This is a genomic window from Actinomadura sp. NPDC049382 (genome assembly GCF_040677125.1).
Taxonomy (GTDB): Bacteria; Actinomycetota; Actinomycetes; order Streptosporangiales; family Streptosporangiaceae; genus Spirillospora; species Spirillospora geliboluensis.
The window spans coordinates 57672-110229 of sequence record NZ_JBFARO010000018.1; the positions used below are offsets into that span (position 1 = coordinate 57672).

51 protein-coding genes and 1 tRNA gene (1 of these 52 running past the window's edge) are annotated in these 52558 nt (G+C 73.3%); 19 read left to right on the forward strand and 33 right to left on the reverse strand.

The window, feature by feature from the left end; translation table 11 throughout:
• From AB0K34_RS14490 to AB0K34_RS14530, 9 genes are all read right to left on the reverse strand, one after another.
• Window positions 1–503, reverse strand: the 5' portion of a protein-coding gene (locus AB0K34_RS14490; RefSeq protein WP_364548611.1) for a S28 family serine protease. It extends 907 nt beyond the left edge of the window; the window shows 503 of its 1410 coding nt (coding positions 1–503); it begins with the start codon at window positions 501–503; the stop codon falls past the left edge of the window.
• A 251-nt stretch (window positions 504–754) separates the two neighbouring features.
• A complete protein-coding gene (locus AB0K34_RS14495) occupies window positions 755–1348 on the reverse strand; it encodes a GNAT family protein (protein ID WP_364548614.1) in 594 nt (197 codons plus the stop codon).
• Entirely contained in the window at window positions 1345–1776 is a 432-nt protein-coding gene (locus tag AB0K34_RS14500; protein ID WP_138635575.1) for a thioesterase family protein, read from the reverse strand. Before AB0K34_RS14500 ends, AB0K34_RS14495 begins: the two co-directional genes overlap by 4 nt.
• A 56-nt stretch (window positions 1777–1832) precedes the next feature.
• Window positions 1833–3161: an enolase C-terminal domain-like protein gene (locus AB0K34_RS14505; RefSeq protein WP_364548617.1), complete on the reverse strand. Its 1329-nt coding sequence runs from the start codon at window positions 3159–3161 to the stop codon at window positions 1833–1835.
• Window positions 3158–4630: an aldehyde dehydrogenase (NADP(+)) gene (locus AB0K34_RS14510; protein WP_364548620.1), complete on the reverse strand. Its 1473-nt coding sequence runs from the start codon at window positions 4628–4630 to the stop codon at window positions 3158–3160. Before AB0K34_RS14510 ends, AB0K34_RS14505 begins: the two co-directional genes overlap by 4 nt.
• A gap of 101 nt (window positions 4631–4731) precedes the next feature.
• Window positions 4732–5373: a hypothetical protein gene (locus AB0K34_RS14515; RefSeq protein WP_364548623.1), complete on the reverse strand. Its 642-nt coding sequence runs from the start codon at window positions 5371–5373 to the stop codon at window positions 4732–4734.
• On the reverse strand, window positions 5370–5846 hold the full coding sequence (locus tag AB0K34_RS14520) for a sigma factor-like helix-turn-helix DNA-binding protein (protein ID WP_364548626.1): 477 nt from the start codon (window positions 5844–5846) through the stop codon (window positions 5370–5372). Before AB0K34_RS14520 ends, AB0K34_RS14515 begins: the two co-directional genes overlap by 4 nt.
• A 1009-nt stretch (window positions 5847–6855) precedes the next feature.
• Window positions 6856–8520, reverse strand: a complete 1665-nt coding sequence (gene ettA, locus AB0K34_RS14525) for an energy-dependent translational throttle protein EttA (RefSeq protein ID WP_138642192.1) — start codon at window positions 8518–8520, stop codon at window positions 6856–6858.
• Window positions 8521–8586: 66 nt separating this feature from the next.
• Entirely contained in the window at window positions 8587–9876 is a 1290-nt protein-coding gene (locus AB0K34_RS14530) for a GGDEF domain-containing protein (RefSeq protein ID WP_364548630.1), read from the reverse strand.
• 416 nt (window positions 9877–10292) lie between these two features.
• On the opposite strand from AB0K34_RS14530, the gene AB0K34_RS14535 reads away from it, so the two are divergent.
• Window positions 10293–11036, forward strand: a complete 744-nt coding sequence (locus tag AB0K34_RS14535) for an AraC family transcriptional regulator (protein ID WP_364548710.1) — start codon at window positions 10293–10295, stop codon at window positions 11034–11036.
• A 20-nt stretch (window positions 11037–11056) separates the two neighbouring features.
• Here the strand turns inward: AB0K34_RS14535 and AB0K34_RS14540 are convergent, their stop codons facing one another.
• The 10 genes from AB0K34_RS14540 to AB0K34_RS14585 form a co-directional block, all read right to left on the reverse strand.
• Window positions 11057–11521 carry a single-stranded DNA-binding protein gene (locus AB0K34_RS14540; protein ID WP_364548633.1) on the reverse strand — a complete coding sequence of 155 codons (465 nt, stop codon included), beginning with the start codon at window positions 11519–11521 and terminating at the stop codon, window positions 11057–11059.
• An 84-nt stretch (window positions 11522–11605) separates the two neighbouring features.
• Window positions 11606–13318, reverse strand: a complete 1713-nt coding sequence (locus AB0K34_RS14545; RefSeq protein WP_301174673.1) for an ABC transporter — start codon at window positions 13316–13318, stop codon at window positions 11606–11608.
• Entirely contained in the window at window positions 13315–15258 is a 1944-nt protein-coding gene (locus AB0K34_RS14550) for an AAA family ATPase (protein WP_364548636.1), read from the reverse strand. The genes AB0K34_RS14545 and AB0K34_RS14550 overlap by 4 nt, the downstream gene beginning before the upstream one ends.
• A complete protein-coding gene (gene cobA, locus AB0K34_RS14555) occupies window positions 15255–16493 on the reverse strand; it encodes a uroporphyrinogen-III C-methyltransferase (protein WP_364548638.1) in 1239 nt (412 codons plus the stop codon). Before cobA ends, AB0K34_RS14550 begins: the two co-directional genes overlap by 4 nt.
• Window positions 16494–16678: 185 nt before the next feature.
• Entirely contained in the window at window positions 16679–17779 is a 1101-nt protein-coding gene (gene cobT / locus AB0K34_RS14560; RefSeq protein WP_364548641.1) for a nicotinate-nucleotide--dimethylbenzimidazole phosphoribosyltransferase, read from the reverse strand.
• Window positions 17780–17795: 16 nt separating this feature from the next.
• Window positions 17796–18821, reverse strand: a complete 1026-nt coding sequence (gene cobC / locus AB0K34_RS14565) for an Rv2231c family pyridoxal phosphate-dependent protein CobC (protein ID WP_138639318.1) — start codon at window positions 18819–18821, stop codon at window positions 17796–17798.
• Window positions 18818–19414, reverse strand: a complete 597-nt coding sequence (locus AB0K34_RS14570) for a precorrin-8X methylmutase (RefSeq protein WP_364548645.1) — start codon at window positions 19412–19414, stop codon at window positions 18818–18820. Before AB0K34_RS14570 ends, cobC begins: the two co-directional genes overlap by 4 nt.
• Before the next feature lie 52 nt (window positions 19415–19466).
• Window positions 19467–20765 (reverse strand): precorrin-6y C5,15-methyltransferase (decarboxylating) subunit CbiE, encoded by a 1299-nt coding sequence (gene cbiE / locus AB0K34_RS14575; RefSeq protein WP_364548648.1) that lies wholly within the window; start codon window positions 20763–20765, stop codon window positions 19467–19469.
• 75 nt (window positions 20766–20840) lie between these two features.
• On the reverse strand, window positions 20841–21347 hold the full coding sequence (locus tag AB0K34_RS14580; protein ID WP_364548651.1) for a hypothetical protein: 507 nt from the start codon (window positions 21345–21347) through the stop codon (window positions 20841–20843).
• On the reverse strand, window positions 21344–21979 hold the full coding sequence (locus AB0K34_RS14585) for a GNAT family protein (RefSeq protein ID WP_364548654.1): 636 nt from the start codon (window positions 21977–21979) through the stop codon (window positions 21344–21346). The genes AB0K34_RS14580 and AB0K34_RS14585 overlap by 4 nt, the downstream gene beginning before the upstream one ends.
• Before the next feature lie 60 nt (window positions 21980–22039).
• Between AB0K34_RS14585 and AB0K34_RS14590 the strand changes: the two genes are divergently transcribed.
• Window positions 22040–22636 (forward strand): TetR/AcrR family transcriptional regulator, encoded by a 597-nt coding sequence (locus AB0K34_RS14590; protein ID WP_138639314.1) that lies wholly within the window; start codon window positions 22040–22042, stop codon window positions 22634–22636.
• 57 nt (window positions 22637–22693) lie between these two features.
• Here AB0K34_RS14590 and AB0K34_RS14595 read toward each other — a convergent pair whose 3' ends face one another.
• Window positions 22694–23254, reverse strand: a complete 561-nt coding sequence (locus AB0K34_RS14595; protein ID WP_364548657.1) for an ATP-binding protein — start codon at window positions 23252–23254, stop codon at window positions 22694–22696.
• A gap of 192 nt (window positions 23255–23446) precedes the next feature.
• Between AB0K34_RS14595 and AB0K34_RS14600 the strand changes: the two genes are divergently transcribed.
• From AB0K34_RS14600 to AB0K34_RS14620, 5 genes are all read left to right on the forward strand, one after another.
• Complete coding sequence (locus AB0K34_RS14600; protein ID WP_138639313.1) at window positions 23447–24292, forward strand: helix-turn-helix transcriptional regulator; 846 nt, start codon at window positions 23447–23449, stop codon at window positions 24290–24292.
• Window positions 24289–24489, forward strand: a complete 201-nt coding sequence (locus tag AB0K34_RS14605; protein ID WP_138639312.1) for a DUF397 domain-containing protein — start codon at window positions 24289–24291, stop codon at window positions 24487–24489. Before AB0K34_RS14600 ends, AB0K34_RS14605 begins: the two co-directional genes overlap by 4 nt.
• Before the next feature lie 130 nt (window positions 24490–24619).
• A complete protein-coding gene (locus AB0K34_RS14610; protein ID WP_138639311.1) occupies window positions 24620–25639 on the forward strand; it encodes an LLM class F420-dependent oxidoreductase in 1020 nt (339 codons plus the stop codon).
• A gap of 141 nt (window positions 25640–25780) precedes the next feature.
• A complete protein-coding gene (locus tag AB0K34_RS14615; RefSeq protein WP_364548662.1) occupies window positions 25781–27463 on the forward strand; it encodes an acetolactate synthase large subunit in 1683 nt (560 codons plus the stop codon).
• A 28-nt stretch (window positions 27464–27491) separates the two neighbouring features.
• Window positions 27492–28280 (forward strand): SDR family oxidoreductase, encoded by a 789-nt coding sequence (locus AB0K34_RS14620; protein WP_364548664.1) that lies wholly within the window; start codon window positions 27492–27494, stop codon window positions 28278–28280.
• 3 nt (window positions 28281–28283) lie between these two features.
• Here AB0K34_RS14620 and AB0K34_RS14625 read toward each other — a convergent pair whose 3' ends face one another.
• On the reverse strand, window positions 28284–29075 hold the full coding sequence (locus tag AB0K34_RS14625) for a methyltransferase domain-containing protein (protein WP_138642226.1): 792 nt from the start codon (window positions 29073–29075) through the stop codon (window positions 28284–28286).
• Between the two features lie 138 nt (window positions 29076–29213).
• Window positions 29214–29420, reverse strand: coding sequence for a hypothetical protein (locus tag AB0K34_RS14630; protein WP_364548667.1), 207 nt, complete (start codon window positions 29418–29420; stop codon window positions 29214–29216).
• A 302-nt stretch (window positions 29421–29722) separates the two neighbouring features.
• On the opposite strand from AB0K34_RS14630, the gene AB0K34_RS14635 reads away from it, so the two are divergent.
• From AB0K34_RS14635 to AB0K34_RS14650, 4 genes are all read left to right on the forward strand, one after another.
• Window positions 29723–30925: a histidine kinase gene (locus AB0K34_RS14635; protein WP_301174677.1), complete on the forward strand. Its 1203-nt coding sequence runs from the start codon at window positions 29723–29725 to the stop codon at window positions 30923–30925.
• Between the two features lie 13 nt (window positions 30926–30938).
• Window positions 30939–31586 carry a response regulator transcription factor gene (locus tag AB0K34_RS14640; RefSeq protein WP_138637837.1) on the forward strand — a complete coding sequence of 216 codons (648 nt, stop codon included), beginning with the start codon at window positions 30939–30941 and terminating at the stop codon, window positions 31584–31586.
• 18 nt (window positions 31587–31604) lie between these two features.
• Complete coding sequence (locus AB0K34_RS14645; protein ID WP_364548672.1) at window positions 31605–32015, forward strand: hypothetical protein; 411 nt, start codon at window positions 31605–31607, stop codon at window positions 32013–32015.
• A 152-nt stretch (window positions 32016–32167) separates the two neighbouring features.
• Entirely contained in the window at window positions 32168–32848 is a 681-nt protein-coding gene (locus tag AB0K34_RS14650; protein ID WP_138637838.1) for a DUF4328 domain-containing protein, read from the forward strand.
• 28 nt (window positions 32849–32876) lie between these two features.
• Here AB0K34_RS14650 and AB0K34_RS14655 read toward each other — a convergent pair whose 3' ends face one another.
• From AB0K34_RS14655 to AB0K34_RS14665, 3 genes are all read right to left on the reverse strand, one after another.
• Window positions 32877–36209 (reverse strand): DNA polymerase III subunit alpha, encoded by a 3333-nt coding sequence (locus AB0K34_RS14655; protein WP_364548674.1) that lies wholly within the window; start codon window positions 36207–36209, stop codon window positions 32877–32879.
• A gap of 1 nt (window position 36210) precedes the next feature.
• On the reverse strand, window positions 36211–36486 hold the full coding sequence (locus AB0K34_RS14660) for a DUF6504 family protein (protein WP_364548677.1): 276 nt from the start codon (window positions 36484–36486) through the stop codon (window positions 36211–36213).
• Window positions 36487–36591: 105 nt separating this feature from the next.
• Complete coding sequence (locus tag AB0K34_RS14665; protein WP_240807862.1) at window positions 36592–36864, reverse strand: hypothetical protein; 273 nt, start codon at window positions 36862–36864, stop codon at window positions 36592–36594.
• Window positions 36865–37163: 299 nt separating this feature from the next.
• Between AB0K34_RS14665 and AB0K34_RS14670 the strand changes: the two genes are divergently transcribed.
• From AB0K34_RS14670 to AB0K34_RS14685, 4 genes are all read left to right on the forward strand, one after another.
• Window positions 37164–37844, forward strand: coding sequence for a TetR family transcriptional regulator (locus AB0K34_RS14670; RefSeq protein ID WP_138637841.1), 681 nt, complete (start codon window positions 37164–37166; stop codon window positions 37842–37844).
• An 84-nt stretch (window positions 37845–37928) separates the two neighbouring features.
• Window positions 37929–38891: a quinone oxidoreductase gene (locus tag AB0K34_RS14675; RefSeq protein ID WP_138637842.1), complete on the forward strand. Its 963-nt coding sequence runs from the start codon at window positions 37929–37931 to the stop codon at window positions 38889–38891.
• Between the two features lie 71 nt (window positions 38892–38962).
• Complete coding sequence (locus tag AB0K34_RS14680) at window positions 38963–40306, forward strand: DUF4389 domain-containing protein (RefSeq protein WP_364548682.1); 1344 nt, start codon at window positions 38963–38965, stop codon at window positions 40304–40306.
• Window positions 40307–40386: 80 nt separating this feature from the next.
• Window positions 40387–42132, forward strand: a complete 1746-nt coding sequence (locus tag AB0K34_RS14685; protein ID WP_364548685.1) for a serine/threonine-protein kinase — start codon at window positions 40387–40389, stop codon at window positions 42130–42132.
• Window positions 42133–42149: 17 nt separating this feature from the next.
• Here AB0K34_RS14685 and AB0K34_RS14690 read toward each other — a convergent pair whose 3' ends face one another.
• On the reverse strand, window positions 42150–43106 hold the full coding sequence (locus AB0K34_RS14690; RefSeq protein WP_364548688.1) for an alpha/beta hydrolase: 957 nt from the start codon (window positions 43104–43106) through the stop codon (window positions 42150–42152).
• A gap of 137 nt (window positions 43107–43243) precedes the next feature.
• Between AB0K34_RS14690 and AB0K34_RS14695 the strand changes: the two genes are divergently transcribed.
• Window positions 43244–45040 (forward strand): serine/threonine-protein kinase, encoded by a 1797-nt coding sequence (locus AB0K34_RS14695; RefSeq protein WP_364548691.1) that lies wholly within the window; start codon window positions 43244–43246, stop codon window positions 45038–45040.
• A gap of 21 nt (window positions 45041–45061) precedes the next feature.
• Here AB0K34_RS14695 and AB0K34_RS14700 read toward each other — a convergent pair whose 3' ends face one another.
• A complete protein-coding gene (locus AB0K34_RS14700) occupies window positions 45062–45700 on the reverse strand; it encodes a LysE family translocator (RefSeq protein WP_364548694.1) in 639 nt (212 codons plus the stop codon).
• A 179-nt stretch (window positions 45701–45879) separates the two neighbouring features.
• Between AB0K34_RS14700 and AB0K34_RS14705 the strand changes: the two genes are divergently transcribed.
• Window positions 45880–47412, forward strand: coding sequence for a glycosyltransferase family 39 protein (locus tag AB0K34_RS14705; RefSeq protein WP_364548697.1), 1533 nt, complete (start codon window positions 45880–45882; stop codon window positions 47410–47412).
• Window positions 47413–47418: 6 nt separating this feature from the next.
• On the opposite strand, the gene AB0K34_RS14710 is transcribed toward AB0K34_RS14705, so the two are convergent.
• From AB0K34_RS14710 to AB0K34_RS14725, 4 genes are all read right to left on the reverse strand, one after another.
• Window positions 47419–48045, reverse strand: coding sequence for a DUF1444 domain-containing protein (locus tag AB0K34_RS14710; RefSeq protein WP_364548700.1), 627 nt, complete (start codon window positions 48043–48045; stop codon window positions 47419–47421).
• Window positions 48046–48124: 79 nt separating this feature from the next.
• Window positions 48125–49630, reverse strand: coding sequence for a cobyric acid synthase (locus AB0K34_RS14715; protein WP_364548703.1), 1506 nt, complete (start codon window positions 49628–49630; stop codon window positions 48125–48127).
• Entirely contained in the window at window positions 49627–50532 is a 906-nt protein-coding gene (locus AB0K34_RS14720; RefSeq protein WP_138637847.1) for a cobalamin biosynthesis protein, read from the reverse strand. The genes AB0K34_RS14715 and AB0K34_RS14720 overlap by 4 nt, the downstream gene beginning before the upstream one ends.
• Window positions 50507–51295 (reverse strand): aminoglycoside phosphotransferase family protein, encoded by a 789-nt coding sequence (locus tag AB0K34_RS14725; protein ID WP_301174679.1) that lies wholly within the window; start codon window positions 51293–51295, stop codon window positions 50507–50509. The genes AB0K34_RS14720 and AB0K34_RS14725 overlap by 26 nt, the downstream gene beginning before the upstream one ends.
• A gap of 124 nt (window positions 51296–51419) precedes the next feature.
• Between AB0K34_RS14725 and AB0K34_RS14730 the strand changes: the two genes are divergently transcribed.
• Window positions 51420–51496, forward strand: a tRNA-Arg gene (locus AB0K34_RS14730).
• 279 nt (window positions 51497–51775) lie between these two features.
• Here AB0K34_RS14730 and AB0K34_RS14735 read toward each other — a convergent pair.
• On the reverse strand, window positions 51776–51961 hold the full coding sequence (locus AB0K34_RS14735; RefSeq protein ID WP_138642264.1) for a hypothetical protein: 186 nt from the start codon (window positions 51959–51961) through the stop codon (window positions 51776–51778).
• Between the two features lie 300 nt (window positions 51962–52261).
• On the opposite strand from AB0K34_RS14735, the gene AB0K34_RS14740 reads away from it, so the two are divergent.
• Entirely contained in the window at window positions 52262–52384 is a 123-nt protein-coding gene (locus AB0K34_RS14740) for a hypothetical protein (protein WP_274704690.1), read from the forward strand.
• Between the two features lie 38 nt (window positions 52385–52422).
• Here AB0K34_RS14740 and AB0K34_RS14745 read toward each other — a convergent pair.
• Window positions 52423–52558: IS3 family transposase (locus AB0K34_RS14745; protein ID WP_364548712.1), on the reverse strand; the 136-nt coding region annotated here is incomplete at its 5' end.

A 52558-nucleotide genomic window follows, 5' to 3' on the forward strand; every position in this document is an offset into this window, starting at 1 on the left:
ATCCACTTGCCCTTGTAGATGGTCTTGAGGGCCTTGATGAGCCGGTGCTCGTCGGTGGCGGCCTGCCAGATGTTGTCCTTGGACCAGTCGGTCGGCTCGGGACGGGACGGGGTGAAGTAGCGGTACTCGACCGAGATCTGGTTGCCGTCCACCAGGGCCGTGGGCTCGGACGTGAACATCACTTCGGGGGTGTCGTAGCCGCTGGTGTAGAGCACCATGGGCTTGTCGGCCGACTTGTGCTGCAGCATGATGCGCTGCTCGAACCACTGCCCCCAGGGCTTGCGGTGGTCGACGGGCTGGCGGTATTCGAGCCAGAACCAGCGGACCCCGGGAATCGTCGAGTCCTTCTCCGTCACCCGCATTCCGTGAATGGCCTTGAGCTGGGCCAGAATGTCGCCGGCCTGGGCCGCACCCGCCTGCGTGGTACCCGCCTGCGCGGTGATCGCCGCCTGCGCCGCCGTGGCTCCCGCGCCGGTCATTCCGGCGGCGAGCAGCAGTGCCATCGCTCCTCGTGAGACGCGCCGCATTATGCCCCTTTCACGTGGGTTCTCCACATTCGCGTCGCGACACTAGAGGGAGAAGAGGCCCTAAAACGGATTGCTGTGGTGCTTGTTACCTATCCGTGACGGCTCGGTTGTCACCGGGCGCGCCAGGACAGATCACCCTGCGGGCGGGTCACGCGAAGGGGCCGCAGAGGGTCACGTGAAGGGGGCGCGGAGAGGCCGCAGGGGTCACGTGGAGAGGGCGCAGAGGGTCACGCGGGCGGGGTCAGGGACACCCCGTCGTCCCACGGGGCCAGGCACTCGAAGAGGTGCTCGTCGTGCCAGCGCCCGTCCAGGTGGATGTGGCGGCGGGCCGTCCCGACGGGCGTGAAGCCGTTGTTGCGCAGGACGCGCTGGGACGCGTGGTTGTCGACCCTCGTGAAGGCTTCGACGCGGTGCAGGCGCAGCGCGCCGAACGCCACGTCCAGGGCCTGCCTCAGCGCCTCTGTGGCGACACCATGGCCGGCGTGCGCGCGCGCCACCCAGTAGCCGACGAAGCAGCACTGGAGTGGGCCGCGCAGGATGTTGTTGAGCGTGATCCGTCCGGCGATCTCACCGTCGACCAGGATCAGGCCGGGCCACATCTCCCCCAGCGCGTACGCCTCGATGAGGTCGTGCAGGTTGTCGCGCTGGGCGTCGACCGTGAAGTACGCGTCGTCGCGCTCCGGCTCCCACGGGCGCAGGTACTCTTGGTTCTCCCGGTACAGCGCGGCGAGCGCCTCCGCGTCCGCCATCTGGACGACGCGGAGCCGAACGCCCGGCTGGCGGCGATCCAGGGCGGGCTGGGGCCCGGCCAGCGCGGTCATGCGCTCGGCACCACGTAGCGCCCGATGAACTCGCGCTCCTCCGGCGTGAAGCGGCGCAGCCGGTTCGCCTCCACGTCGAACGCGACGAGCGTCGAGGTCGCCTCCGCGTACACGTTCTCGTCGTCGCGCACCTCGTAGGCGAGCTTGAACGAGGCGGCGCGGGCCTCGGTCACCCAGGTCTCCACCCGGATCGGGTAGACGGTCGGCAGCAGCGGCAGCCGGTAGTCGATCTCGTGCCGCGAGATCACCATCCCGCGGACGGGCTGCTCGCCCTTGCGCACCGGGTCGCCGTGGAACATCTCCAGCCGGGCGTCCTCCAGGTAGCCGAGGAACTTGACGTTGTTCACATGGCCCTGGGAGTCGATGTCGCCGAACCGGATGTTGAACTCGTAGACGTGCCGGTACTCGGCCGTAGGCGTCCGCTGCATGTCCTCGCCTGGGGATCGGGGAACCGGGGGTCGGCCCGATGTTACCCGCAGCCGATTCAGTCCCTCACGAGGCAGGGTCGCTTGCGGTCGAACGTCCAGCCCGGGATCAGGTACCGCATCGCCGCCTCGTCGTCCCGGTCGCCGAGCCCGTGGCGGACGTAGCGCCGGTGCGCCTCCTCCAGCCGATCCTCGTCGATCTCGACGCCGAGGCCCGGCGCGTCGGGCAGGCCGACGCGGCCGTCCACGATGCGGAGCGGGTCCGCGGTGAGGCGCTGGCCGTCCTGCCAGATCCAGTGCGTGTCGATCGCGGTGATCTCGCCGGGCGCGGCGGCGGCGACGTGGGTGAACATCGCCAGCGACACGTCGAAGTGGTTGTTGGAGTGCGAGCCCCAGGTCAGGCCCCACGCCTCGCAGAGCTGCGCCACCCGCACCGAGCCGCGCATCGTCCAGAAGTGCGGGTCGGCGAGCGGGATGTCCACCGCGTCCAGCCGGATCGCGTGGCCCAGCTCGCGCCAGTCGGTCGCGATCATGTTGGTGGCGGTGCGCAGGCCGGTCGCGCGGCGGAACTCCGCCATCGTCTCGCGTCCGGAATAGCCCAGTTCGGCGCCGCACGGGTCCTCGGCGTAGGCGAGGACGTCCTTGAGATCGTTGCCGACCCGGACGGCCTCGGCGAGCGACCACGCGCCGTTCGGGTCGAGGTTGATGCGGGCGTCCGGAAACCGCTCGGCGAGCGCCCGCACCGCCGCCGCCTCCTCGTCGGGCCGCAGCACGCCGCCCTTGAGCTTGAAGTCGGCGAACCCGTACCGCTCCCGCGCGGCCTCCGCCTGCCGGACGATCGCGTCCGGCGTCAGCGCCTCCTCGTGCCGCACCCGGAGCCAGCCGTCCGCGTCCTTCGGGGGCTCCCGGTAGGGAAGGTCCGTCTTGTTCCGGTCGCCGATGTAGAACAGGTAGCCCAGCATCGGGATCGAGCTGCGCTGGACGCCGTCGCCGAGCAGCGCCGCCACCGGCACGCCGAGGAACCGCCCCATCAGGTCCAGCAGCGCCGACTCGATCGCGGCCAGCGCGTGGACGGTGATCCGGGTGTCGTGCGTCAGCGGACCGCGCCCGCCCGCGTCCAGGTGCCCGAACGCGGCCCGGACGGAGTTCAGGATCTCGTCCGACCGGCCGAGGGGCCTGCCGACGATCAGCTCGCGGGCGTCCTCCAGCGTCCTGCGGATGCCCTCGCCGCCCGGCACCTCCCCGACCCCCGTGCTGCCGGACGAGTCGGTCAGCAGCAGCACGTTCCGGGTGAAGAACGGGCCGTGCGCCCCGCCCAGGTTGAGCAGCATGCTGTCGTGGCCCGCGACGGGCACGACCCGCATGCCGGTGACGACGGGCGTGCTCATCGGGGCGTCCCCTGGTAGGCGATCGGCCGCTGGAACCGCTCGATGGCGAGGCTGCCCACCGACGTCGTGCGCGCGTCGGACGTCGCCGGGTACGGGCCGCCGTGGACCATCGCGTGCCCGACCCTGACCCCGGTCGGCCAGCCGTCCCACACGATCCGGCCGGCCAGCCGCTCCACCACCGGCAGCAGCCGCGCCGCGTCGTCCCCGGCGCCGTGGATCGTCGCGGTCAGCTGGCCCTCCAGGCCCCGCGCCACGGCGATGACCTGGTCGAGGTCGTCGCAGCGGACCACCAGCGAGCAGGCGCCGAAAATCTCCTCCTGGAGGTCGGGGCCGAAGCGGGCGGCGTCCACGGCCGCGAGCGCGGCCCGGCAGCCGGCCGCCGCGTCGGGCTCCCGGCCGCGGGCGATGATCTCCACGTCCGGATGCCGGTCGAGCCGCGCGACGCCGTCGGCGTAGGCGCGGGCGATGCCCGGGGTGAGCATCGGCGCCCCCGGGTCGGCCTCGATCGCCTTGGCCGCCGCGTCCAGGAACGCGTCGAGATCCGCGCCCTTCACCGCGAAGACGAGCCCGGGGTTGGTGCAGAACTGCCCGGCGCCGAGCGTCACCGACCCGGCGAACCCCTCGGCCAGCTCACCGGCGCGCGCGGCCAGGGCGTCCGGCAGCAGGAACACCGGGTTGACGCTGCTCATCTCCGCGTAGACCGGGATCGGAACGGGCCGGCCCGCCGCCGCCCGCGCGATCGCCAGGCCCGCCTTCCGCGACCCGGTGAACCCGACCGCCCGGACGCGCGGGTCGGTGACGAGCGCGATGCCGAGCGTGGGCCCGTCGCCGTAGAGCATCGAGAACACGCCCTCGGGCAGGCCCGCCTCCCGGACGGCCTCCGACACCGCCGCCCCGACCAGCTCGCACGTCCCCGGGTGCGCGTCGTGCGCCTTCACGACGACCGGGCAGCCCGCCGCCAGCGCGGACGCGGTGTCGCCGCCGGCCACGGAGAACGCGAACGGGAAGTTGCTGGCGCCGAACACGACGACCGGCCCCAGCGGCACCCTGCCCTGCCGGATCTCGGGCCCGCCCTCGCCCGCCGGGTCGACGCTCGTGAACGGCTCGCCGCCGCGAAGGTCTCCCGCGAACAGCCGGAGCTGCCCCGTCGTCCGGCCGACCTCACCGGTGAGCCGCGCCACCGGAAGCCCGGTCTCCGCCGCCGCGCGCTCGACCAGGACGTCGCGCAGCGCGTCGAGCTTGGCAGCGATCGACTCCAGGAAGGCGGCGCGCTGCTCTGCCGTCGTCGCGCGGTAGGCGTCGAACGCCTCCTCTGCCAGGGCGCACGCGCGCTCCACATCGCCCTGGTCGCCGTAGCGGTACCCGGGATCGAGGTTCTCACCGGTGCGGGGATCGACGGCGGTGATCGCCCGCCCCGTGCCGGCGACGCGGTCGAAGCCGATCACCATGCGTCCGGTGAGCTGCGCCAAGGGTCCGTCCTCCTCCGTCAGGTCACGTCAAAACGGACCCTAGGAGACGGGAACGATACCTGTCCAACACGAAAAACGCATTGTTCGATGCACCCGAAGCATCAATCCTGGGCGAACGGATCGGTCACCGTGCCGGACGGCAGCGCGGCCGAGGCGCTCTTCAGCAACGCGACGAAGTCCGCCAGGCAGGTGATGCACCGCGCGGCATGGCGGCTCAGCTCCCGGATCCGCTCGTCGCTGAGCACCTCGTTCGCCGACGCCAGCTCGCGGACATGGGTACAGCGCGCCGGGGGTTCGCGCGGCAGCTCCTCCCGGCGGCCCGCGAACCCGGCCAGCAGCTCGTCGATCCGGTCGGCGGCCTCGGGATAGCCCGCGGCGTACGCCTCCGCATACGCCTGCGCCGCCTCGGTCACCAGATGCAGCTCCGCGCGCCCGCAGGCCCCGGCGAGCCGGTCGAGCGCGCGGCCGAGCCGCAGCGCGGCGTCGGCGTGGTCGCCGCCCGCCGCGACCCGAAACCAGCGGGCGGCCTCCACCAGGTTCCCGTCCGCCTCGTGGCGGCACCCCAGCTCGTACGCGGCCCGGTCGAGCTGGAGCGACGCGACGAACGCCGCGTGCCGCGCCCGCGCGATGTCGTCGCGCCGCCGGTACTCCTCCTCCACCTCCGCGAGCCCGACGGCGAACTCGGCCTCGGGCATGCCCGCGATCGCGGACGCCGCGGCGGCGAGGGCACCGTCCAGGGTCACGCGTCGACCTCCGCCGGCCGCACCATCCCCGCCAGCCGCCGCCGCGCCCGCTCCACATGCACCGCGGCGGCGGCCTCGCTCTCGTCCAGGATCTCCGCGACGTCCGGCATCGGGAACTCCAGCAGGCAGCGCAGCGCGACGGCCTCCCGCTGCCGGCGCGGCAGGCTCCGCACCGCCGCCATCAGGCCGTCCGGCCCGGCGCAGGCCATCTCGTCCAGCGAGGTGCACTGCTCGCGCGCCTTCGCCTGCCAGCGGCGCAGCAGGGTCGTCGCGATCCGGAACAGCCACACGCCCGGCTTCTCGCAGGTGACCAGCTCGCCCCACCCGCACCGCGCGGCGAGCATGCTCTCCCGCGCGACGTCCTCGACCCAGCGCCCGTCCGCCGTCTGCGCCCGCAGGTACCCGGTGAGCAGCGGCGCCCAGTGCCGGTGGAACGCGGGGAACGACGTCAGCGACTCCCGCTCCATGTTCATCGCGCCGCCCGCCCTGTCATCGTTGACCCGTCCACGAATCTCCTTTGCGGCACACAGGAACTGCTTTCACCCCAGTCTTACGCATAAAAGCGCCACCGTGGCTCACAATCCCCAACATCACCCGCCGAGATCCCGCCCCAGTGATCGAAAACACCAATGACCACTAGGTCACTCCACCCCTCCCCCCACCTGCACCGACACCCCCGAGAAAGATCATTAAGAATGGCCCCCGCCCCCGAACCCGACATTCGCCCAACACCACCACGAACCAAATTCGACTTCCCCTCCCCCACCACGAAACACCCCACAATCACGACCAAAACCCACCCGAACACCCGACAACCACAGACAAAGACACACCCGCAGAACGCGCCACCCAACAACCGCACCCCGAGCAAGGCCCCCTCGCCCCTGCGCGATCTCACACCCACGCATTGCCCCTAGCACGCCTCGCCATCGGCCACTCCGTGGTCGGGCGGTCTCTCCGTAGGCGCTGCTCGCTGACCCGAGAGCCAGACCTCACAGGCGCCCAAGCACAGCCGACGGGTTACGCCGGGCACATTCGCAGGCGAGAGCACAGGACAGCGAGCACCACGCGCGCGGGTTTCCACAGTGTGAGTGCGGGGCTAGGGCGCGCGCGGAGGGAGTGAGACGCCCGGGCAAGCATGAGTTTGGCCCCGGATCATGAGCGCAGAACCCACACACCGGAGGCGCGGGCCGCTCGGCCCCCACGAGCGGGGCGCAGGACTCCGGAGCATGAGAGCAGAACTCACGCACGGAAGGGCGCGAGCCTCTCGGGCTCGGCGACCGGGGCGCAGAGCTCTGAGCATGAGTGTGGAACCCGCGCGCGAAAGGCGGGTGGGCCGCTCGGGCGGGCACGTGGGAGGGCGCAGGGGCCGGAGTGTGGGGGCGGGGCTGGGGGGCCGAGGGTCTGGGGCTGATCGGGTGGGACGCGGCGGCCCCGTGAAGGGGTGCTTCACGGGGCCGTCGGGCGATACGGTGCGGGCCGTCAGTCGCGGGTGAGCTTGCGGTGCGTCACCCGGTGGGGGCGGGCGGCGTCCGCGCCCAGGCGCTCGATCTTGTTCTTCTCGTAGTCGGCGAAGTTGCCCTCGAACCAGAACCAGTTCGAGCCCTCTTCCCACGCGAGGATGTGGGTGGCGATGCGGTCCAGGAACCACCGGTCGTGCGAGGTGATCACGGCGCAGCCGGGGAATTCGAGGAGCGCGTTCTCCAGGCTGGACAGGGTCTCGGTGTCCAGGTCGTTGGTGGGCTCGTCCAGCAGGAGGACGTTGCCGCCCATCTTCAGCGTCAGCGCCAGGTTGAGGCGGTTGCGCTCGCCGCCGGACAGGACGCCCGCCGGCTTCTGCTGGTCGGGGCCCTTGAACCCGAACGCCGCGACATAGGCGCGGGACGGCATCTCGACCTGGCCGACGTTGATGTGGTCGAGACCGTCCGAGACGACCTCCCACACCGTCTTCTTGGCGTCGATGCCGCCGCGGCCCTGGTCGACGTAGGAGACCTTGACGGTCTCACCGAGGCGCAGCACGCCGGCGTCCGGCTGCTCCTCGCCGACGATCATGCGGAAGAGCGTGGTCTTGCCGACGCCGTTCGGGCCGATGACGCCGACGATGCCGTTCGGCGGCAGGTTGAACGACAGGTCGTCCATCAGCAGCCGGTCCTCGAAGCCCTTGGTGAGCTTGTCGGCGACGATGACCGTGTTGCCGAGGCGCGGGCCCGGCGGGATCTGGATCTCCTCGAAGTCCAGCTTGCGGGTCTTGGCGGCCTCCGCCGCCATCTCCTCGTAGCGCTCCAGGCGGGCCTTGCTCTTGGTCTGCCGCGCCTTCGGGTTGGAGCGGACCCACTCCAGCTCGTCCTGGAGGCGCTTCTTGCGCTTGGCGTCCTTGTTGCCCTCGACCTTCAGCCGGTCGGCCTTCTTCTCCAGGTACGTGGAGTAGTTGCCCTCATAGGGGTAGCAGCGGCCCCGGTCCAGTTCGAGGATCCAGGTGGCGACGTTGTCGAGGAAGTACCGGTCGTGCGTGACGGCCAGGACGGTGCCCTCGTACTTGGCGAGGAACTGCTCCAGCCACTGCACGCTCTCGGCGTCCAGGTGGTTGGTGGGCTCGTCCAGCAGCAGCAGGTCGGGCGCTTCGAGCAGGAGCTTGCACAGCGCGACGCGCCGGCGCTCACCACCCGACAGCTTCGAGACCTCGGCGTCGCCGGGCGGGCAGCGCAGCGCGTCCATCGCCTGCTCGAGCTGGCTGTCGAGGTCCCACGCGTTGCGGTGGTCGAGCTGCTCCTGGAGCTTGCCCATCTCCTCCATCAGCTCGTCGGAGTAGTCCGTCGCCATCTTCTCGGCGATCTCGTTGAACCGGTCGACCATCGCCTTGGTCTCGGCGACGCCCTCCTGCACGTTCCCGAGGACGTCCTTCTCCTCGTTCAGCGGCGGCTCCTGCTGGAGCATGCCGACGGTGAACCCCGGCATCAGGCGCGCGTCGCCGTTGGAGGGCTGTTCCAGACCGGCCATCATCCGCAGCAGCGTCGACTTACCGGTGCCGTTCGGCCCCAGGACGCCGATCTTCGCGCCCGGGAGGAAATGCAGGGTGACGTCGTCGAGGACGACCTTGTCGCCATGTGCCTTGCGCACACGCTGCATCGTGTAGATGTACTCGGCCATATCCTCAAGCCTAGAGGGTCCTGGGACCGCTTCGGCGCCCCTCGGCGCGGCCCGCGCGGGGCCGCCTCAGCCGCCCGCGGTCTTGGGGCCGTCCAGGGCGGGGAGGCAGACCCGGTCGCGGCCGGACGACTTGGCGCGGTACAGGGCGAGATCGGCGGCGGCGAGCAGCTCCAGAAGGTCTTGGCCGTGGGTGCGGAAGAGGGCGACGCCCACCGAGACCGTGACCGTGACCGTGCCCTCCTCGGCGGGCACCGCGAGCCTGCGGACCCGGCCCCGGAGCCGCTCCGCGACCCGGCACGCCTCCACGGTGTCGGCGCCCGGCAGCAGCACCACGAACTCCTCGCCGCCGAACCTCCCCACCACGTCGTAGTCGCGCAGCTGGTGGCACAGGGTGCTGGCCACCCCCACAAGCACCTGATCGCCGATCAGGTGGCCGTGCGTGTCGTTGACCCGCTTGAAGTGGTCGATGTCGATCAGCAGCAGGGCGACGGCGTCGTGGGTGCGCTGCGCCCGGGACAGCTCGGTGTCGGCCTCCCGCTGCCAGGCCGACGCGTTCAGCAGGCCCGTCTTCGCGTCCGTGCGCGCGGCGGCCTGGAGCTGCTGGTGCATCAGGCTGCGCTGCAGCAGCATCACGGGGGGCAGCGCCAGCAGGAGCAGGCCCAGCGACAGGGCGCTGGTGATCGCCACGATGACGCCGACGCAGAGCTCGACCACGTCCAGCAGCAGGCTCTCGCGGTTCCACAGGACGTCCCGCCAGCGGCTCTCGGGGTTCGCCGCGTGCGCCGCGACCGCGACGATCGCCGTGTTCACCACGGTGAACAGCGCCGCGCACCCGACGGCGGCCGGGATGCCCGGGTAGGGCTCGACGACCCACTGCGGCGCCCCCTGCAGCGGTTCGGGCACCACCAGGTGGAACACCTCGGACGCGCACGCCCCGGCGATGCCGAGCGCGCCGGCCACGATCGCCCGCCGGTAGATCAGCGTGCGGCGCACCCGGAACTGCAGCAGCGCCTGCAGCGGTATCGGGAGCAGCAGCGCGTACAACGGCGGCAGCAGGAGCGCCACCGGCAGCCACCAGGCCGACAGCAGGTCACGCGCCACGCCGGCCGGCATGCCGAGCCGCCGGGTCGCCTCGATGCACATGGCCCCGCACGCCAGCAGGGCCGCGAACGTCACCAGCTCGTCGCCCCGGTACGGGGTCTCCACCAGCCCGGCGACGATGAGCCCGAGGTGGACGGCGACGACCACCGGCACGTAGACCACGAGCAGGGTCGGACGCCCCGGTCGTACCCGGCGCCCGGGCTTGCCGGCCAGCTCCCCACCATGGTCCTCGGCGGACGACTGCACTGCCGTCATCCTTCCCCCTTACGCGCATCACGTTGTGTAACACGATAGTTGCAACGTGTGCGGAACGGGCGTGAAACAGGTACGTTCGGGAAGGCACATGCGGGTGACCGTTCCGGGCACCGGCATCAGGGCCCGCGGATTCGCGGTGCTCAGCACATCCTGAGGGGGAAATCGTCATGCGCGGCATTTCCTGGATCTGACCAGGCCGCAGAACCCCGACGGCGCGGGGGCGCCGACCGGCGACCACGCCGGCCACGCCCCCGCTCCCCCTCCGCCGCCCACCGCACCACGAACAACCAGCCGCCAACTCGCCCCGGGCGTGTTGCCCTTTGTTCTGCCGCCCTTTGTTCCGGCAAGAGCGCGCCGCCCGGACCGCCAACCGCCACTGACGACCGCCTGCACTCGCTCCGACAGAACTGGGCGGCATCGCCGTCGTCCGCGGCGATGTGCCTTATACGGTCGCCGACGATCCCGCGACCACACCCTCGCTGGAGGTGACCAGCGGCGACTACTGCTCAGCGGCCGAGGGCGCCTCCGGACCGGCTCGGACCTGCGGAACGCCCGTCGACGGAGCCCCCGTGCTGCTCAGCGGGGCCTTCGAGCGTCGCGGGGAGCTCAGCGAACGGCTGCTGGGTGCCCTGCCCGCCGCTCTCGTGGTGCGAGCCGAAGACAGCCCCTTCCCCGCGGTGAAGACGCTCGCCGAGGAGATCGGCAGGGCCCGGCCGGGACAGCAGCTGGTCCTGGACCGGCTGCTGGACCTGATGCTGGTCTCCGCGCTGCGCAGCTGGTTCGACGACCCGGACGCCGACGCCCCGGCCTGGTGCCGGGCGCTCGACGACCCGGTGGCGGGCGCCGCGTTGCGGCTGCTGCACGACGCGCCCGCCCACCCGTGGACGGTGGCCGAGGCGACGGCCAAGGTGGGGGTCTCCCGGGCGGCGCTCGCCCGGCGGTTCACCGCCATGGTCGGCGGACCGCCGATGGCCTACCTCGCGAACTGGCGGATCGCCCTGGCTGCGGACCTCCTCCGCCAGACCGACCTCACGGTGGACGCCATCGCCAGGAAGGTGGGCTACGCCAACGGCTACGCCCTGAGCGTCGCCTTCAAACGCCTGCGCGGCACACGCCCGAGCGCCCACCGAAACGCGGAACCGGCGCGGCGAACCGGCTGACGCCCGGCCAATGGGCGAGGTCAGGCGGCTTTGGGTTCCTCCTCTTCGGCGGGGGCCGTCAGGGCCCACTGGTCGGCGGCTTCGCGGGCCAGTTGGCGGTCTTCGTCGGTCAGGGGGCCGCTGCGCTGGGCGGGGCGGTAGTCGACGGTGCCGCGGTTCAGGTCGGGGCCCAGCGTGAGGGCCTCCACCTCGGCGGAGAAGCGCCACTGGTCGGCGCGTTCGTACTGGCGGATCCGCAGGCGGCCGGTGAGCAGGACGGGTGTGCCGCGCCGCAGTTCGGACGCGTTGACGTTCTCGGCGAGGTTGCGCCAGCAGTTGACGGTCACGAACAGGGAGTCGTCGTCCTGCCACTGGTTGGTCTGGCGGTCGAAGCGGCGGGGCGTGCAGCCGACGCGCAGGGAGAGATAGGGGGTTCCGTTCGCGGTGACGGCATAGTGCGGTTCGGCGGCGACCCAGCCGGTGATGGTGACGTGTGCCTCGTTCACTGCGTCCTCCGTTGTCCTCGGTTACGAGTCAACGGTGGCGCGGCGGCCCCGCGGCGGGCAGGGGCTCGCGGAACTGTGGATAACTCAGCCGAGCGCGACGTCCACGTCCTTGCGGAAGCGGGCGTAGACCTCCAGGTCGTCCTCGATGGGCTCGATGACCTTCTCGAACGCGACGTGCTCGATGCCCTGGCGCATGTGGTGCTCCATCTTCTCGCCGTGTTTGGCGGACGACAGCGCGACCAGGTTGCGGCAGGCGGACGCCGTGAGCCAGCCCATGCCGAGCGTGCACACGACCAGGACCGCCACGTAGGGGATCAGACCCGCCTGGCCGATGAGGCCGGACGGGTCGTCGCCGCCGGCGCCGAGCAGGCCGTAGGCGACGAGGAAGCCGATCCAGACGACGCTGAGGACGGCGACCAGAATCAGGAAGTACTGCCAGGTCTTCACCAGCCACCACCAGCGCGGGACCGTGTTGAAGGTGGGCAGGGCCGCCTTCAGGGACTCGCCGAGCGCCTCGGGGATCTCGGTGGCGTGGGCGCGGGCCGCGGCCCGCACGGACCGCCCCCAGTGGGTGGGGAGCTCGGGGGTCAGGCCCTCGGTGACGCTCTGGAGCGCGTTGTCCACATCGCCCTGCTGGGCACCGACCGGGCCGGTGAAGGCGTTGCGGAGCTCCTCGCGCAGCTCGGTGAGGCGCATCCGGCGCAGCGGGTCGGAGCGCAGCCGGGCGATCATGGCGCTGACGGGCCAGCCGACGAAGTCGGCGGCGCGCAGCTCGTAGGCGCTCTCCATCGCCTCGGCGACGGCGGGCGCGCCGGCGGCGTCGGTGAACGCCTGGATCAGCTCGGTGCGGCGGTTCTCGTCGACGGTCGTGGGCGGCTCGGCGTCGAAGCGGTAGGCGGTGAACCGCTCGGCGACCCGGTCGACGTCGGCGGACAGGCGCTCGGTGCGGGCGCGGCGGGCGGCGACGGTGTCGATGAGGACGTCCCGGAACCCGTGCACGCCGTCGGCGGCGACCGCGGACGTGGTCACGATGCGCGGGTCGGCGAGGCCCTCGGCCTCCAGGAGGCGGCGCAGGTCGGCGACGCAGTCGTCGATCTCGTGCGGGGCGAGCCGGTCGACCTGGTTGAGGACGATCAGCGTGACGCCGGTGTGCCGGGCGAACGGGACGATGTAGTTGCGGTGCAGGGCGGCGTCGGCGTACTTCTGCGGGTCGACGACCCAGACCAGCAGGTCGGCGATGGTGACGAACCGGTCGACCTCGGCGCGGTGCACGGCCTGGATGGAGTCGTGGTCGGGCAGGTCGATCAGCACGAGGCCCTGCAGGCCGGCGTCGGCGCGCTCCAGGTCGAGGGCGCTGGCGCGGGCGTAGCGGTGCCGCTTGTCGACGTCGAGCCAGTCGAGCAGCGGGCCGGCGCCGTCCAGCCCCCAGACGCAGGAGTGGGCCTTGGACGTCATCGGGCGGCGCATCCCGGTGGGCGACAGTTCGAGCCCGCAGATCGCGTTGAACAGGGACGACTTGCCGCTGCCGGTGCCGCCGGCGAGGGTCACGACGGTGTGGTCGCCGGACAGCCGGAGCCGCTGCCCGGCCCGGTCGAGCAGCGCGCCCGTCTCGTCCAGGACGGGCTGGTCGAGCCGCCCGTAGCCGGTCTGGACGAGCCGGTCGAGGGCGTTGAGCCGGTCCACCAGCGCGGGCGGACCGGCGGGGGCGGGCGCGGCGGGGGCCGGCCCGGTCGCGTCGGCGAGCGGGATCCCGCCGGTGCCGGCCGGCGAGTTCGCGGGCAGGGCCGAGGTGGTCATCGGGCGACCTCGAGGTTGTAGGTGGCCTGGTACAGCTGGACGGGGACGGTCTCGTCGGGGATGCCCGCGGAGTCGAGCACCTGCCCGAATCTGATGGCCTCCTCGTCGAACAGCATCCCGATGCGGCTGCGCAGGTCGGCGCGGGCCTTGGCGCCCATGCCGCGCAGCGACTCGGCGCCGAACAGCGCCTTCAGGAGCCGCTGCGGGACGGCGCTGTTGCCGCCCTCGACGGCGACGTCGGACGTGCCGTAGCCGAGCAGGCCGATCATCAGGACGAGCGACACGGCCTCGGTGTCGAACGAGACCAGCTTCGCGACCGAGCGCTTGGTGACGCCCTCGGTGCGGATCAGCTCCTGGACGTGGTCCTGCCAGGAGCTGACGGCCCGGGTGACGCGGCGCGACAGCTCCGGGGAGACGTGCGCGAGGTCGGCGTCGGTCCCGGCGAGGACCTGCCGCCCGGCGGGGTGGTCGCGCCAGCGGGCGAGGACCTGCTCGGCCCCGTGCTCGGCGGACGACATGATCAGAGATTCGAGCCCGCTGCGCAGCGCGGCCTTGAGCGCCCGGACGCGGGCCGGGCTGCGGCGCCCCGCCCGGCGGCCGGCGGACCGGCCGCGCCGGGACCGCTGCACGTGCAGGGCCTTCAGCAGGTCGCCGGTGCCGGCGAAGTCCTGCCAGCGGGCGAGGACCTCGCCGCGCAGCAGGGAGCCGTTGCGGGTGGCCTCGTCGAGTTCGGCGAGGGCGGTGCCGTAGCCGGCCTCGACCTCGCGGGCCAGCTCGGCGCGCTGCTCGACCTGCGCCTCGACCTGCCGGGCGACCTCGGGGACGCGGGTGCGGAGGCTGTCCAGGACGGCGGCGAGGGTGTCGCTGATGACGATCTCGCGGTCCTCGGCGTCCTCGGCGACGCCGGTCAGCCAGGCGCGGATGTCCTCGACGGTCTCCTCGGGGAGCCGGCTGTTCTCGATGCGGGTCTCGGGGATGGTGAAGCGCTGCGCGTCGCCGACCTCGTGCTCGTCCAGCATCTCGCCGAAGTGCTCGACGACCTCGGCGCCGGCGCCGTCGGGGACGCGGGACAGGACGACGCCGATCGTGGCGCCGTTCTCCTTGGCGCGCTGGAGCATCTGCCACACCTGGGCGTCGGCGTACCGGGCGGCGGTGGTGACGCACAGCCACAGGTCGGCGGCGGCCATCAGCTTGGTGGCGAACTCGTAGTGGTCCTCGAAGACGGAGTCGAAGTCGGGGCTGTCGAGGAGGGCGAGGCCGGGCGGCAGGACGTCGCTGCCGATGATGACGAGCTGGTCGCCGGCGATGGCGTCGGGCGCGGGGCCGCGGACGCGTCCCATGCCGGGCAGCATCGGCCCCTCCATGAACCACTCCGTGTGGTCGGGGTGGCAGACGAGGATGGGGCTGCTGGTGGTGGGGCGCAGCACGCCGGTGGCGCTCACGCGGGCGCCGACGAGCGTGTTGACCAGGGTGGACTTGCCGGCGCCGGTCGAGCCGCCGAGGACCACGAGCATCGGCGCGCCGGCGGCCTGGATGCGCGGGAGGACGTAGTCCTCCAGCTGGCCGCGCAGCTCGTCGCGGGCCTCGCGGGCCTCCTCGACGCCGGGGACGTCCAGCAGCAGGTCGAACGCGCCGAGCTGGTCGCGGAGCGCGGTCAGGGCGCGGATCAGCTCGCCCTGGCGGACCGTCCCGCCGCCGGTCCGGGGGGCGGCGCGGCGGCGGCCCTTGCCCTTCGCCCGGGCGGACGGGGCGTCCCGCTCCGGTGCGTCGGCTTCGGGGGCGGCGGGGGTCTGCGAGGTGTCGGGGGTGTCGGGGGCGTCCTTGTCGGGCACGGCGTCCTTCTCGGGCACGGCGTTGTCGGGCGCGGAGTCCTCGATTCCGCGTCCCTGGCCGGCGGCCTCCTCGTCGTGGACCGCGCTTCGCTCTGCCGGGGGTGTCACGGATCCCGTCCCATGTCCGCTCGAATCATGTCGATCTCTCGTGCCACGGCGACCACGTCGCCGACCACCGCGATCGCCGGGGGCCTGATCTCGGCGGCGGCCATCTCGTCGGCCACCGTGCCCAGCGTCGCCGTCAGCGCCCGCTGGCCGGGGAGCGTGCCGTCCTGTACCACGGCCACCGGCGTGTCGGACGATCGACCATAGCGCATGAGGGCCGCTGCGATGAGCGCCATCCGCTCCACCGCCATGAGCAGGACGATCGTGCCCCGCGCGCGCCCCAGCCCGGCCCAGTCGACGGTGGAGTCGGGGTGGCCGGGCGGGACGTGCGCGGAGACGACGTGGAACTCCTGCGACACGCCCCGGTGGGTGACCGGGATGCCCGCGGCGGACGGCACGGCGACCGCGCTGGTGATGCCGGGGACGACCGTGACGGGCACGCCGTGGCGGGCGCAGTACAGGGCCTCCTCGCCGCCGCGCCCGAACACGAACGGGTCGCCGCCCTTGAGCCGGACGACGAAGCGCCCGGCCTTCGCGTGCTCGACCAGGTACTCGTTGATGCGGTCCTGGGTGACGGTGCGGCCGTAGGGGATCTTCGCGGCGTCGATCACCTCGACGTCGGCGGCCAGCTCGTCCAGCAGGCCGCCGGGGGCGAGCCGGTCGGTGACGACGACGTCGGCCATGGCGAGCAGCTGCCGCCCCCGCACGGTGATCAGGCCGGGGTCGCCGGGGCCGCCGCCGACGAGCGCGACGCCGGCGGGCTTGCGCCGGGAGTGCCGGGATTCGAGGGCGCCGTCGCGGAGCCCCTCCACCACGGCGTCGCGGATGCCCGCGGCGCGGCGCGGGTCGCCGCCGAGCAGCACGCCCACGGTCGCGTCGCCCGCGTGCCCGCTGGCGGGCGTCCAGGCCGGGGACGACTCGGCGTCGTCGGCCCGCACCGCCCAGATCCGCTTGGCGTCGGCCTCCGCGACCACGTCGCCGTTGACCGCGGCGTCGTCGGTGACGGCCTGCACCAGCCAGGCGCCGGCGCAGTCGCCGCGCTTGTAGGGCCGCTGGTGCCAGGTGATCCGGCCGCGTTCGGCGAGCCCCTCCAGGGTGGCGGTGACGTGCGGCGAGACGAGGACGACCTCGGCGCCCGCGTCCAGCAGCGCGGGCACGCGGCGCTGGGCGACCCGGCCCCCGCCGACGACGAGGACGCGTCGCCCGCCGAGTCGCAGGCCTAGCAGGTACGGGGGCACGTAATGGTTCTCTCGGTCGGGTGCGGTGGGCGGCTGACGTGCGGTTCGTTGGACGTGCGCGGCGCTTGCGGACGACGGTGACCGGCAAGTTCCTTTGTTGAATAAAGGTACTCGGGATATGGAGTCCATGCAGAGGGGCTCCGCTCAGTCGATAGCCGAGCGTGACTCAACCGTTGATCACTCCGCTACGGCCGTCCTGAGGCGTCGTCCCCGGCCGCGCCGGGCTTCTCGCTGACCCCGGCGGAGTCGAACGTGGCCACGTCGTGCAGGACCCGCACCGCGCCCTGGACCAGCGGCAACGCCAGCAGGGCGCCGGTCCCCTCGCCGAGCCGCAGCTCCAGGTCGACGAGGGGCCGCAGGCCGAGGGCGGCGACGGCGGCGGCGTGGCCGGGCTCGGCCGAGCGGTGCCCGGCGACGCACCCGGCGAGGGCGTCCGGGCGGAGCGCGGCGGCGGCCAGCGCGGCGGCGCCCGCGATCACCCCGTCGAGGACGACCGGGACGCGCAGCGCGGCCGCGCCGAGGACGAATCCGGCGAGCGCGGCGTGCTCCAGCCCGCCGACGGCGGCGAGGACGTCCAGCGGCGCCGTGCCGTGGCCGGGGGCGAGGCCGTGCCGGTCCAGGGCGGCGCGGACGACCGCGACCTTGTGCGCGTGGGTGGCGTCGTCGATGCCGGTGCCGCGGCCGGTGACGTCCTCCGGCGGGAGGCCGGTGAACGCGGCGATCAGCGCGGCGGACGCGGTGGTGTTGGCGATCCCCATGTCCCCGGTGAGCAGGCACCGGGCGCCCTCGGCGACGAGCGCGCGGGCCACGCCGATGCCGGTCTCGACGGCGCGGCGGGTCTGCTCGGCGGTCATCGCGGGCCCGGCCGTCATGTCGGCGGTTCCCGGCGCGATCTTGCGGCGGAGCAGGCCGGGGGCGGCGTCGAGCTCGGCGGCGACGCCGACGTCGACCACGGTGACGCGGGCGCCGACCTGGGCGGCGAACGCGTTGACCACGGCGCCGCCGGCCAGGAAGTTGGCCACCATCTGCGCGGTGACCTCTTGCGGCCACGGGGTGACGCCCTGCGCGTGCACGCCGTGGTCGGCGGCGAACACCGCGACGGCGGCGGGTTCGGGCAGCGGCGGCGGGCACTGCCCGGCCAGCCCGGCGAGCCTGACCGACACCTCCTCCAGGACGCCGAGGGACCCGGGCGGCTTGGTGAGCCGCGCCTGGTGGTCGCGGGCGTCCCGGACGGCCGCCTCGTCCAGCGGGGCGATGGCGGCGATGGTCTCGTCGATCAGGTTCACAGCGTCCTCTCTGCGGTCAGATGCCGAGCTCGCCCAGTACGTCGAGCAGCCTGTCGTTGGACGGACGGTCGCGAACGGCGATGCGCAGCCAGTCCGAGCCGAGCCCTGGGAAGGTGTCGCCGCGCCTGACGGCGTAGCCGCGCTGCCGTAGGAGCGCCCTGATGCCGAGGGCGTCGGGCACGCACAGGCACAGGAACGACGCACGCGCTTCTGGGACGACGTACAGGCCGCGTCCGGTCAGCTCTGCGGCCAGCCGGTCGCGTTCTTCGCCGAGCTGGACGGCCCATGCCTCGGCCTCGGCTACGGCTTCCGGCGAGGAGCAGGCTTCGACGGCTACGAGCGCAGGGGTGGACACGGCCCAGAGTGGCTGTGCTTCTGCGAGCCGCCCCACCAAATGGGGGTCGGCCAAGACGTAGCCTGCGCGGAGCCCGGCGAGCCCCCATGTCTTGGTCAGGGACCGGATGACCACGACGCCGGTGGGGAGCCTGCTTGCGAGGGACTCCGGTTCGCCTGGGACGACGTCCATGAACGCCTCGTCGACGACGACCGTCCGGCCGGGCCTGGCGAGGGCGGCGACGGTGTCCGCCGGATGCAGGACCGACGTGGGGTTGGTCGGGTTGCCGACCACCACGAGGTCGGCGTCCTCTGGGACGAGCCCGGGGTCGAGGGTGAAGTCCTTGCTCAGGATCACCCGCTCCACCTCGTGCCCGGCGGCCCGCAGCGCGGCCTCGGGCTCGGTGAACTGCGGGTGCACCACCACCGCCCGGCGCGGCGCGAGGACGCGCGCGAGCAGCACGAACGCCTCCGCGGCCCCGGCGGTGAGCAGCACCTCCTCGACGGACCTGCCGTGCCGCCGCGCGACCGCCCGGCGGGCCGGGCGCGGGTCGGGGTAGGCGGCGAGGTCCGCGACGGACGCCCGGATGCGCTCGGCCAGCCACGCGGGGGGCATGCCCGTGCGGACGTTGACGGCGAAGTCGGCGAGCCCGCCGCCGACCTCCGCGTCGCCGTGGTGGCGCAGATCGACCTCGTACGCGGCGCTCATGCGCGGGCCGCCTCGTGGTAGAGCAGGGCGTTGACGGCGGCCGCGGCGACCGCGGAGCCGCCCTTCTCCGAGACGTTGCTGAGCTGCGGCAGCCCGCTGGCGCGCAGCGCATCCTTGGCCTCGCAGGCGCCGACGAAGCCCACCGGCATGCCGATGACCAGCGCCGGTTCGACCCGGCGGGCGATGATCTCGAAGATCGCCTCGGGGGCGGAGCCGACCACCCAGACCGCGCCCGGCCCGACCTCGGAGTAGGACAGCCGGACGGCCGCGGCCGAGCGCGGGATGCCGGCGGCGCGCGCCATCCGGGCGGCGGCCGGGTCGGCGGCGTGGCAGAGCGTCTCGCGCGCGGTGATCCCGGCGGCGACCATGCCCTCGTCGGTGACGATCGGCGCCCCGCCGCGCAGCGCGGCCCATCCCCGGGCGAGGTGCTCCTCGCTGGTCAGCAGGTCCACCGCGTACTCCAGGTCGGCGGTGGCGTGGATCACCCGCTCGGCGACGGCGCGCCACAGCGGCGGCATCGGCGACAGGTCGACGCGGGACCGCAGGATCTCGTACGACCGGACCTCGATCGGGTGGGGCTGACGGACGGTCAACTGCGCTCCTCCAGTGCTCCGGATGCCTGCTTCCGGACGGGGTACCAGGGTTTCACGCCGCGCCGGGCGGTATGTCCGGCTCGTCGGGCGGCGCGGGGATCGTCTCGATGGGACGGTCCGTCCGGGGCGCCCGCCGCGCCGGGGCCGGGACGTCCCGCTCCCCCCAGACGACGGCCACCGGATCTCCCGGCCGCTCCGGTGGGGTCAGCCGGGCCGCCTGGAGCTGGACGGCGCCGGAGGTGAAGCCGCACTCATCCAGGATGTCCAGTATGACCTGAACGTCGCCGAGCGCGGGAACGGCGACGACACGGGACGGGCTCAGCTCGGCGCACGCCCGGACGGCCTCCGCCCCGCCCTGCCCTGAGAACACCCCAGGCCCGAGGAACACTGCGTCGGGCTGCGGCAGATGGCCGGCGGCGGACCGGACGTCCCCGGACGCCATCGCCACCTTGACCCCGTGCAGGCGCACGTTCCGCCGGACGCGCTCACACGCCGCGTAGTCGCGGTCCATGGCGACCACGGCGGCGCCGAAGCGCGCGCACTCGATGCCCACAGAGCCGTCGCCCGACTCCACGTCCCACACCATGTCGCCTAGGCCCGGACCGAGCTTCGCCAGCACGAACGCCCGGATCTCCGGGCTCAGGCCGAATGCATCGCCGGACCCGTCGCCGAACGCGTCCGCGGGCAGCGCCCACCCGGCGGGCGTACGCGGAGGCCCCGAAACCCAGCCCGTTTCCCCCAGGGCGTACCGGTTGTCCAGGACGAGCACCACATCAGGGCTGTTCCATGGACGGGTGGTGGCCTCCGCAGGACGGACGTACACGACCCGTTCCCCAGGCCCGCCCAGGTCCTCGCAGACCACGAACGAACGCGGCGTCACCGGGAACAGCGCGCGCGCCAGTTCCGCGGGCCCTGCACCAGGCCCGGTCAGCACGGCCACCTTCGGATGGGCACGGCACGCGTTCACCGCCTGCCTGAGGTGCCCGCCCCTGGCGGAGACGACAACAGCGTCTTCCCAGGGCAGCCCCGCCTGGGCGAAAGCCCGCGCCACCAGCGGCGTCGCAGGGATGGCTTCAGGCGCATACCCCTGTTCGAGGAGTTCGCGGACGATGCCGAAGTAGCCCGGATCCCCGTCCACGACGAGCACGACGTCCTGATCGGCGGCATCGGCCTCTTCCAAGACCTCCCGCAGGGCCCCGGCCACGTCGTCGGCGGCGACCTTGCGGACGTCCGGCGGCAACGGCAAGCCGTCCAGCAGGCGTGCCTCGCCCACGACCAGTGCAGCACTCTCCAAAGCCGCCACGGCCGCGCCGGAAAGCGGCGAACCATCGCGGCCGACGACCGTAAGCATCGCCCTGCCCTGCCAATCGCCTACCGAGCCGGTCCCGAACGGAACCGGTCCCCAACGAACCGATCTAGCGGGCGCTCACCGGGCCATCCGCCCGTACATGCCGACCATGCGCTCGCCCGCCGCGTCCACCAGGACGACCTGCGCCGCGACCGGCGCGGCGGACTCGGACTGCGCGCCGGCCGCCTCGGCGGCGACGCGCTCCAGCTCGCCGGCCGTCCGGCGGCACAGCTCCCGGCCGCACGGCCCGAGCTTGCCCGCCGCCTCCCACAGCGCGTACACATCGCGCGGCGTCGCCGCCCGCGACACCTCCCCGGCCAGCGCGACCCCGCAGTCCATGTCGAGCGTGACCGACTCCAGCAGGCCCGTCATGCCGCCCAGCACGGCGATCTGCTCGCCCAGGCCCGCGACCAGGACGACCTGCGCGAGCCCGTCCTCGACCGCCGCGCCGACCGCGTCGCGGACCGCCTCCGCTCCCGCGCCGACCGGGACGAAGCGCTCCTCCGGCAGCGTCGGCAGCATCCGATGGGCCGCCTCGCGCGCGCCCTCCCCGTACATCACGAGCGTCCGATCCGTCGCGGTCACTGGTGCCGTCCCTCCTCGTCGTCGGCGCCGAGCCTCGCGGAGGCGCCGCCCGGATGCGGCCGCGGCGCGCCGGGAGGCGGCGGATCGGTCGCGATCCGGCTGAACACGATCATGTCGCGGTTGACGCCGTCCGCGTCGCGCTCGGCGCCGCGCGCGACGCCCTCGCGCAGGAAGCCGGCCTTCTCCGCGACGCGGATCGAGGCGTGGTTGGTGACCATCGCCCGCAGCTCCACGCGGAACAGCCCGCAGTCGTGCAGTGCCCAGTCGGTGATCAGGCCGAGCGCCTCGGTCGCGTAGCCGCGCCCGCGCGCGCCCGGCCGCATCCCGTAGCCGACCTCGCACGTCAGTTGTGCCCACTCCACCTTGAACAGCCCGATCGTGCCGATAAGGTCACCGGTGCACCGCTCTGTCACCGCGAGATGGATTCCCAGGCCCAGATGCTGAATGTTGTGGACGCCCGTCTGGAGGAACCAGGCGATGGGCTCGGCCTCCAGGGCGGTCGGGAAGTTGGGCGGCAGGAAGTCCTCCCCGGCGCGGATCACCTCGATCAGCACCGCGGCGTCGTCCAGGCCGAACGGGCGGAGGACGAGCCGCTCGCCGGCGAGGCGCACGGTCTCCTCGAAGCCGTTCACGCGCGCTCCCCTCACGCCGCCCGCACGGCGCAGGCCGCCCGCACAGAATAGGCTGCCACGGTGAGCTACCAGCGCCTGTCCCCGGACGAACGGCGTGCCCAGATCCTGGCCGTCGCTCGGCGGATGTTCACCGAGCTGCCCTACGCCGAGGTGTCCACGGCCGCGATCGCCCGGGAGACCGGCGTGCAGCGCGGCCTGATCCACTACTACTTCGGGACGAAGCGCGAGCTGTTCCTGAAAGTCGTTCAGGGGCTGACGGCGTCCGCCGCGATGCAGGCGCCGCCGCCGGACGACCGGCTGACGCTGCCCGAGTCCGTCGAGCTGCTGGTGAACCTGTTCCTCGACACCGCCGAGCGGAACGCGACGACCTGGTTCGCGGCGCTGGACGCCGAGGGCTTCGGCCAGGACCCCGAGCTCCTGCGGATCGTCAACCGGTTCAAGGACGAGGCGGTCAAGCACATGCTCGCCGTGCTGCGGGTGCCGGAGCCGACGGAGACGCTGCGGGCCGTCCTGCGGGTCTACTCGGGGCTGGTGGACGCGGCGACGCGGCAGTGGCTGCAGGAGAAGACGCTCGACCGCGAGCAGGTGCACACGCTGCTCTCCCGGTCGCTGCTGGCGCTGGTCAGCGATATCGGGCCCGCCCTGGAGAAGGACTGACCCCGGGCCCGCTCAGCACGGGCCCGGGACGAGCCTCAGCACGCGCCCGGGACGCGCTCAGGACGAGAAGGCCGCACCCGGGACGGCGAACCAGACGGCCTTGCCGCGCACGGACGGCCCCAGCCGCGAGAGCGTGCGCCGCAGCCCCCAGCGCCCGCCGGACAGCTCCCGGACGATGCTGAGCCCGCGCCCGCAGTCGCCGGACGTCCACGAGTAGCCGGGCAGGGCGGCGTCGGCGAAGGCGTCGAAGACCGCGCAGCGGATCTCCCGCGCCCGGCCGCCGCCCTGGTAGAGCCACAGCTCGTGGGGCCCGTGCCCGCCGGCGTGCTGGTAGGCGTTGGTCGCCAGCTCGCTGACCATGAGCAGCGCGTCGGCGACGGCGTCCGGCGGCACGCCGAGCGAGGCGAGCGCGTCGCGCAGCACGCGGCGGGCGTGGCCGGCGCAGCCGGGGCCGCCCGGCAGCGCCCACACCCAGCCGGGCATGCCGTCGCCGGAGGCGTCGTCGCCGTCCCGCGCGGTGTCGCCGTCCCGCGCGGTGCAGGGCAGGCTCTCCGTGTCGGTGATGGTCGATGGATCGGTCATGACGTCCGCCGTCGGATCGGCCGGCGTGCTCTTCACGGGTCCTCCCGTGGTCAAGGTGCCCGGGCACACGACCGCCCACCGTCACTGTCGGTCCTCAGGCGGTCACGGATCCAAGACTCTCGTGAGATTCTCACGATCGCAAGCCTCTTCCCGGAATTGCCCCGCACGGAGCGCGGGGTTGGCCAATCGCGTTGTGACGGGCGGCGAGAGTCGCAAGACTCCACTGCCATGACTTACCGCCCCACCGTCCGTGGCCGCCGCCTCGCGCGGGAGCTCCGCAAGCTGCGCGAGGAGCAGGGCCTGACCCTGCAGGAGGTGGCGGACCGGCTGGACTGGTCGCGCGCCACCGTCTCCCGCCTCGAGACCAGCCAGACCCGCCCGAAGCCCGGCGACATCGCCGACATCCTCGACCTCTACGGGGTCCCGAGCCCGGACCGCGACGCGCTCATCACCCTCGCCCGGCAGGCGGGCCAGCGCGGCTGGTGGACCGCCTACCAGGACGTCTTCGCCGGCAGCTACGTCGCGCTGGAGGACGAGGCGTCCCACATCCGCACCTGGGACCCGCAACTCGTGCACGGGCTGCTGCAGACCGAGCCGTACTCCCGCGCCGTGATCACGGCGGGCCGGCTGCTGCCCGCCCAGGAGGACATCGAGCGCCGCATCGCCGCCCGCAAGATCAGGCAGGCGCTGCTGGACCGCGCCGACGCGCCGCGCCTCCAGGTCATCTTCGACGAGGCGGTGCTGCACCGCCCGATCGGCGGCGTGGAGGTGATGCGAGCGCAGCTGGAGTCGCTCGCCACCATCGGGCAGACCCACCCAACCGTGACGATTCAGGTACTTCCGTATAAATCAGCGGCACATGCGGGCCTAGACGGACGTTTCACCATATTGTCGTATCCAGACCCCGCAGACCCCGATATCGCCTACGTCGAGGGCACTATGGGTGACGTTTACCTTGAGAGCGCCGAGGAAATAGCGAAGCATAGGGACCGCTTCGATCGCATCGAGGCGGACGCCCTGTCCCCCGAGGATTCCGCGCACCTCATAGCCGAGGCAGCAAGGAGCAGCCCGTGACCAACCTGCAGCGCGAACTCACCGGCGCCGTCTGGCGCAAGTCGTCCCGCAGCGGTAGCGGTGACCAGTGCGTCGAGGTGGCGCCACTGACCCGCACCCTCCGCGCGGTGCGCGACTCCAAGGATCCCGCCGGACCGGCCCTGGTGCTGACGCCGGCCGCCTGGCGGGGCCTGCTGGACGCGATCAAGGAGAGCTAGCGACCGGCCGGGGGCCGTGGCGGGCGACGCGCCCGCCGCGGCCCCCGGGCGCGTCCGCCCACCGGGTCCCCCTTCCGAGAAACTAGAACGTGTTCTAGTATCGCGGTGCGTCGACAACCGGAGGGTGAACGTGACCGCGGAACTCAAGCTCGGCATCAACGTCGGCTACTGGCAGGGCGAACCCGACGACCAGACCGAGACGGTGCTGGCCGCCGAGCGCTGCGGCTACGACTCGGTGTTCACCGCCGAGGCGTACGGCTCCGACGCGTTCACCCCGCTGGCCTGGTACGCCGCCCGCACCTCCCGGATCAAGCTCGGCACCGCCGTCGTGCAGATGTCGGCGCGCACCCCGGCGGCCACCGCGATGCACGCGCTCACCCTGGACGCGCTGTCCGGCGGACGGGTGATCCTCGGCCTCGGCGCGTCCGGGCCGCAGGTCGTCGAGGGCTGGTACGGGCAGCCGTTCCCGAAGCCGCTCGCCCGCACCCGCGAGTACCTCGACATCGTCCGGCAGATCTGGCGCCGCGAAGGGCCAGTGACCAGCGAGGGCCCGCACTACCCGCTGCCCTACCCCGGCGGCGCCGGGCTCGGCAAGCCGCTGAAGTCGATCGTGCACCCCGTCCGCTCGGAGATCCCCGTCTACCTGGGCGCCGAGGGGCCGAAGAACGTCGCGCTGTCCACCGAGGTCGCGCAGGGCTGGCTGCCGCTGTTCGTCGACCCGCAGCAGATCGACTCCGTCTTCGGCGCGTCGCTCGCGAACCGCCCGGACGGCTTCGAGATCGCCGCGACCGTCACCACGATCGTCACCGACGACCTCGCCTCGGCGCTGGAGTTCGCCAAGATGCCGCTCGCGTTCTACATCGGCGGGATGGGCGCCAAGGACCGCAACTTCCACCTCGACCTGATCGGCCGGCTCGGCTTCGCGGAGCAGGCCCAGCGCGTCCAGGAGCTGTTCCTGGCCGGCCGCCGCGACGAGGCGTTCAAGGCCGTGCCGGACGAGCTGGCCGACGCCATCTCCCTGCTCGGCCCGCTCGGCCGGATCAAGGAGCGGCTCCAGCTCTGGCGCGACAGCCCGGTCAGCACCGTGCTGATCGCCGGGGTGCGGGACGAGCCGACCCTGCGCGCCATCAAGGACCTGGCCGACTCCTGACGGCGCCGCCGCCCGCCGGCGGCGGTTCTCGACGAGATCAACTGCACATCACCGCGCGGAATCGAGGCATGTCTCCGGGTGCTGCACCGAAGGCACCCAGAGACACGCACCACGATTCGCGGACTGGAGATGGGACACACGATGTCCACGCAGGAGACCGCCGCCCGGCTGCTCGTCAGGACCCTTGAGGCGGAGGGGGTCGAGTACGTCTTCGGCATTCCCGGCGAGGAGAACATCCACTTCGTCGACGCGCTGAACGACTCGTCGATCCGCTACATCCTCGTCCGGCACGAGCAGGGCGCCGCGTTCATGGCGGAGATCTACGGCCGGCTCACCGGCCGCGCCGGGGTGGCGTCCGCGACCCTCGGGCCCGGCGCGATCAACCTGCAGCTCGGCGTCGCGGACGCCACCACCAACAGCACGCCCGTCGTGGCGATCTCCGCGCAGGTCGGGCTGGACCGCATCTACAAGGAGTCGCACCAGATCATCGACCTGGTGTCGCTGTTCCGGCCGATCACCAAGTGGGCGGAGCTGGCGCCGCGCGCCGAGGCGCTGCCGGAGATGGTGCGCAAGGCGTTCAAGACCGCGCAGACCGAGCGGCCCGGCGCCGTCTACCTCGCCATCCCCGAGGACGTCGAGGCGGCGGAGGTGGACCCGGGCCTCGCGCCGCTGCCGGTGAACACCGTCCGGGCGCAGGAGCCGTCGCCGTCCCAGATCGCCCGCGCCGCCGACGTGCTCGCGCTCGCCCGGCGGCCGATCGTCCTCGCCGGGCACGGCGCCACCCGCGCCGGCGCGAGCGCCGCGCTGGTCCACTTCTCCGAGCACCTCGGCCTGCCGGTCGCGACCACGTTCAACGGCAAGGGCGTCTTCCCCGACGACCACCGCAACGCCCTCGGCGCCGTCGGCTTCATGCGGCGCGACTACGTCAGCTTCGGCTTCGACGAGGCGGACGTGCTGATCGCCGTCGGCTACGAGCTCCAGGAGTTCGACCCCGTCAAGGTCAACCCCACCGCCGACAAGAAGATCATCCACATCCACCAGTTCCCCGCCGAGGTCGACGAGCACTACCCGGTCGAGGTCGGCATCCAGGGCGACATCTCCCGGTCGCTGTACGCGCTCGCCGACGCGGTGCACCGCCGCTTCGACGACACCGGGGCGGACCGCGCCCACCGCCGTCCGCCGACGAGCCGCCGGATCCGCGAGCTGCTCCGCGAGGAGCTCGCCGAGGGCGCCGCCGAGGACGGCCACCCGCTGTCGCCGCGCCGCGTCGTCGCCGACATCCGCGCCGCCATGGGCCGCGAGGACATCGTCCTCGCCGACACCGGCGCGGTGAAGATGTGGATGGCCCGCATGTACCCGACCTACGAGCCGAACACGCTGCTGGTCTCCAACGGCCTGTCGTCGATGGGCTTCGCCGTGCCGGGCGCGATCGCCGCCAAGCTCGCCCGCCCCGACCGCCGCGTGCTCGCCGCGACCGGCGACGGCGCGTTCCTGATGAACTCGCAGGAGCTGGAGACCGCCGTCCGCGAGAACATCCCGATCACCGTGCTGATCTGGGACGACTCCGCCTACGGCCTGATCGGCTGGAAGATGGACCTCGAACTCGGCCGCAGCTCCCACGTCGCGTTCGGCAACCCCGACTTCGTGAAGTACGCGGAGAGCTTCGGCGCCCACGGGTACCGCGTGGAGTCCGCCGGCGAGCTGCTGCCCACCCTCCGCAAGGCGCTGGCCGAGGACGCCGTCTCCGTCGTCACCGTCCCCGTCGACTACTCCCACAACCTGGAGCTGACCGACAAGCTGGGCGACCTCACCGACCCCTTCTGACCGCCCGGCCCCCGCCTACCCTGGGGGCATGACGATCATGGAACCGCTCGCCGGGCGGGTGGCGGTGGTGACCGGCGTGAGCCGGCGGGCGGGGATCGGGTTCGCGATCGCCCGGGAGCTGCTCGCCGCGGGCGCGAGCGTGCTGGCGCAGTCGTGGACGCCGCACGACGAGGAGCAGCCGTGGGGCGCCGAGCCCGTCGAGGACGTCCTGGCGGCGCTCGGCGGGACCGGCCCCCGCCTCGCCCATGTCGCCGCGGACTTCGCCGAGCCGGACGCGCCCGGGCGGGTCGTCCGGGAGGCGGTGGAGCGGTTCGGCGCGGTGGACGCCGTCGTCGCCAACCACGCCCGCAGCGCCCTCGGGACGCTCGGCGAGGTGACGGCGGCGGAGCTGGACCTGTGCTGGGCGGTGAACGCACGGGCGAGCGTCCTGCTCGCCCAGGCGTTCGCCGCCGCGCACGACGACGCGCGCCCGGGCGGGCGGATCGTGCTGTTCACCTCGGGCCAGCACCTCGGGCCGATGGTGCGGGAGATCCCCTACGCGGTCAGCAAGGGCGCGATCCAGCAGATGACGCTGACGCTCGCCGACGCGCTGGCCGACCGGAAGATCACCGTGAACGCCGTCAATCCGGGCCCGGTGGACACCGGCTGGGCGGACGAGGAGCTGACCGAGCGGGTCGGGCGGGCCCTGCCGTTCGGGCGCTGGGGCGCGCCGGACGACGTGGCCCGGCTCGTGCGGTGGCTGGTGTCGGACGAAGGCCACTGGATCACCGGCCAGGTCGTCAACTCCGAGGGCGGGTTCCGGCGCTGGGCGATGTGAGGGTCAGGCGCGGCAGATCACCTCGCCGTGGGTGACGGCGAACCAGCCGTCCTCGGCGGCGGCCCAGGACTTCCAGCCCGCGTAGACGCGGTCCAGCTCGTCGCGGGTCGCGTGGCCGCCGGCCACGGCGTGGTCGGCCACCGAGGACCGGACCATGCGGCCGCCCCAGGACTCGCTCCACCATTCGCGCTCCGCGGGCGTGGCGTAGCACCAGGACGAGGCGGACGCGGTGACGTCGGTGAAGCCGGCGGCGCGGGCCCAGGAGACCAGGCGCCGGCCCGCGTCGGGCTCGCCGCCGTTACCCCGCGCCACCTTGTAGTAGATGGGCAGCCAGGCGTCCATGCCGGGCGGCTCCGGATACCAGACCATGGCGCCGAAGTCGGCGTCGCGCGCGGCGACGACGCCGCCGGGCCGCGTGACGCGGCGCATCTCCCGCAGTGCCTGGACGGGGTCGGCGACGTGCTGGAGCACCTGGTGCGCGTGGACGACGTCGAAGGTGCCGTCGGGGTAGTCCAGCGCGTGGACGTCGGCCACCGCGAACTCGACGTTGGCCAGGGCGGCGGTGCTCTTGCGCGCCTCGTCCAGCACGGACTCGGCGGCGTCGGCGGCGACGACGCGGCCGGGGGCGACGCGTTCGGCCAGGCCGGCGGTGATCGTGCCGGGGCCGCAGCCGACGTCCAGGACCGACAGGCCGGGGCGCAGGTGCTCGATCAGGTGGGCGGCGGAGTTCTCGACCGTGCGCCACTGGTGGGAGCTCAGGACGCTCTCGTGGTGGCCGTGGGTGTAGGCCGGCATCGGGATCACCTCTCTGTCCTCGGTGCCCCCACCGTACGCCCGCTTCTCATAGTTTGAGAATCATGTATCAATATATGAGACAGCAGGGCCGGGAAAAGGGGATCGGGGCGATGCCCGATCCCCTTCCGGGTGGCTTTGTCAGGCCGCCACGGCGACGCGGCGGGCCGGCGCGGGCTGCGGACGCAGGGGCAGGGCCTCGACCGCGGCCAGCGACGGCTCGGGGTCGGTGTAGGCGTTCAGCGTCGCATGAGAGAGCTCGGTGAGCCACGGCTCGACGACGGTCCGCTCGGCGGGCCCGTCCAGCCGCGGGTGGGAGAGATGGAACGTGCCGGTCGCTGCGCTCACTGCCAACACCCCTTCCTTGACCCGGTGGCGCCCGCGCCTCTGCGGGTGCCACCGTCAGTCACATACCCCTAGGTACGTGGTTACAAGCCACTCGGTTCGACGCCTGTTCCCAGGTGTCTCCCAAATCACAAGGTCAACGCTACGGGGCACCTCTGACATTTTCGAACCTTTATTCGAGCGGCCCGGCGGGCGCGAGGCGCCGATGATCACGGAGCGCGACGGCGGGCCGGGGGCCGCGCCGGCCCGGGATCGGCCGTTCGGCCGATCCGGCGGGTCCCCGGCAGGCCGTACCCTGCATCACCGTGAGCGACCTGGGGACACGGCTGGACCGCATCCATTCGGTGGGCGGCTGCCTGATGCGCGCCGCGTACCTGGGCTTCGCGGGCCTGTACCTGCTCGGCTGCCTGGTCGCGATGGTGCGGGACATGCCCACCCTGTGGCTGCTGGTCGTCGCGGCCGTCGCCAGCGTCGCGGCCGTGGCCGGGCGGGTCGTCCCGTGGGCGGTCGCGGCGGGGGCGCTGTCGGCGTCCAGCACCCTGTACCTCGGGCTCGCGGTGCGCCCCGACTACACCGCGCCGAGCGTGCTCGCGGAGGTCGGCGGGCTGCTGATCGCCATCAGCCGGACGATGTGGAAGGCGCGCCGCGAGCACCTCGTCCCGCTGGCGGCGCTGCTCGGCGCCGCGGTGCTGGCGACGCCGCTGCGCTGGTCGGCGCTCGCCGGGGCGCTGATCAGCGCGCCGCTCGGCATCACCGTGTCGATCGCCCTCGGCATCGGCCTGTACCTGCGGGCGCTGGACGCCCGGCGGTCCCGGTCGCTCGCGGCGGCGCGCCGGGACGAGCGGCTGGAGCTGGCCCGCGACCTGCACGACTTCGTCGCCCACCACGTGACGGGCATCGTCGTCCAGGCGCAGGCGGCGCGGTTCGCGGCGCAGGCGGGCGCGGGCCAGTCGCCGGAGGACCTGGACCGCATGTTCGGCGGCATCGAGAAGGCCGGCACCGAGGCGCTGACCTCGATGCGCCGCATGGTCGGCCTGCTGCGGGACGCGCAGCACGTCAACGCCCCGGACGGGGACGCCCTCCCCGACGGCGGCGCCGCCACCCGCCCCGTCGGCGACCTCGGGCAGCTCCGCGACCTCGTCGCCGGGTTCGCCCACCCGCCGGCGACGCTGACGCTCGCGCCCGACCTCGGCGCGCTGCCGCCGGAGGTGGCGGCGTCGGCGCACCGGGTGGTGCAGGAGGCGCTGACCAACATCCGCAAGCACGCCGCCGACGCCGCGACCGTGCGGGTCACGCTCGGACGGGCGGGCGCCGACGTCGAGGTGGCGGTGCGCGACGACGGGCGGGGCCGCGGCCGACGGCTGCCGTCCGGCGGGTTCGGGCTCACCGGGCTGGCGGAGCGGGTCGGCGCGGCGGGCGGGCGGCTGCGCGCGGGCCCGCGCCCCGAGGGCGGCTGGGAGGTCGTCGCGGTGCTCCCGGCCGGGGAGCGGCGGCCCGGCGGGAGCTGACAGAATCGGCCGGGTGAGCATCCGCGTCCTCGTCGCCGACGACCAGGAGATGGTCCGGACCGGGTTCCGGATGATCGTCGACTCGCAGCCCGACATGACCGTGGTCGGGGAGGCCGCCGACGGCGCCGCGGCCGTCGCGCTGGCCCGCCGGCTCCGTCCCGACGTGTGCCTGTTCGACATCAGGATGCCGGTGATGGACGGGCTGGCGGCGACCCGCGCGCTGGCCGGTCCGGGCGTCCCCGACCCGCTCCGCGTGGTGATCGTCACGACGTTCGACATGGACGAGTACGTGTACGGGGCGCTGCGCGGCGGCGCGGTCGGGTTCCTGCTGAAGGACAGCGGCCCCGCGCTGCTGGTGGAGGCGGTCCGCGCGGCGGCGAGCGGCGGGTCGCTGGTGTCGCCGTCCATCACCGTGCGGCTGCTGGAGCGGCTGGCGCGGCCCCGCCCGGCCGCCGCGCCGCCCCGCGAGCCGCTCACCGACCGGGAGCTGGACGTGGTGAAGCGGGTCGCGCGCGGGCGGACGAACGAGGAGATCGCGGGCGAGCTGTTCGTGTCGCTGTCCACGGTCAAGACGCATCTCGGGAGCGTCCACCGCAAGCTGGGCACCCGGAACCGGGTGGAGACGGCCGCCTGGGCATGGGAGTCGGGCCTCATGATCTGACCGCCCCGCCACGGGCATGTGGGGCGGGAACGCGAAGGGGAGGCACTCGGGGGAAGGGACACGGCACTGGCACCGGAATCGCTGAACGGGCTGCCCGTCGCCGTCCTCGTCGTCTGGGCGCTGTGCGCCGCCGGCTGGGGCGCCGTCCTCGCGGGGCTGCGCCGCGGCCTGCCCGGGCCGGCCCGGGGCCCGGCGCTGTTCGCGCACACCGCGACCCCGGCGGGCGTCGTCCTGCTCTTCGCGCTGATCGGCTTCGGCTCGCTGCACGCGACGGTCGCGCTGGCCGCCGAGTGGTGGGGCCTGCTGGCCGTGACCCGGTTCCGGCCGGAGCGGCTGCTGTCCACAGGTGGCCTCGGCCGGCTCGCCGCCTGGGCCGCCGTCACCGCCGCCTTGGCCTTCGCCGCCACACGGTTCGTGTTCCAGATGTGACGATCCGGTGAGACCGCGAACCCGCGTGGGGTCGCGCGAGTCAAACGTACGTAGTATCCGAAGCAGCGAACAGCAAAGACCGGCGACCCGCGAGGGCCGGTGGGCGAGAACCGGGTGACAGCGAGCGAGCCATGAGACCAGGGAGGTGGACCATGCCGTGCGCGCTGTGCGGCGACATCATCCCGACGGAGGTCGACCGGTGCCCCGGCTGCGGCGCGTGGGCGCGCCGCCGGGACTTCCGCGCGGTCGGCGTGGCCGTGTTCATGCTGCTCGGGTTCAACGCGTTCGTCGCGCTCGGCTCGGGGATCAGCCTGCTGCGGCTCGCGCACCCGCTGCGCGGGGCGACGCACGACAGCTACGACCCGGCGGCCACCGGCCAGGCCCTCGCCCCCTACGCGGACGTGTTCACGATCGCCGCGATCATGGCCGGGGTGACCGGGCTGCTCTACCTGACCTGGCTGTGGCGGGCGTTCCGGCAGTCGCCGGGGCCGCACCGCCACCACCGCTCCTGGGTGCTGCTCGGCTGGTTCATGCCGGTCGTCAACCTGTGGCTGCCGCCCCGGATGGTCTACGAGGTGTGGGTGAACAGCGGCCGGTACCGGACGGCCGAGCGCCAGGCCGCCGGCCTCGTCGTGGCGGCCTGGTGGTGCTGCGCCCTGCTCGGCCTGCTCCTCGGCCGCGCGTTCACGCACGGCAGCGTCGACACCCTCGCCGAGGCGCGCTTCGACGTCCACGTCGGCGTCGCCGCCGCCGCGTTCCAGGCGCTGGCCGCCGCGCTGTGCATGGCCACCGTCTTCCAGATCACCCGCCTCCAGCTCACCCGCGACACCTAGCCGGGCGGCCCGCCCCGCCCCGCTCCGGCTAGGAGCCGGAGGAGCCGGGGCTGGCGTGCCAGAGCGCGGCCCGCGGCGGGCGCTTGACGGCCGGGCCCGCGTGGCCGATGTCGGAGTACGGCGACATCGCGAAGCCCGTCGGCTGGACGATCCGGCGCCCCACCGGCCGGCCCCGCGGCGCGGCGCCCCGCAGCGCGGCGCGGAGGGCGTCCGGCCCTCCGCGGCACCACTCCTCGTTCAGGGCGTTCAGGTCCCAGCAGGCGTTCGCGGTGATCGAGACGGCGGAGTCACCGGCATGGCGGACGCGGCCCCGGGCGACGAGCAGCCAGGAGCCGAACACCGTGGCGGCGCACCGGTCCTGCACCGACTCGAAGAAGGTGAGGTCGACGGGGCCGGTCGCGTCGTCCAGCGTGGCGAAGATGACCCGCTGCCCGGACCGTACCGCCGGGGTCTGCGTGGCGACCTTCACCCCGGCGACCAGGACCTCGCTCCCGGCGGGGCGTCCCGGCAGGTCGGCGGCGCGGACCACGCCGAGCGCGGCGAGCAGCCCGGCGTAGAAGGTCAGCACGTGCCGGCTGACGTCCATGCCGAGGATGTCCAGCTCCGCCTCGACGACCTCGGCCGGCGTCATCGGCGGCAGCTCCCCCGCCGGGATCTCCTCGGCGAGGTCGAGCTCCAGCCCGGCGTCGTCGGCGAGGGCGAGCTGCCCCTCGACCGGGGCCGCGCGGGCGGTGGCGCGGTCGAGGGCGCCGACGCGGCAGAGCAGGTCGCGGCGCGGGACCCGGTCGTGGACGGCGTCGAACGCCCCGGCCAGCACGAGCCGCTCGGCGGTCGGGCGGGAGACGCGGGCGCGGCGCCAGAAGTCGCCCAGCGACGCGTACGGCCGCGCCTCGACGATCTTCCCGACCTCGGCCTCGGAGATGCCCTTGACCTCGCTCAGCGCGACCCGGATCCCGGCCGGGCCGCCCGCCGAGACGGGTTCGGCGTGCCAGGCGGCGGCCGACCGGTTGACGTCCAGCGGCAGGATCGGCACGCCGAAGTGCCGCGCGTCGTCGAGGATGACCCGCTTGGGGTACATGCCGGGGTCATGGGTGAGGACGCCCGCGTAGAAGGCGGCCGGATGGTGGCGCTTCAGCCAGGCCGACTGGTAGGTGGGCAGCGCGAACGACGCCGCGTGCGCCTTGCAGAAGCCGAACGCGCCGAACGCCGTCAGCATCCGCCAGACGCCGTCGACGGTCGCCGCGTCGTAGCCGCGCGCCAGCGCCCGCTCCCGGAACCAGGCGCCGACGACGGCCTGGCCCCGCTCGCCGCCGAGGCTCCGCCGCGCCGCCTCCGCCCGCGACAGTCCGCACCCGGTCATCACGTCGATGACGCGGAGCACCTGCTCGTGGAACACGACCACGCCGAGGCTCTCCCGCAGCGCCGGTTCGAGGTCGGGATGCGGGTAGGCGGGCTCGCGGGTCCCGGCGCGGGCCTCCAGGAACGGCGACACCATGTCGGAGTTGACCGGGCCGGGCCGGAACAGCGAGATGTCGATCACCAGGTCGTCCAGGTCGCGGGGCTGGAGCCGGCCGATCAGGTCGCGCTGGCCGGGCGACTCGATCTGGAAGCAGCCGAGCGTCCGGGACGTGCGGATCAGCGCGAACGTCGCCGGGTCGTCGCGCGGGACGTCCTCCAGCACGATCCGCTCCCCCGACACCCGAGCGGCCTCCGCGACCGCGTGCGCCATCGCCGACTGCATCCGGACGCCGAGGACGTCGAGCTTCAGCAGCCCCATCGTCTCGACGTCGTCCTTGTCGAACTGGCTCATCGGGAACCCGACGGCGGCCTGCTCGATCGGCGTCCGGTCCCGCAGGGTCGGGTTCGACAGCAGGACGCCGCACGGGTGCATCGCGATGTGGCGGGGCAGGCCGTCCAGCCGCTCGGCGATCCGGAACAGCACCTCCAGCCGGCCCGCCGCAAGGTTGCTCTGCCGCAGCTCGGGCAGGTCGTCCAGCGCCGTGCGGATCTGGCTCGCCCGGATCCGCGGGAACGCCTTGGCGATCGCGTCGATCTCGGCGGGCGGGAGCCCGAGGGCGTTGCCGACGTCGCGGAGCGCGCTGCGCGCCCGGTAGGTCTCCATCATCGACACGCACGCCGTGCTCTCGGCGCCGAACCGGTCGAACAGGGCCTGGTACGCCTCCAGCCGCCGCGCCGACTCCACGTCCAGGTCGATGTCGGGCAGCCCCTCCCGGCTGTCGGCGAGGAACCGCTCCATGAGCAGGTCGTGGCGCAGCGGGTCGAGGTCGCCGATGCCCAGCAGGTAGTTGACCAGGCTGCCCGCGCCGGAGCCGCGGATCGCGCAGCGGATGCCGCGCTCCCTGATCAGCGCGGCGGCGTCGGCGACCGTGAGGAAGTAGGAGGCCAGGCCCTTGCGGGCGATGACGCCGAGCTCGGCCTCCAGCCGCCCGGCGGCCCGCGCCGAGCCGGCGAGCCCGCGCCGGGCCATCCCGTCCGCGCACCGGGCGGTGAGCCGCGCGTACGGGTCGTCACCGGCGGCGGGCAGGTGGACGTCGTCCATGCCGAGGTCGCGGCCCGGGTCCAGGACGCAGCGCTCGGACAGCCGCCGCGTCGCCGCGAGCAGCGCGTCCGCCTCGTCCGGGCCGCAGGCGAGCTCCGCCGCCCGGCGCAGCTGCGGGACCGATTTCAGGTAGGCGTGCCCGGTCTGGTCCTCCAGGTGGCGCCGGTCCAGCGGGACGAGCTTGCGGGTGACGTCCAGCACCTGCGCGACCGGGTGGTCGGCGGGCTCCAGGTAGCGGACGGCGTTGCCGAGCACCGCGGGCACCCCGGCGGCGCGGGCGAGCGCGAGCATCCGCGCGGCGCGCGGCCCGTCGCCCCGGCCGTGGTGGTTCACGATCTCCACCGCGGTCTCGGCGGTGGCGCGCCAGGCGTCCAGCCGCGCCGCCGCGACGTCGGGGCGCCGCCCGGCGACCGCGCGCCCCACGTCGGACGCCGGGCCGAGCAGCACGATCAGCCCCTCGGCGTGCGCGCCGACCATCTCCCGCGTCACCACCGGGTTCCCGCGCCCGCCCGCCGCGTGCGCCGCCGACACCAGCCGGCACAGCGACCGCCACCCGGCCCGGCCCTCGGCGAGCACCACGACGCGCTCCTCGCCGGTGGAGACGACCCGGAGATCGGCCCCGACCACCGCCCCGATGCCCGCGTCCGCGCACGCCAGGACGTGCCGGACGGCGCCGTACAGCCCGTCGCGGTCGGTCAGCGCGAGCGTCTCCATGCCGAGGCCGGCCGCGCGCTCCGCCAGCGCCGCCGGCGGGGCGACGCCGTAGCGGAGCGAATAGCACGAAGCGACATGAATGTGCACGTCAGTCCCATACCCGGGAGAGCAGCCAGCTGTCGCCGGCGGCGTCATAACGCAGCTCGTAGACGCCGATCTCCCTGTCCGGGCTCGCCTCGACCCGCCAGAACTCCCGCTCCCCGGTGGCCTCGCCGGCGGGCTGCTGCTCCCGCCACCAGTCACGGGTCGTGACCCAGTGCTCCAGCACCCGCCGCACGGCGTAGAGCCGGCCGCGCCAGACGAACCGGACCGGACGGCCGTCGCTCACCCAGACCTCGACCGGATCGCCGAACACGCGTGTCATCTGCCTCCCCCTCGCGCACACCGCACGGGGGAAGGACATGCGGACGTTCGAACAAACGTTCGCCTCGGAGTCTAGGGAAGCCGCCGCCCCGGGAGCAAGGCGGGATCAGGTCAGCAGCCGGGTCAGTTCGTCGGCGGCGCCCTCCGCGTCGGCCACGTCGGCGATGCCGCCGCCCGGCCACAGGTAGGACCAGCCCTCGCCGGCGGGGGTCGCGACGACCATCACCCGGCGCCGCGTCCGCGGGCCGTAGACGGCCAGCAGCGACTCGTCCGGCCCGGCGAACCGCCACGCGAGCCCCCGGGCCTCGACCTCGCGGGCGAGCGCCGCGAGGTGACGCCGGCGCGCCTCGGCGGTCTCCCGCCCACCCACTACAGACACATCAGCCGCCTCACCAACGGTCCGCGCCCCGCATGACCTTGGGCGATCATCCGGCGACGAATGGTGACCGGACTTCAGCATGACCGGTCGGCCGCGATCGCGGAGGGGGAATCCGGAGAGTGGGCCGGGTGTTTCCCGGACCCGCGAGGATGGTCCCCCGCGAGCGCGTGCGCGCCCGTCGCGCGACGGACCTTCCAGCGGGCGGAACCCGCCGCGCATCCGGAGGGTTCGTCCGTGATAGAAGCCTCTGTGAGACGGGCATCATGTGCCCATGCCAGGCAGATAGAAGGAGCGAGCCGATGAGCGCCGTCCCCGCCGGCGACCCGTCCGGCCCCACACACGGCACCTCGTCGGCGCAGGAGCGCGCGCTGGCCGGCCTCCGCGAGCGCAAGAAGCAGCGGACCCGCCTCGCGCTCATCGACGCCGCCCTGGAGCTGTTCCTCGCCAAGGGCTACGAGGCCACGACGATCGACGAGATCGTGGCGGCGGTGGAGGTGTCGCAGCGGACGTTCTTCCGCTACTTCGCCACCAAGGAGGACGTCGTCACCGGTTTCCTCGCCGAGCACGACCAGCTGCTCGGCGAGGCGCTCGCGGCCCGCCCGGCCGGGGAGCGGCCCTTCGCCGCGCTGTTCGAGTCGCTGCGCGTCGTGCTGGAGACGATCGCCGAGGGCGACCCGGCGGACAGCGTCCGGTTCCGCCGCGTCCGGCAGGTGATCGAGTCGACGCCGTCGCTGATGGCCGCGCAGATGGCGCGCTACTCGGCGTCGGCGGAGGCGCTCGCCGTCGAGATCGCCCGCCGCGAGGGCGTCGACCCGGCCGACGACCTGCGGCCGCGGATCCTCGTCGCGTTCTACCTGGCGGCGGTGAAGGTCGCGTTCGAGGAGTGCGCCCGCCGGGAGATCTGGGACGCCGGGACGGTCGCGGCCCGCGTCGAGGAGGCCGTCACCGTCGCGGGCCGCACGATGCGCGACTGGGTCTGAGCGGGAACCGGGGCAGAACCCGGAACAACCGCCGGCGGCTCCGGGTTCTCCTTGATCGCCGGCCATCGAGCAGCAGGAGGGCGCATGCGCGCGATCGTCATCACCCGGAACGGCGGACCCGAGGTCCTGGAGCCCGCGGAGCGTCCCGCTCCCGAGCCGGGCCCCGGCGAGGTACTGGTCGACGTGGCGGCGGCGGGCGTCAACTTCATCGACGTGTACTTCCGGACGGGCGCCTACCCGCACGACCTCCCGTACACGCCGGGCATGGAGGCGGCCGGCACGGTCACGGCCGTCGGCGAGGGCGTCCGCGAGTTCTCGGTCGGCGACCGCGTCGCCTGGGCCGACGTGCACGGCGCCTACGCGGCGCAGGCCGTCGTCCCGGTGGAGCGGGCCGTCCCCGTCCCGGACGGCGTCGGGCTGGAGGACGCGGCGGCGTCGCTGCTGCAGGGCATGACCGCGCACTACCTGACCCGGTCGACGTATCCGATCCAGCCGGGCGACACCGTCCTCGTCCACGCGGCGGCGGGCGGCATGGGCCTGCTGCTCACCCAGACCGCCAAGGCGCTCGGCGCCCGCGTGATCGGCACGGCGTCCACCCCGGAGAAGGAGCGGCTCGCCAAGGACGCGGGCGCGGACGTCACGATGCCCTACGACGGTTTCGCCGCCCGGGTGCGGGAGCTGACCGGCGGCGAGGGCGTCGCCGCCGTGTACGACGGCGTCGGCGCGCCCACCTTCGACGGGAGCCTGGAGAGCCTGCGGCGGCGCGGCACCCTCGCGCTGTACGGCGCGGCGGGCGGCCCGGTGCCGCCGTTCGACCCGCAGCGCCTCAACAGGGCGGGGTCGCTGTTCCTGACGCGGCCGACGCTCGCCCACTACGTGGAGAAGCGCGAGGAGCTGCTGGAGCGCGCCGCCGACGTCTACGGCTGGATCGCGTCCGGCGCCCTGAACGTGCACGTCGGGCACCGCTACGACCTCGCCGACGCGGGCGCCGCGCACACCGATCTGCAGGCCCGGCGCACCACCGGCAAGCTCCTGCTGATTCCCTGACCGGCCCGCCGGGCCTCCCCCGGCTCCCTTAGGCTGGGCCCAAAGACGATCATCTGAGGAGCCCGCCCCCCATGACGACGACCGCCGCCGGCCCCCTGGAGCAGGACGAGCCCCGCGTCCTCGGCCCCTACCGCCTGCTCGGGCGGCTCGGCCGCGGCGGCATGGGCACCGTCTACCTCGGCGCCGAGCCCGACGGCCGGCGGGTCGCGGTGAAGGTCGTCAACCGGGACCTCGCCGGCGAGCCGGCGTTCCTCGCCCGGTTCCGCCGGGAGGTGACCGCCGCGCGGCGCGTCCACCGGTTCTGCACCGCGCCCGTCCTGGACGCCGAGCTCGACCAGGACCCGCCGTACATCGTCACCGAGTACATCGACGGGCCGAGCCTGGACAAGGCCGTCCGGGAGAAGGGGCCGCTGCCCGGCTCCGACCTGGAGGGCATCGCGGTCGGGGTCGCCACCGCGCTCGCCGCCATCCACGGCGCCGGGATCGTGCACCGCGACCTCAAGCCCGCCAACGTGCTGCTTTCGTCCACCGGCCCCCGCGTCATCGACTTCGGCATCGCCCGCGCCCTCGACGCCCCCGACGGGCCGACGCGCACCGGCCAGTTCGTCGGGACGCCGTCCTACATCGCGCCCGAGGTGCTGCGCGGCGAACCGGTCGAGCAGGCGTCGGACGTGTTCTCGTGGGGCTGCGTCGTCGCCTACGCCGGGACGGGCCGGCCCCCGTTCCAGGGCAAGACGGTCGCGGAGACGTTCCACCGCATCGGCCACGAGGAGCCCGACCTCGCCGGCCTCGACCCGCGGCTGCGCGAGGTCGTCGCCGCCGCGCTCGGCAAGGACCCCGCCGCCCGGCCGACCGCGCGGCAGCTCCTCACCCGCCTCGTCGGGCAGGAGCACGCCGACCCGGAGCGCGCCGCCGAGACGATCTCGATGTCGTGGCGGGGGGCGCATCCGGCCCCCGGGCCGGCCGCCCCCGAACCGGCCCCGGCCGCGGCCGCGGAGCCGCCGCCCGCCTCCGAAGCCGGAGCCGGAGCCGTCCAGGGCGCCGAGCAGCCGCCGCCCGTCCCCGAGCCCGTCGCGGCGCGGGAGCCGGAGCCGGGGGCCGGCGAGCAGACCGTCACGGTCGACCTGCCGTTCCCCGCGCAGTGGCGGGGCCCGAGGCGCTGGTTCACCCTGCTCAGGGGCCTGCTCGTCCTCCCGCACCTGATCGTCATGCTGGCCATGTACGCGCTGCTCGTTGTCGTGATGCCGCTCAGCTGGCTGGTGATCCCGTTCACCGGCCGCTACCCGCGCCCCCTGTACGGGCTCGTCGTCGGCTGCCAGCGCTGGTCGAGCCGCGTCATCGCGTACGCGTTCGGGCTCACCGGCGAGGCGCTCCCGCCGTTCCGCACCCTCCCGCGCGCCCGCCGGAGCCGCTGACTGAGTCCGCGCCGCCCGGCGCCGTCCAGCACACTAGGGTGCTACGAGACACTCCCCCCGATTCCCCCTTCAGGATCACGATGACCACGCACGCAGGAGAGAACGGTGAGGCCCTGCGCCCCGAGGACCCCGCGGAACTCGGCCCCTACCGGCTGATCGGGCGGCTCGGCCGCGGCGGCATGGGCACGGTCTACCTCGGCGAGGACGCCGGCGGGCGCCGCGTCGCGGTGAAGGTGATCAACCGGGAACTGGCCGGGGAGGGCTCGTTCCGGGAGCGGTTCCGGCGGGAGGTGACGGCGGCGCGGCAGGTCCGCCGGTTCTGCACCGCGCCCGTCATCGACGCCGAACTCGACCACGACCCCCTGTACGTCGTCACCGAGTACATCGAGGGCCCGAGCCTGGAGCGCGCCGTCGCCGAGCGCGGCCCGCTGCCGGGCTCGGACCTGGAGGGCATCGCGGTCGGCGTCGCCACCGCCCTCGCCGCCATCCACGGCGCCGGGATCGTGCACCGCGACCTCAAGCCCGCCAACGTCCTGCTGTCCTCCACCGGCCCCCGCGTCATCGACTTCGGCATCGCCCGCGCCCTCGACGCCCCCGACGGCCCGACCCGCACCGGCCAGTTCGTCGGGACGCCGAACTACCTGCCGCCCGAGCTGCTGCGCGGCGAGCAGGTGAGCCCCGCGTCCGACGTGTTCTCGTGGGGCTGCGTCGTCGCCTACGCCGGGACGGGGTCCGCGCCGTTCGCGGGCAACACCGTCCCCGAGATCTTCTACCGGGTCGTGCACGAGGAGCCGAAGCTGGACGGGCTCGACCCCGGCCTGCGGGACGTCGTCGCCGCCGCCCTCGACAAGGACCCGCGCCGCCGGCCGTCCGTCCAGGACGTCCTCGCCCGCCTCGTCGGCAACGGCACCACCGACCCGGCGACGCTCGCCGAGACCGTCCAGGCGGGCTGGCACGGCCCCGCCGCGGCGGCTGCGGGGGCGGGAGCCGCCGGGGCGGCGCCCCGGCCGCCGTCCGCCACGGCCACCGCGCCGACGGTGTTCCAGCAGCAGCCCAACCCCCTGCACGGCGCCGACACCACCCGCCGCGACACCCGGTCCGGCCCGCCGCGGGGCGGGGGGCTCCCCCAGCGCCCGCTGCTCATCGGCGGCGCCGCCATCGCCGCCGTGGTGCTGCTCGCCGTCGTCGCGTTCACCGTCTTCCGCTCGGACGGCCCGCCCGAGAACCTGGCGACCGCGTTCGGCGACGCGTTCGCCGACTCCGCGTCCGGCTGGGGCGACACCTACGACAAGACCTACGGCTACGCCGACGGCAAGTACCGGATGCAGACCAAGGACAACACCGGGGTCGTCGCGCGCTGGGTGCCGAAGGACAAGCGGGAGGACTTCCCCGACCCGATGCTCGCGACCGTCACGGTGGCGGTCGGGCAGGGCCCCGCGGACGCCATGTTCGGCATCCTGTGCCGGGGCGACGAGGACGGCAAGAAGCAGTACATGTTCCTCATCCGCAACGACGGCAAGGGCGCGGTGCTCCGCAAGATCAACGGTGATCTCGGCACGAAGGACCTCGCGACCCCCGACTCGGTCCCCGGCTACGACGACAAGGGGCCGAACAAGGTCCAGGCCGCCTGCGAGGGCAGGCTGGACGACGGCCCGTCGGTCCGGCTGCGGCTCTGGGTGAACGGCGAGAAGGTCCTCGACGAGACCGACACCGACCAGCCGCTCGGCAACGGCTGGGTCGGGCTCCAGGTCGAGCGGGGCGGCAACCCGGCCGAGCAGATCGTCGCCGACTTCGACGACTTCGACATGTCGAAGATCCTCGGCTGACCCCTGCGGGCCGCCGGTCAGCGAGCGGGCAGGTAGCCGTTCGTCCAGCGGGCCAGCTCCTCGAACACCCGCGTCCGGGCGGGCTCGGCCGACAGCACCAGGTCGTGCAGGCCGCCGTCGATCCGGACGAGCGTGACGTGCCGCCCGATCCGGGGTGCGTACCGGGCCATGTGCTCGACGTCCAGCACCGCGTCGGCGCCCGTCACGTCCAGCACCCTGCGGGACGGGCGGACGCTCCGCGTCGACGCCATGACCAGGACCGGAACGTCCACGTCCAGGCCCTTGTGCAGGCGGAGCTGCCCGCGCCGCACCGCCGCCAGCCACGCCGCCCGCACCGGGAACCCCAGCAGCGGCTTCCAGGCGAGGTCGAACTCCCACTCGCCGTCGTGCTCGCGGTGGAGGCTGCGCGGGTACAAGTCGGACACTCCCGCCGGCAGCTTCGCCTTCGGGAACCGGGACCGCAGCGCCCGCGCCAGCCCCGCGCCGGCCTTGCGCATCACGAGCGGCTCGGCGAGGTCGAAGAACGGGCTATTGAGGAAAAGGCCGTCCACCAGGCCCTTCCCCTTCACCCGGTCGGCCCACAGCGCGGCGATCAGCCCGCCGGTGGAGTGCCCGTTCAGCAGCAGCGCGTCGTGGCCGTCCACGTCCCGGATGATCCGGACGGCCTCGCCGATCTCCGGAAAGTAGTCCGAGAGGCTCTCGATGTAGTTCGGCGTCTGGTGCGGGCGCAGCGAGCGCCCGTACTTGCGCAGGTCGAGCGCGTAGAAGTCGAAGCCGAGGTCCAGGTAGAAGTCGGCCAGGTGCTTCTGGAAGAAGTAGTCGACGAACCCGTGCAGGTACAGCACCGCCCGGCGGGACGGGTCGGTGCCGCGCCGCCGCACCAGCGTCGCGACCACCTCGCCCTCGGCGTCCCGCCCCATCGGCAGCTCGATCGCCTCGTAGCCGGGGCCGAGCACGTCGTCCGTCACGTCCACGCTTCCTCCCAAGACCCGTCCGCAGGGTCTCAGCGTACGGGCGGTCGCGGGCCGCGGGCCGCGACCGGGAACGGATGCACCCCCCGCCGACGTCCGAAAGACTGAGCGCACACGCCTTCGGCTTCCGGGAGACGCCCATGCAGGCCCCCCTTCGCGACCGCGACCCGCGCCGGCTCGGCCCGTACCGGCTGACCGCACGGCTCGGCCGGGGCGGCATGGGCACCGTCTTCCTCGGCGAGGACGCCGCCGGACGGCGCGTCGCGGTCAAGGTCGTCAACCCGGAGCTGGCCGACGACGAGGCGTTCCACGAGCGGTTCCGCCGCGAGGTGACGGCCGCGCGGCAGGTCCGGCGGTTCTGCACCGCCGCGGTGCTGGACGCGCGGCTCGACGGCGACCCGCTGTACGTGGTGACCGAGTACGTCGCCGGGCCGTCGCTCGACGAGGCCGTCCGGTCGGGCGGGCCGCTGCGCGGCGGCGACCTGGAGGCGCTCGCGGTCAACATCGCTACCGCGCTGGGCGCGATCCACGGCGCCGGGATCGTGCACCGCGACCTCAAGCCGTCCAACGTGCTGCTGTCCCCGACCGGCCCGCGCGTGATCGACTTCGGCATCGCGCGGGCGCTGGACGCGGGCGACGGGCCGACCAGAACCGGCCAGTTCATCGGCACCCCCGCCTACATCGCGCCGGAGCTGATGCACGGCCGGGAGATCACCCCGGCCGCCGACGTGTTCTCCTGGGGCTGCGTCGTCGCCTACGCGGGGACGGGCCGCGTCCCGTTCGCCGGCGAGACGCTCCCGGAGATCATCAACCGGGTGACGTCCGCCGACCCCGACCTGGACGGGCTCGACGCGGCGGTGCACGACCTCGTGTCGCGCGCGCTGGCGAAGGACCCGTCCGAGCGTCCGACGGTCAAGCAGCTCATCCAGTCACTGACCGGCGAGGAGGCTCCGGCGGAGGCGGCGGTGGCACCGCCGGTCGATGAGCCTTCGGCGGAGGAGGCACCGGCGGAGGAGGCACCGGCGGAGGAAGCGCCGGTCACGGTGCCGCTGCCCCCGGCGCCGCAGCCGCCCCCGCGGCCGACGGCCGTCGCCGACCCGGCCACGGCCCCGACCACCGTGCCGCCGTTCCAGCCCCCGCCGACGGGCCCGTCCGCGATGCCGGTCCCGCCGGGGGCGCGGCGCCCGTCCCGTGGCGTCGGGCACCGGCGCGCCATCGGCCTGACGGCCGCCGTCGCGGTCGCCGGCCTGATCGGCGTCTCCGGCTTCATGGGCCTGCGCGGCCTCGGCGACGGGAACGGCGGGACGGGCGGCGGCGGCAGCGGCGCGGACACCGGCGCGGTCGCCGCGAACTTCCACAAGGGCCCGCCCGACGACAAGGACGAGGTCTTCGACGACAACTTCAGCGACGAGGACTCCGGCTGGAAGACGGCCGCCGCCCCCACCTGGGACGCGTCCTACCGCGACCGCCGATACGAACTGCACGTCCTCCCCACGACGACGTCGACGGCCGTCGACGCGCCGGTGCCGGACGTGCCAAGGTCGCAGCTCATGGAGGTCAAGGTCGAGTCCGTCCGGTCCGGGGGCGAGGCGGGGGTGTACTGCCGCGGGCAGAGCGGGGGCTTCGCGTTCCTGCTCCATCCGGAGGACGGCCTCGCCCGGATCGCCCGGCTCGGCTCCGGGCAGGTGCGGACGCTGGCGATCAACAAGGTCGAGCTCCGCGACGGCACCAACCGCGTGCAGGCCGCCTGCGTCGAGGGCGAGGGCGATACCGTCCACCTCGGCATGTGGGTGAACGGCCGGTCCGCCGCGTCGTCCGTCGCCACCCCCGGCGCGGGCGACCCGGACGGCCGGAGCGGCCTCATCCTCAACCGTCCGGAGAAGGCGACGGGGTACCCCGAGGCGGTCTTCGACGACTTCTCCCTCTGCTCGGTCTGAGCCGGGCGCGGGCGGCGGGGGTCAGTCCTTGCGGCCGGTGGCGGCGACGGTGACGCCGAGGCCGATCATCATCAGCCCGCCGGTGCCGCCGATCGCGGCGAGGCGGCGCGGTGAGCTGGCGAACCACTCGCGGGCCGTCCCGGCGGCGATGCCCCACACGCTGTCGCAGAACAGCGCGATGACCGCGAACACCGCGCCGAAGACCATCATCTGCAGGGTGGCGTGGCCGTGCTCGCGCACGACGAACTGCGGCAGGACGGCCGCGAAGAACACCGTCGTCTTCGGGTTCGTGATGCCGACGACGAAGCCCTGCAGCAGGGCCCGGCCGCCGGTCCGGCCCGCCTCGTCCGCGCCGATCGTCTCCTGCAGCGAGCGGCGGTGCCGGATGGCCTGCACGCCCAGGTAGGCGATGTAGACCGCGCCCACGATCTTCAGCGCGGTGAACACCACCGCGGAACGCTCCACGATCGACCCGACGCCGACCGCGACGGCGGCGGTCAGCGCGAGCGCCGCGAGCACCCCGCCGACGACCCCGGCGAGCGCGGTGCGGCGCCCGTGCGCCAGCGCCCGGCCGACGACGAACAGCACGGACGGCCCGGGGATCACGATGATCGCCAGCGCCATGGCGGAGAACGCCAGCAGTTGATGCAACGAAACCATGGACGCACATTACGGAGCACTCCCGACATCTCCCACCGATTTTTCCGCTCCCCCGGCCCGGCCTCTCCGGCCGCAAGACCGGGAGCCTGCGCCCACGGGATAGGGCGTGCGGGCGGTGTCCGGGGTCGGCCGGGGTGAAGATCGTGACTTATGTCATAGTCGCGCCCTAAGTTTGGATCATGACCGCCCCTGCCGCCGCGGCGCCGCGGCCCGCCAGCCTCCCCGCCGCCGCGCCGGCCCCGGCCTGGCGGCCGGTCCTGCTGATCGCCGGGGCGCTCGGCGTGCTCCTCCTCGTCCTCAGCGCCCGGTACGGCCACCACCGCGACGAGCTGTACTTCCGGGTGGCCGGACGGCACCTGGCCTGGGGGTATCCCGACCAGCCCGCGCTGCTGCCGCTGCTCGCGCGGGCGATCACGGCGGTGTTCGGCGACTCGCTCGTCGCGCTGCGAGCGCCGTCCGCCGTGTTCGCCGCGACGGGCGTGGTGGTCGCCGCGCTCACCGCGCGGGAGATGGGCGGCGGACGGCGCGCGCAACTGCTGACGGCCACGTCCTACGCGGTGTGCCCGTTCGCGGTCGCGGCCGGGCACCTGTTCTCCACGGCGACGCTCGACCTGCTACTGTCCACGACGCTCGTGTGGCTGACCGTCCGGTGGGTGCGGACCCGCGACCAGCGGCTGCTGCTCACCGCCGGCGCCGTCACGGCGCTGGCGCTGAACGTGAAGTACCTGGTCGTGTTCCTGCTGGCCGCGCTCGTGGCCGGGCTGCTGCTGTCGGGGCCGCGCGAGTTCCTGCGGCGCCCGATGCTCGCCGCCGGGGCCCTCGTCGCCGTCCTCGCGGCCGTCCCCGGGCTGGTGTGGCAGGCGCGGCACGGCTGGCCGCAACTGGAGATGGCCGACGCCATCGCCGACAAGGCCGACTTCGGCGGGCGGCCCGGGTTCATCCCGTTCCAGATCCTGCTGACCGGCGTGTTCCCGTCCTGGCTGTGGATCTACGGGCTGTGGCGGACGTACCGGTCCGGCGAGCTGCGGCCCTACCGGTTCCTCGGGCACGCGTACCTGCTGCTCAACGTGGTGTTCCTGGTCACCGCCGGGAAGCCGTACTACCTGAGCGGGCTGTGGGCGGCGCTCTGGGCGGCCGGGGCCGTGGAGATCGAGCGGAACGGCGCGCCGCGCGGCTTCGACTGGCTCGCGTCCGCCCCCATGTACGCGGTCACCGCGATCACGACGGTGCTGCTGACGCTGCCCGTCTACCCGGTGAAGTGGCTGGCCGACACGCCGCAGCCCGCCGTCAACGCCGACTCCGCCGAGACGGTCGGCTGGCCCCGGTTCGCCGCGCAGGTCGCGGACGCCTACCGCTCGCTGCCACCGGCCGAGCGAGCCACGGCGACGATCGTCGTCAGCAACTACGGCGAAGCCGGGGCACTCGACATGTACGGGCCCGACCTCGGCCTGCCCCGCGCCTACAGCGGGCACAACGGCTACTGGTACTTCGGGCGTCCACCGGAGACGGGCGGCCCCACCATCGTCGTGGGGCCGGACAACGTCGCCGAGGGCGCCGGGCTACGCCGGTTCTGGTCGGACATCCGTCCCATGGGACGCATCGACAACGGCGTCGGGCTGGACAACCAGGAACAGGACAAGCCGATCTGGGTCTGCCGCGGGCAGCGCGCCCCGTGGCCGCAGCTGTGGCCCGAGTTCAAGCAGCTGTCGTGACGGCCGTCAGTCGGTCAGGACGTCCCAGACGCCGCCGCGCCGCACCATCAGGTTGTGGGTGAGCAGGCTCCCGGCGGGCACGTCCCAGCTCGGGTCGGCGTTGTCGCGGTCCTCCGCCCAGACCTGCGCGACCGCCCAGCGCAGCTTGTCCACACCATCGGGATGGCCGGTACCGGACGCCACGAACACGTCCCGGGCGGGGGCCGCCACGACGAGGTCGCCCTCCACGTCCTGCGCCAGCTTCTCCAGGAACCCGTCGTCCAGCAGCAGCCCGGCCTCCAGGGTGCCGCGCCCCGTCGTCCCGCCGAGCGACACCGTCACGGCGCGCACGTCGGGGTACCAGCTGAGGCTCAGCTCCGGACGCAGGTCGCGCAGGTTGATCACCGCGCGACGGCGCAGCTCGCCCGGCGCCACCCCGAGGTCGGCGCAGTGCCGACGCGCCACGTGCTCGTAGCGGCGGCCCGCCGGGGCGCCCTCGTCGGCGATCTCCAGCGCGTACGTGACGTACAGGTCGCCGGCGAACGGGTCGCGGACCGGCTCCTCGTCCGCGGGCAGCGGGAACTCCAGCTGGACCTCCGCCGGCACCCGCGCCTTCATGAGCGGGACGATCAGACTGGACCGCGGGTCGGACACGGGACGATCCTCCTGGTACCTGGTGCGGCCTGAGTGGATCACCTTACCGTCGCTCCGGGACCGCACGCGGAACCCCGGGTCAGCTCGTCCCGCCCACGGGCGGCGCCCCGCCGGGCGGGACGACGGGCAGCCCCGCCGGGGCGCCCTTCTCGAGGATCCGCCATACGGCATCGGTGTCCAGGTGCTCTTCGACGAGGTCGCCGAGCGCGTCCAGGGTCGCCTCTCGCAGGGCCGCGAACGACACGTCCGGCGCGGGGGTGAAATCCCTTCCCGCGTGGCGGGCGACGTCCTGAAGGAATGCCCTTCTGAACCCGTCGTTCTCCATGGCGCCGTGCCAGGTCGTCCCCCAGACGGCGCCGTTTCGGCATCCGTCCAGAAACGACTCTCCCCGAGCGGTGACAACGCCATGGTGGATCTCATAGGCGTGGACGTCCTCACCGTAGGCTTCGCCGGTCGGCCGCCCGAGGATCTTCTCTTCCCCGAATTCGACCTTGGCCGGCAGAAGACCGAGCCCCCGGGCCGTGCCCTTCTGGGACTCGACGTGGTCCACGATCTTCTCGGCGAGCATCTGGTAACCGCCGCAGATACCGAGAACGGGCAACCCCTCCCGGGCCCGCCGGGAGACCTCCTCGGCCATTCCCCTTTCACGGAGCCACTGCAGATCGTTCACCGTCGCCCTGGTACCCGGCAGAACCACGAGATCGGCCTCCGCCAGATCACCGACGCTCGCCGCGTACCGGACGATGACGCCAGGCTCGCACGCCAGCGCGTCCAGGTCGGTGAAATTCGAGATGCGCGGGAACCTGACGACGGCCACCCGCAGCGTCTGTTTCCCGAACGGGCTCCTCGCATCGGGCCTCGGCGCGTCCAACGCCAGCGTGTCCTCGGAATCGAGATACAGCCCCAGCTTCCACGGCAGCACACCCAGCGTCGGCCGCCCGGTAAGGGCCTCCAACTGCTCCAGCCCCGGCTTCAGCAACTCGTACTCGCCGCGGAACTTGTTGATGACGAACCCGGCGACGAGAGCCTGATCTGCTTCTTCCAGCAGCGCGACCGTCCCGTACAAGGACGCGAAAACACCGCCCCGGTCGATATCGCCGACGACCACGACCGGCAGATCGGCCGCCCGCGCCAGCCCCATGTTGACGATGTCGCCGCCGCGCAGATTGATCTCGGTCGGGCTTCCCGCGCCCTCGCACACCACCACGTCGTACTCGGACCGCAACTCGTCGAGGCTCTCCAGCACCACGCCCTTGAGCCATTCCTTGTGCTGCCCGTATTGGAGCGCGTCGACCTCCGCGACGGGCCGCCCGAGAACCACCACCTGGCTGCGCCGGTCACTCCCCGGCTTGAGCAGCACCGGATTCATCACCGCCCGCGGCTCTACTCCCGCCGCCTGGGCCTGCATGTACTGAGCCCGCCCGATTTCCGCCCCATCACTCGTCACCATCGAATTCAGCGACATGTTCTGAGCCTTGAACGGCGCGACCTTCACCCCCTGCCGCGCCAGCCACCGGCACAGCCCCGCCGTGACCACGCTCTTCCCCGCGTCCGACGTCGTCCCCGCCACGAGCAGCCCGCTCACCGCAGCACCCCGATCGCCACCGCCGCCGCGAACGTCACCGCCGCCGAAAGCCGGACGGCCTTCCTGATGTCCCTCACTTCGGGCACCCTGCCGTCCCCCATCTCGGGCCGCCGTTCGACCCGGCCCCCATAGGCGTTGACGCCGCCGAGCCGCACATCGAGCGCACCCGCGAACGCCGCTTCGACCCGTCCGGCATTGGGACTCGGGTGCTTCCCGCCGTCCCTTCTGAACACCCGCCAAGCCCTCGGCCCGCCGCACGCCACGACCAATCCCGCGGTCACCCGAGCCGGCACCCAGTTGGCGGCATCGTCCAATCTCGCCGCCGCCCACCCGAACCGCTCATACCTCGGACTCCGATACCCGACCATCGCGTCCAGCGTGTTGATGGCCCGATACATCAGCAGCCCCGGAATACCCGCCACCGCTCCCCAGACCAAAGGGGCCACCGACGCGTCCGAGGTGTTCTCGGCGACCGACTCCACGACCGCCCTGCTCAACCCCTTCGCGTCCATCCCCTCGGGATCCCGCGCGCACAAATGAGAAAGCCGCGCCCTGGCCGCCTCCACATCGCCCCGCTCAAGAACGCGGGCCATGACGAGCCCTTCACGTCCCAACGACGTCCCCCCGAGCACAGCCCAAGTGACCGCCGCGGTGGCAAGCCCGTGCACGCCGAACCGCCGGCTCACCCGCTCCAGCGCAACCCCGACGGCCCCCGCTCCGCCCACGAGAACCCCGGCATAGACGACCCCGCGCCACCGGACATCCCCGTAAAGAGTTTTTTCGACGGCCGAGGCCACGCGCCCGAATCCCGCGACCGGATGCCACCGCCTCGGATCCCCCAGAAAGGCGTCCAGCACGACACCGCCCACAAGCCCCTCAGCAGAGCCGCGCATCAAGTTCATCCCAGTGCCTCTCCAGCCAATCCTGCGCGCGCCGGATGCGCGGCCCGGCACCACCGTCCCAGATCCGCGCCCATCCCCCACCACGCTGCGCCCTGGCCCGCATGGCCCGATAGGAGCGCTCGAACCTCACCCGCGCCGTCGGCAGCACGTCCCGCCGCAGCTCCCGCGCCAACCCGTAAGCGTCACAGAAGACCTTGATCCTCCGCCCGACGTCCGCTCTGTACAGCAACGCGTCCCGATCGGCCGGATCCTCGATCGGCCCCCAATGCCGCAACGCGGTGACGACATCGAACAACCGCGTCGTGGGCCGCGCGAGGTCGAAATCAATCAGCGCCGCCGGGGCCCCACCCCGGAAGACCACATTCTCCGGCGTGACATCACAATGCCCGACGATCTCGGGCTGCCCGTCCAGATTGGAGAGGTCCTCATCCCACCCGGCGTCCGGCACACCGTAGGAGGCCACGGCATCGTGGTAGCGCCGCAAGAGCCGCCCCACTCCCCGAAGCGCGTCCTCCGAGACCACATGGGCCGCGAGCGGCCGGTGCGGCACCTCGCCGGGCACCCAGCTGAGCACCTCCCGCCCCCGCTCATCGACCCCCAGCACCCGCGGCGCCCCGTCGAACCCGACCGCCTCCAGATGCCGCAGCACCCCGTGCACAGCGGGACTGTGCGCCCCGAGCGGCCTCCGCACCGTCTCCCCGACCCGCACCACGCCCTCCGACACGTCCCCACCGAAGAGCGGAACCTCAATGTCCACTGCCACAGCACCCAAAGATAGAACCCGGAACCCCCCGCACGCTCCGCTCACGCGTGGTAACGGCGTTATAGATGTGGAGCTGGAGGACCCGCACCCTTACACTGTGTCCCGGCGTCCCGCCGGGCGCCGGGCGCCCGTAGCTCAGCTGGACAGAGCATCGGACTTCTAATCCGACGGTCGCGGGTTCGAATCCTGCCGGGCGCGCCACCGTATGACCTGCAGTCTTACCGCTGCCAAGATCCAAAGTTCTGTCCCGCTTTGTCCTCGTGTTCGCCCGGGTATCGCGGACCTGTCGCCGCCACCCCAGCGAACGGCCGTAATCGCCTACTCACCCGCCGCCCTGGCCCCAGCGACCATGCGATCGCTGGAGCGCCGTTGTACAGGCCGTCGCCGCCGTTGCCGCTGGCTGGGTGACCGTGGACGGCGCGGGTGTCCGCGCCCCGGCACGGTTCGGGGCACGGACGCCCGCGCGGCGAATCCGGTGGGTCAATCTGAGGAGGTCATGGCCTCGGTGTCTCCGCCAGCCGGATGAGGCGGCCCGGCGATGCCGTTTCGTCGGTCCGGCAGCACCAGAATCTCGGTGTCCTTCTCACGATCAGTCATCGGGAGAAAGCGGAGGGCCGCGAAGGTGTTCGCCACAGTCAAGTAGGCCAATCGCAACGGCACAGCCACCCACCATCCCTCGGCAACCGCCTCGCTGCGGCCTGTCCTTGCGACCGATCAAGCCCCATGTCGGAGCCCACGTCCTGCACGTCCCACCCTGCACGGACGTAGTCTTCGGCAGGCACAGGAGGTGGGGATCGCCGGACGGGATACCCGTTCTGCTGTGTGCGGGTGCGGCTACAAGCCGGTGGCTCGGCTTCGGCGGAGGTGTCGTCGAGACGCTCGGTTCGTCTGGTTTCCGTGGACCGCCCTGGGCTCGGTGTCTCCACACCTGCACCAGGGCGAACCTTCTCCGACTTCGCCGGTGACATGCGTCAGCGGGCCGCGTCCGACTCGGACGGCGCCGAGGAGTTCTTCGCCGGCTTCACCGCCGAGGCCAATGACACCAGCCATTCACCCGACAGCGGAGCACTCCTCGCCACCCGCATGTGAGGTTCCCCCCGTAGCACGGACAGCCGGCGTGAGATGGGTCAGGTGGCCGTAGTCGAGGAGCGGTGTCGTTCCTCGTAGTCCACCGGACTGAGCATTCCGATGCTGGAATGCCTTCTGAACGGGTTATACCAGCACTCGATCCATTCAAACACCGCGGCTGCGAGCTCGGCTCTT

Coding starts and splice junctions, on each gene's coding strand:
- AB0K34_RS14495 (WP_364548614.1), bottom strand. CDS start 1,348: ATGACCGCGCTGGCCGGGCCCCAGCCCGCCCTGGATCGCCGCCAGCCG.
- AB0K34_RS14500 (WP_138635575.1), bottom strand. CDS start 1,776: ATGCAGCGGACGCCTACGGCCGAGTACCGGCACGTCTACGAGTTCAAC.
- AB0K34_RS14505 (WP_364548617.1), bottom strand. CDS start 3,161: ATGAGCACGCCCGTCGTCACCGGCATGCGGGTCGTGCCCGTCGCGGGC.
- AB0K34_RS14520 (WP_364548626.1), bottom strand. CDS start 5,846: ATGAACATGGAGCGGGAGTCGCTGACGTCGTTCCCCGCGTTCCACCGG.
- ettA (WP_138642192.1), bottom strand. CDS start 8,520: ATGGCCGAGTACATCTACACGATGCAGCGTGTGCGCAAGGCACATGGC.
- AB0K34_RS14530 (WP_364548630.1), bottom strand. CDS start 9,876: ATGACGGCAGTGCAGTCGTCCGCCGAGGACCATGGTGGGGAGCTGGCC.
- AB0K34_RS14545 (WP_301174673.1), bottom strand. CDS start 13,318: ATGACCACCTCGGCCCTGCCCGCGAACTCGCCGGCCGGCACCGGCGGG.
- cobC (WP_138639318.1), bottom strand. CDS start 18,821: ATGAGCGCCGCGTACGAGGTCGATCTGCGCCACCACGGCGACGCGGAG.
- cbiE (WP_364548648.1), bottom strand. CDS start 20,765: ATGCTTACGGTCGTCGGCCGCGATGGTTCGCCGCTTTCCGGCGCGGCC.
- AB0K34_RS14600 (WP_138639313.1), top strand. CDS start 23,447: ATGACTTACCGCCCCACCGTCCGTGGCCGCCGCCTCGCGCGGGAGCTC.
- AB0K34_RS14615 (WP_364548662.1), top strand. CDS start 25,781: ATGTCCACGCAGGAGACCGCCGCCCGGCTGCTCGTCAGGACCCTTGAG.
- AB0K34_RS14620 (WP_364548664.1), top strand. CDS start 27,492: ATGACGATCATGGAACCGCTCGCCGGGCGGGTGGCGGTGGTGACCGGC.
- AB0K34_RS14625 (WP_138642226.1), bottom strand. CDS start 29,075: ATGCCGGCCTACACCCACGGCCACCACGAGAGCGTCCTGAGCTCCCAC.
- AB0K34_RS14650 (WP_138637838.1), top strand. CDS start 32,168: ATGCCGTGCGCGCTGTGCGGCGACATCATCCCGACGGAGGTCGACCGG.
- AB0K34_RS14660 (WP_364548677.1), bottom strand. CDS start 36,486: ATGACACGCGTGTTCGGCGATCCGGTCGAGGTCTGGGTGAGCGACGGC.
- AB0K34_RS14670 (WP_138637841.1), top strand. CDS start 37,164: ATGAGCGCCGTCCCCGCCGGCGACCCGTCCGGCCCCACACACGGCACC.
- AB0K34_RS14675 (WP_138637842.1), top strand. CDS start 37,929: ATGCGCGCGATCGTCATCACCCGGAACGGCGGACCCGAGGTCCTGGAG.
- AB0K34_RS14680 (WP_364548682.1), top strand. CDS start 38,963: ATGACGACGACCGCCGCCGGCCCCCTGGAGCAGGACGAGCCCCGCGTC.
- AB0K34_RS14685 (WP_364548685.1), top strand. CDS start 40,387: ATGACCACGCACGCAGGAGAGAACGGTGAGGCCCTGCGCCCCGAGGAC.
- AB0K34_RS14695 (WP_364548691.1), top strand. CDS start 43,244: ATGCAGGCCCCCCTTCGCGACCGCGACCCGCGCCGGCTCGGCCCGTAC.
- AB0K34_RS14700 (WP_364548694.1), bottom strand. CDS start 45,700: ATGGTTTCGTTGCATCAACTGCTGGCGTTCTCCGCCATGGCGCTGGCG.
- AB0K34_RS14705 (WP_364548697.1), top strand. CDS start 45,880: ATGACCGCCCCTGCCGCCGCGGCGCCGCGGCCCGCCAGCCTCCCCGCC.
- AB0K34_RS14720 (WP_138637847.1), bottom strand. CDS start 50,532: ATGAACTTGATGCGCGGCTCTGCTGAGGGGCTTGTGGGCGGTGTCGTG.
- AB0K34_RS14740 (WP_274704690.1), top strand. CDS start 52,262: ATGCGTCAGCGGGCCGCGTCCGACTCGGACGGCGCCGAGGAGTTCTTC.